General features: G+C 67.1%; 53 protein-coding genes and 2 tRNA genes (2 of these 55 running past the window's edge). 38 read left to right on the forward strand and 17 right to left on the reverse strand.

The features are described 5' to 3' along the window. Together METUNV1_RS16400 and METUNV1_RS16405 are read right to left on the reverse strand one after the other, a co-directional pair. Nucleotides 1-398, reverse strand: the 5' portion of a protein-coding gene (locus METUNV1_RS16400; RefSeq protein ID WP_008063727.1) for an alanine racemase. 781 nt of this gene lie to the left of the window's left edge; 398 of the gene's 1,179 nt are visible here — the first part of the coding sequence; it begins with the start codon at nt 396-398; its stop codon lies beyond the left edge, outside the window. Beyond that, the gene (locus tag METUNV1_RS16405; protein ID WP_008063729.1) at nt 395-706 is read right to left on the reverse strand and encodes an ArsR/SmtB family transcription factor; all 312 of its coding nucleotides are present in this window, start codon (nt 704-706) and stop codon (nt 395-397) included. Before METUNV1_RS16405 ends, METUNV1_RS16400 begins: the two co-directional genes overlap by 4 nt. 317 nt (nt 707-1,023) lie before the next feature. Between METUNV1_RS16405 and METUNV1_RS16410 the strand changes: the two genes are divergently transcribed. From METUNV1_RS16410 to METUNV1_RS16450, 9 genes are all read left to right on the forward strand, one after another. Continuing rightward, nucleotides 1,024-1,374 (forward strand): ATP synthase subunit I, encoded by a 351-nt coding sequence (locus METUNV1_RS16410; protein WP_008063731.1) that lies wholly within the window; start codon nt 1,024-1,026, stop codon nt 1,372-1,374. Between the two features lies 1 nt (nt 1,375). After that, a complete protein-coding gene (atpB, locus tag METUNV1_RS16415; RefSeq protein ID WP_043360166.1) occupies nt 1,376-2,269 on the forward strand; it encodes a F0F1 ATP synthase subunit A in 894 nt (297 codons plus the stop codon). 75 nt (nt 2,270-2,344) lie between these two features. After that, the gene (gene atpE / locus METUNV1_RS16420) at nt 2,345-2,587 is read left to right on the forward strand and encodes a F0F1 ATP synthase subunit C (RefSeq protein ID WP_008063733.1); all 243 of its coding nucleotides are present in this window, start codon (nt 2,345-2,347) and stop codon (nt 2,585-2,587) included. A gap of 46 nt (nt 2,588-2,633) precedes the next feature. Continuing rightward, nucleotides 2,634-3,107 carry a F0F1 ATP synthase subunit B gene (locus tag METUNV1_RS16425; protein WP_043360168.1) on the forward strand — a complete coding sequence of 158 codons (474 nt, stop codon included), beginning with the start codon at nt 2,634-2,636 and terminating at the stop codon, nt 3,105-3,107. 4 nt (nt 3,108-3,111) lie between these two features. Continuing rightward, nucleotides 3,112-3,648, forward strand: coding sequence for a F0F1 ATP synthase subunit delta (locus tag METUNV1_RS16430; RefSeq protein WP_008063735.1), 537 nt, complete (start codon nt 3,112-3,114; stop codon nt 3,646-3,648). A 10-nt stretch (nt 3,649-3,658) separates the two neighbouring features. Next, nucleotides 3,659-5,197, forward strand: a complete 1,539-nt coding sequence (atpA, locus tag METUNV1_RS16435; RefSeq protein ID WP_008063738.1) for a F0F1 ATP synthase subunit alpha — start codon at nt 3,659-3,661, stop codon at nt 5,195-5,197. A gap of 21 nt (nt 5,198-5,218) precedes the next feature. Further along, complete coding sequence (gene atpG / locus METUNV1_RS16440; RefSeq protein ID WP_008063739.1) at nt 5,219-6,088, forward strand: F0F1 ATP synthase subunit gamma; 870 nt, start codon at nt 5,219-5,221, stop codon at nt 6,086-6,088. Nucleotides 6,089-6,122: 34 nt separating this feature from the next. After that, complete coding sequence (gene atpD / locus METUNV1_RS16445; protein ID WP_008063742.1) at nt 6,123-7,526, forward strand: F0F1 ATP synthase subunit beta; 1,404 nt, start codon at nt 6,123-6,125, stop codon at nt 7,524-7,526. 65 nt (nt 7,527-7,591) lie between these two features. After that, nucleotides 7,592-8,008, forward strand: coding sequence for a F0F1 ATP synthase subunit epsilon (locus tag METUNV1_RS16450; protein WP_197315219.1), 417 nt, complete (start codon nt 7,592-7,594; stop codon nt 8,006-8,008). Between the two features lie 75 nt (nt 8,009-8,083). Here the strand turns inward: METUNV1_RS16450 and METUNV1_RS16455 are convergent, their stop codons facing one another. From METUNV1_RS16455 to METUNV1_RS16470, 4 genes are all read right to left on the reverse strand, one after another. Then, nucleotides 8,084-8,662, reverse strand: a complete 579-nt coding sequence (locus METUNV1_RS16455; RefSeq protein ID WP_008063748.1) for a ubiquinone biosynthesis accessory factor UbiJ — start codon at nt 8,660-8,662, stop codon at nt 8,084-8,086. Between the two features lie 7 nt (nt 8,663-8,669). Continuing rightward, nucleotides 8,670-9,563, reverse strand: coding sequence for a Tim44 domain-containing protein (locus METUNV1_RS16460; protein WP_008063749.1), 894 nt, complete (start codon nt 9,561-9,563; stop codon nt 8,670-8,672). A gap of 141 nt (nt 9,564-9,704) precedes the next feature. Further along, the gene (gene ubiE / locus METUNV1_RS16465; protein ID WP_008063755.1) at nt 9,705-10,442 is read right to left on the reverse strand and encodes a bifunctional demethylmenaquinone methyltransferase/2-methoxy-6-polyprenyl-1,4-benzoquinol methylase UbiE; all 738 of its coding nucleotides are present in this window, start codon (nt 10,440-10,442) and stop codon (nt 9,705-9,707) included. Nucleotides 10,443-10,449: 7 nt separating this feature from the next. Then, nucleotides 10,450-10,887: a gamma-butyrobetaine hydroxylase family protein gene (locus METUNV1_RS16470; protein WP_008063757.1), complete on the reverse strand. Its 438-nt coding sequence runs from the start codon at nt 10,885-10,887 to the stop codon at nt 10,450-10,452. A gap of 185 nt (nt 10,888-11,072) precedes the next feature. On the opposite strand from METUNV1_RS16470, the gene phoB reads away from it, so the two are divergent. Together phoB and phoR are read left to right on the forward strand one after the other, a co-directional pair. Continuing rightward, a complete protein-coding gene (gene phoB / locus METUNV1_RS16475) occupies nt 11,073-11,762 on the forward strand; it encodes a phosphate regulon transcriptional regulator PhoB (RefSeq protein WP_008063759.1) in 690 nt (229 codons plus the stop codon). Nucleotides 11,763-11,852: 90 nt separating this feature from the next. Beyond that, nucleotides 11,853-13,154: a phosphate regulon sensor histidine kinase PhoR gene (gene phoR / locus METUNV1_RS16480; protein WP_008063761.1), complete on the forward strand. Its 1,302-nt coding sequence runs from the start codon at nt 11,853-11,855 to the stop codon at nt 13,152-13,154. A gap of 65 nt (nt 13,155-13,219) precedes the next feature. Here phoR and METUNV1_RS16485 read toward each other — a convergent pair whose 3' ends face one another. Both METUNV1_RS16485 and METUNV1_RS16490 read right to left on the reverse strand, forming a co-directional pair. Further along, nucleotides 13,220-14,824 carry a hypothetical protein gene (locus METUNV1_RS16485; RefSeq protein WP_008063764.1) on the reverse strand — a complete coding sequence of 535 codons (1,605 nt, stop codon included), beginning with the start codon at nt 14,822-14,824 and terminating at the stop codon, nt 13,220-13,222. Next, nucleotides 14,821-16,359 (reverse strand): hypothetical protein, encoded by a 1,539-nt coding sequence (locus METUNV1_RS16490; protein WP_008063765.1) that lies wholly within the window; start codon nt 16,357-16,359, stop codon nt 14,821-14,823. Before METUNV1_RS16490 ends, METUNV1_RS16485 begins: the two co-directional genes overlap by 4 nt. Before the next feature lie 197 nt (nt 16,360-16,556). On the opposite strand from METUNV1_RS16490, the gene METUNV1_RS16495 reads away from it, so the two are divergent. From METUNV1_RS16495 to METUNV1_RS16505, 3 genes are read left to right on the forward strand one after another with little or no spacing between them, the layout of a single operon-like run. After that, nucleotides 16,557-16,967 carry a COG4315 family predicted lipoprotein gene (locus METUNV1_RS16495; RefSeq protein ID WP_008063767.1) on the forward strand — a complete coding sequence of 137 codons (411 nt, stop codon included), beginning with the start codon at nt 16,557-16,559 and terminating at the stop codon, nt 16,965-16,967. 36 nt (nt 16,968-17,003) lie between these two features. Further along, a complete protein-coding gene (locus METUNV1_RS16500; RefSeq protein WP_008063769.1) occupies nt 17,004-17,561 on the forward strand; it encodes a sigma-70 family RNA polymerase sigma factor in 558 nt (185 codons plus the stop codon). Beyond that, on the forward strand, nt 17,558-18,289 hold the full coding sequence (locus METUNV1_RS16505) for an anti-sigma factor (RefSeq protein ID WP_008063771.1): 732 nt from the start codon (nt 17,558-17,560) through the stop codon (nt 18,287-18,289). The genes METUNV1_RS16500 and METUNV1_RS16505 overlap by 4 nt, the downstream gene beginning before the upstream one ends. Before the next feature lie 18 nt (nt 18,290-18,307). Here METUNV1_RS16505 and METUNV1_RS16510 read toward each other — a convergent pair whose 3' ends face one another. Then, complete coding sequence (locus METUNV1_RS16510; protein ID WP_008063772.1) at nt 18,308-19,159, reverse strand: DUF3293 domain-containing protein; 852 nt, start codon at nt 19,157-19,159, stop codon at nt 18,308-18,310. 181 nt (nt 19,160-19,340) lie between these two features. Further along, on the reverse strand, nt 19,341-20,963 hold the full coding sequence (locus METUNV1_RS16515; protein WP_008063773.1) for an ABC-F family ATPase: 1,623 nt from the start codon (nt 20,961-20,963) through the stop codon (nt 19,341-19,343). A 132-nt stretch (nt 20,964-21,095) separates the two neighbouring features. On the opposite strand from METUNV1_RS16515, the gene gshA reads away from it, so the two are divergent. The 16 genes from gshA (at nt 21,096) to METUNV1_RS16595 (ending at nt 33,574) form a co-directional block, all read left to right on the forward strand. After that, the gene (gshA, locus tag METUNV1_RS16520) at nt 21,096-22,418 is read left to right on the forward strand and encodes a glutamate--cysteine ligase (protein WP_008063774.1); all 1,323 of its coding nucleotides are present in this window, start codon (nt 21,096-21,098) and stop codon (nt 22,416-22,418) included. A 32-nt stretch (nt 22,419-22,450) separates the two neighbouring features. Continuing rightward, on the forward strand, nt 22,451-23,401 hold the full coding sequence (gshB, locus tag METUNV1_RS16525; protein WP_008063775.1) for a glutathione synthase: 951 nt from the start codon (nt 22,451-22,453) through the stop codon (nt 23,399-23,401). Continuing rightward, nucleotides 23,373-24,437, forward strand: a complete 1,065-nt coding sequence (locus METUNV1_RS16530) for an FAD:protein FMN transferase (protein ID WP_008063776.1) — start codon at nt 23,373-23,375, stop codon at nt 24,435-24,437. Before gshB ends, METUNV1_RS16530 begins: the two co-directional genes overlap by 29 nt. Nucleotides 24,438-24,510: 73 nt before the next feature. Further along, the gene (locus tag METUNV1_RS16535; RefSeq protein WP_081471384.1) at nt 24,511-24,672 is read left to right on the forward strand and encodes a DUF2256 domain-containing protein; all 162 of its coding nucleotides are present in this window, start codon (nt 24,511-24,513) and stop codon (nt 24,670-24,672) included. Continuing rightward, nucleotides 24,665-26,218, forward strand: a complete 1,554-nt coding sequence (locus METUNV1_RS16540; RefSeq protein WP_008063777.1) for a cryptochrome/photolyase family protein — start codon at nt 24,665-24,667, stop codon at nt 26,216-26,218. The genes METUNV1_RS16535 and METUNV1_RS16540 overlap by 8 nt, the downstream gene beginning before the upstream one ends. A gap of 90 nt (nt 26,219-26,308) precedes the next feature. After that, nucleotides 26,309-26,755: a tol-pal system-associated acyl-CoA thioesterase gene (ybgC, locus tag METUNV1_RS16545; protein WP_008063778.1), complete on the forward strand. Its 447-nt coding sequence runs from the start codon at nt 26,309-26,311 to the stop codon at nt 26,753-26,755. Next, nucleotides 26,752-27,429, forward strand: a complete 678-nt coding sequence (tolQ, locus tag METUNV1_RS16550; RefSeq protein WP_008063780.1) for a protein TolQ — start codon at nt 26,752-26,754, stop codon at nt 27,427-27,429. Before ybgC ends, tolQ begins: the two co-directional genes overlap by 4 nt. Nucleotides 27,430-27,453: 24 nt before the next feature. Beyond that, nucleotides 27,454-27,870: an ExbD/TolR family protein gene (locus METUNV1_RS16555; protein WP_008063791.1), complete on the forward strand. Its 417-nt coding sequence runs from the start codon at nt 27,454-27,456 to the stop codon at nt 27,868-27,870. Then, nucleotides 27,870-28,781 (forward strand): energy transducer TonB, encoded by a 912-nt coding sequence (locus METUNV1_RS16560; RefSeq protein WP_008063793.1) that lies wholly within the window; start codon nt 27,870-27,872, stop codon nt 28,779-28,781. Before METUNV1_RS16555 ends, METUNV1_RS16560 begins: the two co-directional genes overlap by 1 nt. A gap of 35 nt (nt 28,782-28,816) precedes the next feature. Continuing rightward, entirely contained in the window at nt 28,817-30,091 is a 1,275-nt protein-coding gene (gene tolB / locus METUNV1_RS16565; protein WP_008063796.1) for a Tol-Pal system beta propeller repeat protein TolB, read from the forward strand. Nucleotides 30,092-30,144: 53 nt separating this feature from the next. Beyond that, a complete protein-coding gene (gene pal / locus METUNV1_RS16570) occupies nt 30,145-30,711 on the forward strand; it encodes a peptidoglycan-associated lipoprotein Pal (RefSeq protein WP_008063797.1) in 567 nt (188 codons plus the stop codon). Further along, nucleotides 30,711-31,472 carry a tol-pal system protein YbgF gene (gene ybgF / locus METUNV1_RS16575; protein ID WP_008063799.1) on the forward strand — a complete coding sequence of 254 codons (762 nt, stop codon included), beginning with the start codon at nt 30,711-30,713 and terminating at the stop codon, nt 31,470-31,472. Before pal ends, ybgF begins: the two co-directional genes overlap by 1 nt. Next, entirely contained in the window at nt 31,469-32,161 is a 693-nt protein-coding gene (gene queC / locus METUNV1_RS16580; RefSeq protein ID WP_008063801.1) for a 7-cyano-7-deazaguanine synthase QueC, read from the forward strand. Before ybgF ends, queC begins: the two co-directional genes overlap by 4 nt. Before the next feature lie 45 nt (nt 32,162-32,206). Then, nucleotides 32,207-33,322, forward strand: a complete 1,116-nt coding sequence (locus METUNV1_RS16585; RefSeq protein ID WP_008063802.1) for a YeeE/YedE family protein — start codon at nt 32,207-32,209, stop codon at nt 33,320-33,322. 64 nt (nt 33,323-33,386) lie between these two features. Next, a tRNA-Lys gene (locus tag METUNV1_RS16590) sits at nt 33,387-33,462 on the forward strand. A gap of 36 nt (nt 33,463-33,498) precedes the next feature. Continuing rightward, nucleotides 33,499-33,574 (forward strand) — tRNA-Lys (locus METUNV1_RS16595). Nucleotides 33,575-34,315: 741 nt separating this feature from the next. On the opposite strand, the gene METUNV1_RS16600 is transcribed toward METUNV1_RS16595, so the two are convergent. From METUNV1_RS16600 to METUNV1_RS16615, 4 genes are read right to left on the reverse strand one after another with little or no spacing between them, the layout of a single operon-like run. Next, nucleotides 34,316-34,453: a hypothetical protein gene (locus METUNV1_RS16600; protein WP_157257869.1), complete on the reverse strand. Its 138-nt coding sequence runs from the start codon at nt 34,451-34,453 to the stop codon at nt 34,316-34,318. Between the two features lie 44 nt (nt 34,454-34,497). Beyond that, nucleotides 34,498-34,773 carry a hypothetical protein gene (locus tag METUNV1_RS16605; protein WP_008063804.1) on the reverse strand — a complete coding sequence of 92 codons (276 nt, stop codon included), beginning with the start codon at nt 34,771-34,773 and terminating at the stop codon, nt 34,498-34,500. Beyond that, nucleotides 34,770-35,195, reverse strand: coding sequence for a hypothetical protein (locus METUNV1_RS16610; RefSeq protein WP_008063805.1), 426 nt, complete (start codon nt 35,193-35,195; stop codon nt 34,770-34,772). Before METUNV1_RS16610 ends, METUNV1_RS16605 begins: the two co-directional genes overlap by 4 nt. After that, nucleotides 35,196-36,539 carry a hypothetical protein gene (locus METUNV1_RS16615; protein ID WP_008063806.1) on the reverse strand — a complete coding sequence of 448 codons (1,344 nt, stop codon included), beginning with the start codon at nt 36,537-36,539 and terminating at the stop codon, nt 35,196-35,198. It lies immediately after the preceding gene. An 823-nt stretch (nt 36,540-37,362) separates the two neighbouring features. On the opposite strand from METUNV1_RS16615, the gene METUNV1_RS16620 reads away from it, so the two are divergent. The 3 genes from METUNV1_RS16620 (at nt 37,363) to METUNV1_RS16630 (ending at nt 41,131) form a co-directional block, all read left to right on the forward strand. Next, nucleotides 37,363-39,009, forward strand: coding sequence for a flavin-containing monooxygenase (locus tag METUNV1_RS16620; RefSeq protein ID WP_008063807.1), 1,647 nt, complete (start codon nt 37,363-37,365; stop codon nt 39,007-39,009). Nucleotides 39,010-39,090: 81 nt separating this feature from the next. After that, nucleotides 39,091-40,146: an alpha/beta fold hydrolase gene (locus METUNV1_RS16625; RefSeq protein WP_008063808.1), complete on the forward strand. Its 1,056-nt coding sequence runs from the start codon at nt 39,091-39,093 to the stop codon at nt 40,144-40,146. Nucleotides 40,147-40,237: 91 nt separating this feature from the next. Continuing rightward, nucleotides 40,238-41,131, forward strand: a complete 894-nt coding sequence (locus METUNV1_RS16630; protein WP_008063809.1) for a helix-turn-helix domain-containing protein — start codon at nt 40,238-40,240, stop codon at nt 41,129-41,131. 4 nt (nt 41,132-41,135) lie between these two features. Here the strand turns inward: METUNV1_RS16630 and METUNV1_RS16635 are convergent, their stop codons facing one another. Both METUNV1_RS16635 and METUNV1_RS16640 read right to left on the reverse strand, forming a co-directional pair. After that, nucleotides 41,136-41,984 carry an EamA family transporter gene (locus tag METUNV1_RS16635; protein WP_008063811.1) on the reverse strand — a complete coding sequence of 283 codons (849 nt, stop codon included), beginning with the start codon at nt 41,982-41,984 and terminating at the stop codon, nt 41,136-41,138. Nucleotides 41,985-42,007: 23 nt separating this feature from the next. Then, nucleotides 42,008-42,226 carry a hypothetical protein gene (locus METUNV1_RS16640; RefSeq protein WP_008063813.1) on the reverse strand — a complete coding sequence of 73 codons (219 nt, stop codon included), beginning with the start codon at nt 42,224-42,226 and terminating at the stop codon, nt 42,008-42,010. Between the two features lie 133 nt (nt 42,227-42,359). Here METUNV1_RS16640 and METUNV1_RS16645 point away from each other — a divergent pair, with 133 nt between their 5' ends. After that, nucleotides 42,360-43,292: an asparaginase gene (locus METUNV1_RS16645; protein WP_008063815.1), complete on the forward strand. Its 933-nt coding sequence runs from the start codon at nt 42,360-42,362 to the stop codon at nt 43,290-43,292. Nucleotides 43,293-43,417: 125 nt separating this feature from the next. Beyond that, nucleotides 43,418-44,968 carry an EAL domain-containing protein gene (locus METUNV1_RS16650; protein WP_008063817.1) on the forward strand — a complete coding sequence of 517 codons (1,551 nt, stop codon included), beginning with the start codon at nt 43,418-43,420 and terminating at the stop codon, nt 44,966-44,968. A gap of 13 nt (nt 44,969-44,981) precedes the next feature. Here METUNV1_RS16650 and METUNV1_RS16655 read toward each other — a convergent pair whose 3' ends face one another. Then, nucleotides 44,982-45,707, reverse strand: a complete 726-nt coding sequence (locus METUNV1_RS16655) for an SDR family oxidoreductase (protein WP_043360171.1) — start codon at nt 45,705-45,707, stop codon at nt 44,982-44,984. 232 nt (nt 45,708-45,939) lie between these two features. On the opposite strand from METUNV1_RS16655, the gene METUNV1_RS16660 reads away from it, so the two are divergent. The 3 genes in view from METUNV1_RS16660 to METUNV1_RS16670 are tightly spaced (at most 24 nt apart) and all read left to right on the forward strand, a layout consistent with a single transcriptional unit that may run on beyond the window. Continuing rightward, complete coding sequence (locus METUNV1_RS16660) at nt 45,940-47,079, forward strand: response regulator (protein ID WP_043360173.1); 1,140 nt, start codon at nt 45,940-45,942, stop codon at nt 47,077-47,079. A gap of 24 nt (nt 47,080-47,103) precedes the next feature. Next, on the forward strand, nt 47,104-51,504 hold the full coding sequence (locus tag METUNV1_RS16665) for a PAS domain S-box protein (protein WP_043360175.1): 4,401 nt from the start codon (nt 47,104-47,106) through the stop codon (nt 51,502-51,504). Between the two features lies 1 nt (nt 51,505). Continuing rightward, nucleotides 51,506-55,269, forward strand: partial view of a PAS domain S-box protein gene (locus METUNV1_RS16670; protein ID WP_008063822.1) — the 5' portion only. It continues 409 nt past the right edge of the window; the window shows 3,764 of its 4,173 coding nt (coding positions 1-3,764); its start codon is at nt 51,506-51,508; its stop codon lies off the right edge, out of view.

Below are 55,269 nucleotides of genomic sequence, written 5' to 3' on the forward strand. Positions count from 1 at the left end.
CGACCGAGCCGCGCGCAGTGCGCGGCGATGCGTTCGATCTCGCCGGTGGATTCGGCGCAGATGCGCACGCCGGCTTCGATCGCTGCGCTCAGTTCGCTGTCCCGCTTGCCCGGGCCGGTGAAGCCGATGTGGCCGGCGCTGAACCCGGCGGCCCGCGCACATGCGAGCTCGCCGGCCGAACTGATGTCGGCCCCGTCGAGGCGGGTGGCCAGATGCTGCAGCAGTGCCGGCAGCGGATTGGCCTTGACCGCGAAGCACAGCTGCAAGGTGTCTGGCAGCTGTACGCGCAGCGCGGCGATCCGCTCATCGACGGCCGCCCGGTCGATGGCGTAGAAAGGCGTGTCGCCGGCCCGCGCCAGCAGTGCGTGCAGCGTCTGGGTCGTCAGCGGGGCGCTCACCGGTGGGCCTCGAGATAGTCGATGACGGTGCGCAGGCGTTCGATCAACGCATCGGCGCGCAGCCGGAAGTGCATTTCGCGTCCGTGGCGGGTGCGCTCCAGCACGCCGGCCTCGCACAGCAGCTTCAGGTGGTGTGAAACGGTGGGCCGGCTCAGCGCGGAGGCGCGGGTCAGTTCGGTCACGTTCAGGCTTTCGCCCGGTTCGAAACTGAGCAGGATGCGCTGGCGTTCCGGATCACCGAGCGCCGCGAACAGACCCGAATATTCGAGCCACTCCGGCGGAATCGTTTGCGCATAATCTTTTCTCATGTCGAAAAATATCGACTAATTGCGGCGCTTCGTCAAGGCGGTGCGGTGTGCCTAGTCCATATGGACGAGAGAGGACGGAAACCGGGTGCCTCGATGTGCCGGACAGAGGCGCCCTGGAGGACCGGACCGGGAAAATCTGAACAAAGTCTGGAACTTATTGACCGTGGCTGTAAGCGTATGTATCATCGAGGACTTTGCGCGCGATGCCGTGCGGTTTTGGCTCGTCGCAGTGCGAACACTTGTGTCTTATAGATGACCTGCGTTCGCGAACGTTGGGTGGCAGGAATGCGCAGTCAGACAGTTGCGGAGATGGCCGGATGCTGAAGGCAATCATGCTGCAGCTGTCGCTGGTGCTGGTGGTGACCGGCATCGCGCTGATCGTCGGCGGTACGACCGCCGGGGTGTCCGCCCTGCTCGGTGGCCTCAGCTATGTGCTGCCGAGTCTGCTGTTCGCGATCCGGCTCGGGCGTCTGTCGCATGTGGCGGCGCACGGGAAAGTGTCGTACCCGGTCGAATTCTTTGTCGGCGAGGCGATCAAGGTCGTTTCGACGATTGGGCTGCTGTTGCTGGGTCACGCCCTCATGCCCGGCCTGATGTGGGGCTGGTTCCTGGGAGGTCTGGCTGCAGCGCTGCAGGCAGGTTTTTTTGCTTTTTTGTTCAAACATTGACATGGCATCTGGAACCGAACTGGCGACTGAAGTGGCCCACCACGGCCCGACCCCCGGTGAATACATCGCTCACCACCTCACCTTCCTGAACAACTCGGGTGAGCCGCAGAAGGATCTGATCAACTGGGGTCTGGTCAATATTGACACCCTGTTCTACTCGATCCTGCTCGGCGCGCTCGGTCTGTTCGTGCTGTGGCGTGCCGCCTCCAGGGCGACGTCCGGCGTGCCCGGCCGCTTCCAGGCCGCGGTGGAAATCCTGGTCGAGATGGTGGCTGACCAGGCCAAGGGCCTGATCCACAGCGAAGAATCCCGCCGTACCGTGGCGCCGCTTGCACTCATCGTATTCGTCTGGATCTTCCTGATGAACGCGATGGACTTCCTGCCGCTCGACCTGCTGCCGCGCATCTGGGAAGGCATCTACGCATCCGCCGGTCACGATCCGCACCACGCCTACATGCGCGTCGTGCCGACCGCCGACATCAACGCGACCATGGGCATGTCGATCGCGGTGCTGCTGGTGTGCCTGTTCTACAACGTGAAGATCAAGGGTTTGGGCGGCTGGGCGCACGAGCTGATTTCGGCCCCGTTCGGCGACAAGCTGATCCTGGCGCCGTTCAACTTCGCGATGAACATCATCGAATTCCTTGCCAAGACCGTGTCGCACGGCATGCGTCTGTTCGGCAACATGTTTGCCGGCGAACTCATCTTCATGCTGATCGCGCTGATGGGTGCCGCCTGGACGGGTGCCAACACGCCGAGCTTCCTGCTCGCCTTCGGTCACATCGTTGCAGGCTTCGCGTGGGCGGTGTTCCACATTCTCGTGGTCGCGCTGCAGGCATTCATCTTCATGATGCTGACGCTGGTGTACATCGGCCAGGCGCACGAAGGCCACTAAGAAGACGTTTCCCCGGTTTTTTTGCAGTCGGTTTTGTTGTTTTCGTTTCTTTTCTAAATCTAAGGAGTTGCTGTCATGGAACAAGTGTTCGGTCTCGTCGCCCTCGCCTGCGGTCTGATCATCGGTCTGGGTGCTATCGGTGCATGTATCGGTATCGCACTGATGGGCGGTAAGTACCTCGAAGCCTCGGCCCGCCAGCCGGAGCTGATGAACGCGCTGCAGGTCAAGATGTTCCTGCTGGCCGGCCTGATCGACGCCGCTTTCATTATCGGTACCGGTATCGCCCTCTGGTTCGCCACCTCGACCTTCCTGAAGTAAGAACGGCTTTCCTCCCCAACACCGATTTAATGAAGGGAAAGTTGCCGTGAATTTGAACGCAACGCTCATCATCCAGATCGTCGTGTTCCTGACGTTTGTGTGGTTCACGAAGAGTTTCGTGTGGCCGCCGATCGTCAAGGCTCTCGACGAGCGCGCGAAGAAGATCGCTGACGGGCTGGCGGCTGCGGACAAGGCAAAGGCGGATCTGGCGAATGCCGAGAAGAAGTCGGTCGAGGAGCTGCGCGCTGCGCGCGAATCCGCGGCTGAACTCCGTTCCGGTGCCGAGAAGCAGGCTGCGAAGCTGGTCGAGGATGCGCGCGCTGAAGCGAACCGCATCGTCGCAGCGGCCCGCGAGGCGGCGACCAACGAAGCAGCTGCGGCTGCGCAGAAGGCGAAGGATGCCCTGCGTGACCAGGTTGCCCAGCTGGCTGTCGCAGGCGCAGAGCGCATCCTGCGTCGCGAGATCAATGCCCAAGTCCACGCCGATCTGCTCGCAAACCTGAAGCAGGAACTGAGCTGACACCATGGCAGAGAACGTCACCATCGCGCGACCCTACGCCGAAGCCGCGTTCCAGCTGGCCAAGGAAGGCGGCGCGCTGGCAGCCTGGGCTGACGCCCTCGGCCTGATGGCCGCCGCTGCCAGCGAGCCGGAGGTCAAGCAGCTGCTGGCCGACCCGACCCGCACCTCGACCGACCGTGGTTTCCTCTTCCTCACCGCAGTGCCCGGCGAGATCGCCGACGAGCATCGCAGCTTTGCGCGCGTGCTGGCGCAGAACGGCCGTCTGGGCGTACTGCCCGAGATCGCCGAGCTGTTCGTCGAGCTGAAGAACGAGCATGAAAGCAGCGCCGTCGCCCACATCAGCTCGGCCTTCCCGATGGACGACGCCACGGTGTCGCGCCTGCTGGCCGACCTCGAGCCGCGCTTCGGCCGTCGTCTCGAAGCCCGTGTGTCGCTGGATCCCGAGCTGATCGGCGGTGTGAAAGTTGCGGTCGGTGACGAAGTGATCGACGCCTCGGTCCGCGGCAAGCTCGCCGCCATGGCCACTGCGCTAAAGAACTAGGAGTTTTTTGATGAACCTCAATCCGTCTGAAATCAGCGACCTGATCAAGAGCCGGATCCAGAACCTGCAGCTGTCGGCGCAGTCGCGTACCGAAGGCACCGTGGTTTCGGTGACTGACGGCATCGTGCGCGTGCACGGCCTGGACGACGTCCAGCAGGGTGAAATGCTGGAATTCGAAGGCAACACGTTCGGTCTGGCGCTGAACCTCGAGCGCGACTCCGTCGGCGCCGTGGTTCTGGGTGACTATGAACACATTTCCGAAGGCCAGACCGTCAAGTGCACCGGCCGCATTCTCGAAGTGCCGGTCGGCCCCGAGCTGATCGGTCGCGTCGTGAACGCGCTGGGTCAGCCGATCGACGGCAAGGGCCCGATCAACGCCAAGCTGACCGACAAGGTTGAAAAGGTGGCTCCGGGCGTGATCGCACGTCAGTCGGTTTCGCAGCCGGTGCAGACCGGCCTGAAGTCGATCGACTCGATGGTGCCGGTCGGCCGTGGCCAGCGCGAGCTGATCATCGGTGACCGTCAGACCGGCAAGACCGCGGTCGCCGTCGACGCCATCATCAACCAGAAGGGTCAGAACATGACCTGCATCTACGTTGCGGTGGGCCAGAAGGCCTCGACCATCGCCAACGTGGTGCGCAAGCTGGAAGAGTACGGCGCGATGGAATACACCATCGTCGTCGCCGCCACCGCCTCTGACTCGGCCGCCATGCAGTTCCTGGCACCGTACGCCGGTTGCACGATGGGCGAATACTTCCGCGATCGCGGTGAAGACGCGCTGATCGTCTATGACGATCTGTCAAAGCAGGCCGTGGCCTACCGTCAGATTTCGCTGCTGCTGCGCCGTCCGCCGGGCCGCGAAGCCTACCCGGGTGACGTGTTCTACCTGCACAGCCGCCTGCTCGAGCGCGCCGCCCGCGTGAACCCCGACTACGTCGAGAAGTTCACCAACGGTGAAGTCAAGGGCAAGACCGGTTCGCTGACCGCGCTCCCGATCATCGAAACCCAGGCTGGCGACGTGTCCGCCTTCGTTCCGACGAACGTGATCTCGATTACCGACGGCCAGATCTTCCTGGAAACCGACCTGTTCAACGCAGGCATCCGCCCGGCTATCAACGCCGGTGTGTCGGTGTCCCGCGTCGGTGGTGCGGCCCAGACCAAGATCATCAAGAAGCTGGGCGGCGGTGTCCGTCTGGCCCTGGCCCAGTACCGTGAGCTGGCTGCGTTCGCGCAGTTCGCCTCTGACCTGGACGAAGCGACCCGCAAGCAGCTCGAGCGTGGCCGCCGCGTGACCGAACTGATGAAGCAGCCGCAGTACTCGCCGCTGTCGGTCGCCCAGATGGGTATTTCGCTGTACGCCGCGAACAACGGCTACTTCGACGACGTCGAAGTGTCCCGCGTGCTCGCTTTTGAATCGGCCCTGCACCAGTTCCTGCAGCAGAAGTATTCCGATCTGATGAACAAGATCGAGTCCTCCAAGGACCTCGACGGTGAATCGGAAAAGACGCTCGCTGCCGCGGTGGCCGAGTTCAAGAAGAGCTGGGCGTAAGCGCGCGGACAGGAGATAACCATGGCCAGCGGAAAAGAGATCCGTTCCAAGATCAAGAGCGTGCAAAACACGAAGAAGATCACCAAGGCGATGGAGATGGTGGCTGCATCCAAGATGCGCAAGGCGCAGGACAGGATGCGGGCCGCCCGGCCCTACGCCGACACGATCCGCCGTCTTGCTGCCAACCTGTCTGCCGCCACGATCAGCGACTACAAGCACCCGTTCCTCGCGACCGTCGGTCAGATCAAGCGCGTCGGCATCATCGTCGTCACCACGGACAAGGGTCTGTGCGGCGGCATGAACACCAACGTGCTGCGTCTGGCGCTGAACACGATGAAGGAGTGGGAAGGCAAGGGCGCCACCGAAATCCGCGTTGCCGCCATCGGCAACAAGGGTCTGGGCTTCATGCAGCGCATGGGCGCCAAGGTGGTGTCGCAGGTGACGCAGCTGGGCGATACGCCGCATCTGGAGAAGTTGATCGGGCCGGTCAAGGTCATGATCGACGCCTTCCAGGCCGGCGAACTCGACGCGGTTTACCTCTCCTTCACCCGCTTCATCAACACGATGAAGCAGGAGCCGGTGCTCGAGCAACTGCTGCCGCTCACGGGTGATCGTCTGGGCACGCCGGAAGGCACCTGGGATTACCTGTACGAGCCGGACCCGCAGGTGGTGATCGACGAGCTGCTCGTTCGTTACGTTGAAGCGCTGGTGTATCAGTCGGTCGCCGAAAACATGGCGTCCGAACAGAGCGCACGTATGGTGGCGATGAAGGCCGCGTCCGACAACGCAGGCAATGTCATCGGCGAACTGCAGCTGGTCTATAACAAGACCCGCCAGGCGGCGATTACCAAGGAACTGTCCGAGATCGTCGGCGGCGCCGCGGCAGTCTGATCGCGCAAACGAATTTTTGTATTGGGGATAGACGATGAATACCGGAAACATCGTTCAGTGTATCGGCGCCGTGGTGGATATCCAGTTCCCGCGCGACTCGATGCCGAAAGTGTTTGAAGCGCTGCAGCTCGACGAAGCCGATGGTTCGCACACGGCCGAAGCGGGTCTGACGTTCGAAGTCCAGCAGCAGCTGGGCGACGGCGTGGTGCGTACGATTGCGCTGGGTTCCAGCGACGGTCTGCGCCGCGGCATGAAGGTGAAGGGTACCGGCGCCGCGATCAGCGTGCCGGTCGGCACCGCCACGCTGGGTCGCATCATGGACGTGCTCGGCCGTCCGATCGACGAAGCGGGCGACATCGCCACCGACGAACGTCGTGCCATTCACCAGAAGGCACCGAAGTTCGACGAACTGAGCCCGTCGGTTGACCTGCTGCCCACCGGCATCAAGGTGATCGACCTGATCTGCCCGTTCGCCAAGGGCGGCAAGATCGGTCTGTTCGGCGGTGCCGGTGTGGGCAAGACCGTGAACATGATGGAACTCATCAACAACATCGCGAAGAGCTACGGTGGTTACTCCGTGTTCGCCGGTGTGGGTGAGCGCACCCGTGAGGGCAACGACTTCTACCACGAGATGGAAGAGTCGAAGGTTCTCGACAAGGTGGCGATGGTGTTCGGCCAGATGAACGAGCCGCCGGGCAACCGTCTGCGCGTGGCGCTGACCGGCCTGACCATGGCCGAGAAGTTCCGTGACGAAGGCCGCGACATCCTGTTCTTCGTGGACAACATCTACCGCTACACGCTGGCCGGTACCGAAGTGTCCGCGCTGCTGGGCCGCATGCCGTCCGCCGTGGGTTACCAGCCGACGCTGGCCGACGAAATGGGCCGTCTGCAGGAACGCATCACCTCGACCAAGGTCGGTTCGATCACCTCGATCCAGGCCGTGTATGTGCCGGCGGATGACTTGACCGACCCGTCGCCGGCCACCACCTTCCAGCACTTGGACGCCACCGTCGTGCTGTCGCGTGACATCGCTTCGCTGGGCATCTACCCGGCGGTCGATCCGCTCGACTCGACCTCGCGTCAGCTCGATCCGCTGATCGTGGGCGAAGAGCACTACTCGGTTGCCCGCAAGGTGCAATCGACGCTGCAGCGCTACAAGGAACTGCGCGACATCATCGCGATTCTGGGCATGGACGAACTGTCGCCGGAAGACAAGCTGGCCGTGGCTCGCGCCCGCAAGATCCAGCGTTTCCTGTCGCAGCCGTTCAACGTGGCCGAAGTCTTCACCGGTTCGCCGGGCAAGATCGTGCCGCTGGCCGACACGATCAAGGGCTTCAACATGATCGTGAATGGCGAATGCGACCACCTGCCGGAACAGGCCTTCTACATGGTCGGCGGCATCGAGGAAGCGTTCGAAAAGGCGAAGTCCCTGCAGTGATGACGCGACGTGCCTGATCCCGCGCAAGCGGGGTCGGGCACAGCTTTCACGGAGTAACCATGGCTATGACCGTACATGTCGACGTCGTCAGCGCGGAAGAGAAGATTTTCTCCGGGCTGGCCGAATTCGTCGCACTGCCGGGCGAAAGCGGCGAGCTGGGCATCCTGCCCGGCCACACCCCGCTGATCACCCGCATCCGTCCGGGCGAAGTCCGCATCAAGGTGCCGAATCAGGCCACCGACGAGCTGATCTTCGTGGCCGGCGGCCTGCTGGAAGTCCAGCCGGGCCTCGTGACCGTGCTGGCGGATACCGCCATCCGCGGCCATGATCTGGATGAGGCGAAGGCGAACGAAGCCAAGCGTCTGGCCGAAGAAGCGCTGGCCAACCGCCAGGCGGGTGTGGATTACGCTGCAGCCCAGGCTGAGCTGGCTTCGGCCATCGCCCAGCTGGCGGCGATCCAGAAGCTGCGCAAGCGTCACTGAGCGCGGTTTCGGCACCCATGAAAAAGGCACGCCTCGGCGTGCCTTTTTCTTTTCCTGCGCAGACGCCGGCAGCCGTCAGGACAGCCGCTGCCGTTCGAGCGCTTCCAGACGTTTCTGCAGCCGCGCGCTGTCGTCGCGCAGCACATCCACCTCATTGCTGAAGTCGGTGATCGCCGCCCGGCGCATCACGATGTTCGCCTCGTCGGCGACGTATTCACCGGTGGAGGTCAGCAGGCGGTCTCCCAGATCGCGTCCGGCCGACAGCGCGCCGCGCGCACCGGCGACCAGCCTTTCGGCGGCGACATCGCCCACCAGCCGGCTGAGGTCTTCCGCCGCATCCCAGCGCAGACCGCGCAACACCTGACCCAGCGTTTCCGCCAGCGCCGCGTCGCCTTCGATGCGCGCGTCGCGCAGGACCGCGTCACCGTCGTGCATGGCTTTCAGCAGCGCGTCGGCCGGCAGCCGCAGCGTGACCGCAGGCGTTTCGCTGTCGTCCGCGAGCAGCCGGCCGTCTTCCGCGATCGAGAAGCTGAGGCCGACACCACCCAGCTGCAGCCGGGCCGTTGCACCGGCGTGGCGCTGCAGCCGGGCGTGCGCGCCCGGCGCCTGATCGAGCAGGTGATTCAGGACGGGCAGCGCGGCGCCGGCGACCATGACCTGATTACTGCAGCTGCTGGATGCCGGCGATGACCCAGCCGCGTTCGCCGGACACCGGCTTGGCCAGGTGCCACACCTCGTCGAAGCGCTCCGGCGCGGCATCTGCGTCCTCGCGCAGCAGGCCGCCGAAGCGTACGCTGGCGACGTACTGGCCGCCTTCGGTCACCAGGTCGACCAGCGCTGCGTCAAGCTGCACCACGTCGATGTGCTGCTGGACCGGGCCGCGTTCCTGGATCTGCATCCGGATTTCCGCGAACACTTCGGGGCTGGTGAACTGACGGATGTCCTCCACGTCGCCCTTGTCGTTGGCGGCCTGCAGCCGGACGAAATTCAGCTTGGCCTGACGCAGGAAACCGTCGACGTCAAAATCGGCCGGAATGCCGTTCGGCGAGGCCGGGCTGCTGCTGCCGGCCACCGGCGCGGCGGCTTCGAAGCGGGTCGCCTGCGGACCGGCTGCACCGGCTGCGGCGCCGGCGTACTGCATGCCCTGCTGTTGCTGCGCGGCGCCGCGACGTGCGGCGAACATGCGCCAGACGAACAGCGCGGCCATCACCAGCAGCGCGATCATCATGAAGGACGCCATTTCCTCGCCGAAGCCGAGGTGGGAGGCGAGGGCGGCCAGACCGATGCCGGCGGCCAGACCGGCCAGCGGGCCCATCCACGAGCGTTTGGCCGGCTGCGCGGCACCGGCCGGGGTGGCCGGCTGTGCCTGACGCTGCATGGCACCGGCGTTCTGCGGGCTGGACGGTGCCGGCGCGGCATCGCGCTGCATCGTGGTCGAGTCGCGCTGGCTGCCGAAGGACTTGCCGCCGCCCATGCGCTTGGCGGCCTCGGCGTCGTGCAGTGCGCCGCCGAGGCCGACCATGGCCACACACAGCGCGAGCAGGAATTTCTTCATCTGGACATCTCCGGATAGGGTAAGAGGAGGCAGGGCCTGAAAGTTAGCACACGAAGTGACCGTGAAACCGGACTTTGGTTCTGCTGTCCTGCCTCCTGCCCGTCGTGTCCGGCCGGCGACGACGGGTCGCCCGGCTGGATCTCAAATCTTGAAGCCGCGGTGCAGTGCCACCACGCCCGCGCTCAGGTTGAAATACTCGACCCGGCCCAGGCCCACCTCGCGCATCATGCCGGCCAGCGTGTCCTGGTCCGGGTGCATGCGGATCGATTCGGCCAGATAGCGGTAGCTCGCCTCGTCGTTGGCCACCTTCTTGCCGAGCCAGGGCAGCACCTTGAAGGAATACAGGTCGTAGGCCTTTTCCAGCGGCTTGGCCACGCGCGAGAACTCCAGCACCAATGCGCGGCCGCCCGGTTTCAGCACCCGGCGGAACTCGGCCAGTGCGCGGTCCTTGTGCGTCATGTTGCGCAGGCCGAAGGCGACGGTGACGCAGTCGAAGTAGTTGTCCGGAAAGGGCAGCTTTTCGGCGTCGCACAGCAGGCTGGGCAGCACCAGGCCGGCATCGCGCAGACGGTCCCGGCCTTCGCCCAGCATGTCCGGGTTGATGTCGGTGTGCCACACCTCACCGCTGGCGCCTGCGCGCTTCGCGTGGGCGATGGTCAGGTCGCCGGTGCCGGCGGCCACGTCGAGCACGCGATGCCCCGGCCGCACGCCGGCCATCTGTATCGCGAAGGCTTTCCACGCCCGGTGCAGGCCGGCCGACATCAGGTCGTTCATGATGTCGTAGCGGCGTGCGACCGACGAGAACACGCCGGCCACCCGGCGTGCCTTGGCGCCCTCGGGCACCCGTTCGAAACCGAAATCGGTGGAGTGGTCGCTCATGGCCGCCTCAGTGGTGATGGCCGCAGCCACCGCTGCCACAGCCGCCCTTGGGCGCGGCCGGCGGCACCAGGGCCGGGTCGCGGCTGGCGCCGGCGGCGGCCAGGCGGTGCAGGTAGTCCTCCCACAGCGCCTGCTGGTTCTCGCCCAGCAGATAGAGGTAGTCCCACGAATAGATGCCGCTGTCGTGGCCGTCGGAAAACACCGGTTTCACCGCGTAGGCGCCGACCGGTTCGACCCGCACGATGTCCACGTCGCGCTTGCCCACCTGGAGGGTTTCCTGGCCCGGCCCGTGGCCGCGCACTTCGGCGGACGGCGAGCACACGCGGAGGAATTCGAAGGTGAAGCTGAAGCTGCGGCCATTGTCGAAGCTGATGTCCATCACCTTCGACTTCTGCTGCACCTTGATTTCGGTGGGGATGGGGGTGTCCTTGTCCAGTCCTGCCATGATGTCCTGCGAGCGATTCGAAGAATGCGGATGATACCCCTCGCCGGTCGCCGCCGCCCGCTCCGGCCGGTCTTCCATCAACACGTGACAGCACGCTGACGACCGGGTTTCCGTTGTCACTAAACCGTCACCCTACTGAAATAGACTGCGTCGCGTACCCGTCACAGCCCGCACGCACATACGTCATGGCCCGCATTCTTGTCGTCGAGGACGAACCGTCCATCCAGGAACTGATCAGCGTCACGCTCACCCGCACCGGGCACGACCCGCTGCGCGCGCCGGACGCCGAAACCGCATTGCGCCTGCTGCAGGCCGAACTGCCCGATCTGGTGCTGCTCGACTGGATGCTGCCCGGCCAGAGCGGCATCGATCTGGCGCGTCGCCTGCGCGGCGACGAGCGCACTCGCGGCGTGCCCATCATCATGCTCACCGCGCGCGGTGACGAACAGTCCAAGGTAACCGGTCTGGAAACCGGCGCCGACGACTATGTGACCAAGCCGTTCTCGCCGCGCGAACTGGCGGCCCGCATCAAGGCGGTGCTGCGCCGGCAGAAGCCGCAGGCAACCGAGGATCCGGTCGAGATCGACGGCCTGCGCCTCGATCCGGCCACCCACCGCGTCACCGCACGCGGCGCCGCGGTGGTGCTCGGTCCGACCGAATTCCGCCTGCTGCATTTCTTCATGACCCACGCCGAGCGCGTGCACTCGCGCGCCCAGCTGCTGGACAGCGTGTGGGGCGACCACGTGTTCGTCGAGGAGCGCACGGTGGACGTGCATATCCGCCGCCTGCGCGGCGCGCTGGAAGCCAGCGGCCACGACGCGCTGATCCAGACCGTGCGCGGCAGCGGCTACCGCCTGTCCTGCCAGAAGGAGTGACCGGTCCGCACGGCGGGTGTGGTCGTGGCGGTCGCGCTTGGCTGCGCGACCGCGCATAATCCGCCGCCGTGACCGCCTGCTGCCTTACTCATGCGTGAATTCTGGTTCCGTGCGGTGCTCCGCATCGCCCTCGTCGCCCTGTGCGCACTGATCGGCTACGCCGCCGACGCACTGGTGCCAGCGCTGACCTTCGCCTGCGCACTGCTGCTGATCGGCAGCCTGCGCGACCAGTTCGAGATCGGCCGCTTCGACCGCTGGCTCAATTCGACCGGTGAAACCGAACTGCCGGAAGGCGGTGGCCAGTGGGAATTCCTGTTCGCCAAGCTGGCCCGGCGCGAGCGCAACGCGCGTCACCAGCGCGAGGACCTGCGCAGCCGGCTGGAGCGCATGCGCGAGGCCAGCCGTGCGATGCCGGACGGCACGCTCATCATGTCGCGCGACGAACTGATCGAGTGGCTGAATCCGATGGCCGAGGAGCATCTCGGTCTGGACGCCCGGCGCGACATCGCGATGCCCATCCTGAACCTGGTGCGCCAGCCCGAATTCGCCGAATACCTGCAGTCCGGCGAGTACGGCGAGCCGCTGTCCATGCCGTCGCCGCGCCAGCCCGGCCGCACGCTGCAGCTGCGCGTGGTGCCCTTCGGCGACGACCAGAAGCTGCTGCTCACCCGCGACATCACCCAGCTCGAAAAGCTGGAAACCATGCGTCGCGATTTCGTCGCCAACGTGTCGCACGAAATGAAGACGCCGCTCACCGTCATCCACGGTTTCCTGGAAACGCTGGAGGACGCGCTGCCGGACCTGCCGCAGGAACAGGCGCTATCCTTCATCCGCATGGCGCAGCAGCAGTCGGTGCGTATGCAGCGGCTGGTGGACGACCTGCTGACGCTGTCAGCGCTGGAAACCGACACGCCGACGCCGGAAGAAAAGGTCGACATGCGCAATCTGCTGGACATCGTGCTGGTCGAGACCAAGGCGCTGTCGTCCGGCCGGCACACGGTGTCGCTCACCGTCGAGGGCGCGCCGGGCGTGCTGCTCGGCTGCGCGCGCGACCTGCGCAGCGCGCTCGGCAATCTGGCCAGCAATGCGGTGCGCTACACGCCGGACGGCGGGACGCTGAAGCTGGACTGGCGGGTGGTCGATGGCTGCGGCGAGTTCTCGGTCACCGACAACGGCATCGGCATCGATGCCGCCCACATTCCGCGGCTGACCGAACGCTTCTACCGGGTCGACCGCGGCCGTTCGCGTGAAACCGGCGGCACCGGCCTCGGGCTGGCCATCGTGAAGCACGTGCTGGAACGTCACCAGGCCACGCTGCAGATCGACAGCGAACCGGGTCGTGGCAGCCGCTTCACCGTGCGCTTCCCGGCGCGGCGCACGCTGGCCGGCTGACACGGTCCGGTGTTCCGCCGGATGGTCGGCCAGGAGCAAGGCGCCCGCTCCCCGTGGCCGACCGGTCAGTCGGCCGCTCCCAGCTCGACGAAAGCCACCCGCTCGTAATTGACGCCGAAGCTGTTCAGCCGCACCAGCTGCACGCTGCGCAGCAGTTCGGCGACATAGACCTCGATTTTCCGGTCCTGCTGGAACCAGCCGCGCGGCAGCACCAGCGTCGCTTCTTCGCCCATCACCTGCACCGCCGGCAGCAGGAAGGCGCGGACGAAACGTTCGCCCGGCTGCCCCTCTTCCGGCTGCGGACGCACCGACAGCGCGCGCGGTGTGCCCGGCAGCACGTACAGGCCGTTCAGCAGGCTGCCGTCCGACTCGTACATGAGCCAGGACACCCGGGCCAGTCGCCAGTGTTCCGAATCCGGCCCGAACACCGCGATCAGCTGGGCGTACTCCACCGGCGTCGTGTCGCGCGGCGCGCGCAGCCGGTAGCCCATCACGCTGTGGTCCAGCATGGCCCAGCGCTGCGACGGATACTGCGCGCGCGCGCTGGCCTGGCGCACCGCCAGCTGACCGGTATCCGCCGCGCGTTCGCCGAAGGTGGCGATGTCGACGAAATCGCTGTGACTGTAGATGCGGGCCGGCGGCGGCTGCACGAAGTCATGGCCGGCGATGAAGAAGTGCATCGATTCCGGCGTCAGCGCGACCTCGATGTCGCCTTCGCCGGCGCGGCGCTGGAAGCGGCGCGGGTTGGCGGCGTGGCACCAGGGCTTGTACAGCTGCAGCAGCAGCCGGCCGGCCGACACCGGGTGACAGTCGGCGCCCAGCCCCAGCACTTCCGGCGACTGGCCCTGGCGCAGCCCGGCCACCACGCGCTCGATTTCGCTCGCCAGCCGCGCCGACCCGAGCCGGCGCAGATGCGGTGAGCGGGCGAACACCTCCAGCGGCCGCGCGCCGCTGTCCTGGTTCAGGTCGACCGCATAGGTTTTGGCGTCGGTGCCTCCGAACACCGGCATGATTTCGGTCAGCCCGGCATACTGCCCGGCCCAGCGGCATACCCAGTCGAATTCGCGCGGGCTGCGGCCATAGGGGTTGGACAGGTCGACCAGCAGCACGCCGCAGTAGGATTCCGCCGCGCTCTGCGGGTGGCCGCCTTCCTTCAGGCCGTCCGGCACCGGCTGGGTGGCGTAGCCCCATTCCTCGGCAGTGCTGTAATAGCCGTGCAGCTCCAGCCACAGGCCGCGCGGCACGGTGCGGCGGGCCCTGAAGTACTCCAGCACCGCAAGGCCGGCATACAGCACGCAGCGCTGGCACACCTGGGCCAGCCGCTCATCGCCCAGCGGATTCACGCCGGCGTTTTCGGCCGCCTGTGCGTAGGCCTGGGCCATGGCCAGCCACAGCGCCACCACCTGACGCAGCACCGCGTCGTCGGCACCGCCCGGCGCGACCGGGCGACTGCTGTAGCGCTTGCTCAGACTCTCCTGCAGGAAGTGCAGTGGCGGTCGCATCGCCTCCAGCACCGTCAGATAGTCGGCGCTGCGCGGCGGTGTCTGCCGCAGGCCGTACAGCATGCGGGTGAGCGTGTCGCGCACCCGCGGTACATTGGTCAGCGGCAGTTCGGCGATCAGCGTCAGGCACTGGGTCGCGTCCCGGTAGTTGAGCGTGGGCGCGGTCATGTCACCGGCTCGATGCGGGCCAGATCGAAGTCGGCGCCGCGTTCGATCGATTCGACCAGGCGCACGCGGCGGGGGCCGGCGTCGTCGCCCAGCGTGATGTCGCGCGCCTTGCGGTACCAGCCGGCGGGCAGGGCGACGCATTCCGGCTGGCCGATGCGCGACACCTCCGGCATCAGCACGCCGCGGGCGGCGTGTTCGCCGCTGCCATCCGGCGCACGGCTGAGTTCCACCAGACGCGGTGTGCCGGCCAGCATCCGTATGCCGATCTGCAGTTCGCCGTCGCTCATCATGACCCAGCACACATGAGCGAGCATGAACTGCGTGGCGTTCTCCGGCCGCACTGCCAGCAGCATGCCGTTGGCCACGCGTGCGCCGTCGCCGGTAGCGCGCCGGCCGAGTCGCAGGCCGGCCGGGCTGTCGTCGAGGATGCGCCAGTCTTCCACCAGATAGCCCGCTGCAACCGTGCGCGGGCCGAGGCTGTCGATCGCGTCGTCGTCGCCACCGAGGAACTGCTGTACCGCCTCCATGCCGATCACCACCGCGGCGTTCTGCTGCAGCGCCCTGCGCGCTTCGGCGCGGGTGAGGCCGCCCCGGCAGCAGTGGCCGTGCAGGTGGCGCAGCAGGCGTTCCGCCTGGGCCGGACTCAGTTCGTCACCCAGGCGCAGCGCCAGCGGCGTTTCGCCCTGGGCGAGCAGCGCCAGCCGCTTGCGTACGCTGTGCGAGAACTCGTCCAGCACCAGCCAGCGCAGCCGGCTGCCGGCCTGCGGCATGCGGGCCACCGGTGCGTCGGCGCTCAGGTCCAGCATCAGCGGCGGCAGCGCGCTGTGGGTGACCGGCGCGTCGAACACCGCCACCTTGCCGGACCACTTGCCCAGCCAGCGATGCAGCACGCGCAGCTGGCGGTGGGTCAGGCCGAACGGGCTGGCGCCGTGCAGCAGCACGCACAGCACATAGGCAGCACGCACCGTGGTCGGGCGCTCGTCGTGTATCGCGTCGTCGCGGATCTTGCGTTCCGCCGCACCGAGCCGCTCGGCCGCGTCGAAGCAGGCGTGCACCCGCCGCCAGTAACCGGGCGCGGGCGTGTGTGCGGTGCGCAGCGCGTCGAGCTGCATCAGGGCCAGCGCACTCAGCGCGCGATGGGCGATCAGGCCGGTCTGGCCGACAACGGCGCCGTCGCCGTCCAGCGCCGCCGACAGACAGTGCAGGTAGGCGGTGGCCAGCGTGTCCCACATGCCCTGATTGGCGTCGAAGGCGGCCCGTTCGCCGGCGGACAGCGGCAGCGGGCGGCCGACGAAGCGGTTGGAGGTCGAGGCCTGTATCGACAGCACGGTGTCGCGCAGTTCTTCGGCCACACGCAGCCGTTCGCCTGCCGCCAGCGTGCAGCGGTTCAGCAGGTTGAGCTGACCGAGCAGGCGGGCCTGGGTGGCCAGCGGCTGGCTGCCGTCGGCGCCGTCCAGCCACTCGCGCGCGGTGCGGGCATCGCGGAACTCCGGCAGGTGGGCGCTGCTGGTGGCAGGGAGGGCAAACAGGTGCATGAAAGACTGTCGTTGTAACCTGATGTAAGCAATTCTATGTGCTGGCGCGGTTTTCCGCGCGGCAGGGCGCCACGCAGGGCACTCTTTTTGACATCGCTTTTGCGCGATCGATGCTTCGGCTGCCTCCGATCCGGTGTGGCGGCCGTAGACCCGGACAGGTGCGCAGCTTCGCGTGCCCCGATCCGAGGAGTGCTCCCATGAAGAAAACCCTGTCCCTTCTGTCCCTGTTCGCGCTGACCTTGAGTGCCGGGCCCCTGCACGCCCAACCGGTGACCGGCAAGGCCGGCCTGCTTACCGATGCCGCAGGCCGGGTGCTCTACGTGTTCGACAAGGACAGCGAGGGCAAGAGTGCGTGCTACGACCCGTGCGCCGCACTGTGGCCGCCTTTCCTTGCAGCGGCCGATGCGAAACCCGCGGGCGACTACGGTCTGGTGATCCGCAGCGACGGCAGCCGCCAGTGGGCGGTGCGCGGCCGGCCGCTGTACTTCTACGCCGCCGACAGCGTGCCGGGCCAGGCCACCGGTGACGGCGTGAAGGGCGTGTGGCACGTGGTGCGCGACACGCCTGCGACCGGCGATGCCGGCAGCTACCGCCCGAAGGAGTACTGATGCCGTCTGCCGCGATGTGCGTGGCATTATGCGCCGATGCATGATCCTGCCGCTCTCGACGGCTTGCTCGCCCGGGTCGCGCTGCGCGACCGGGCGGCCTTCCGCCAGCTGTACGACGCCTGTGCGCCGCAGCTGCTGGGGGTGGCGCTGCGTCTGCTCCGACGGCGCGATCTGGCCGAGGACGTGCTGCAGGACGCCTTTGCCAGCGTGTGGCAGCGCGCTGCCGGCTACCGGGCTGATGCCGGCACGCCGATGGCCTGGCTGACCGCGCTGGTGCGCAACCGCGCGCTCGATCTGCTGCGCGCCGAGCGGGTGCGCGCGGCCGAATCGCTCGATCCGGCCGACGCCGAACGCCGTGCCGATGAGCGGCCGGATCCGCTGGGTCTGCTCGAACAGGCGGCGGACGCCCTTCACCTGCGTCGTTGCATCGACGACATCGAAGGCCCGCAGCGCCAGTGTCTGGCGCTGGCCTATTACCACGGGCTTTCGCACAGCGAACTGGCGGCCCATCTGGGCTCGCCGGTCGGCAGCGTGAAAGCCTGGCTCAGGCGCGGTGTCGAGCGCCTGCGCCGCTGCCTGGAGCACCTGGAATGAACGGGGCCGAACATCCGGCCGGTCGCTACGGCAACCCGGAACTGCTGGACCGCCTGGCCGCTGCCTATGTGTTGGGCACCCTGGGCCGCCTGTCGCGTCGCCGCTTCGAGCGGCTGGTGCGCAGCCGCGAGCCCGCGGCGCGCGCCCTGAAGAAATGGGAAAGCCATGGAGCCGCGCTGGCTGCGGTCGTGCCGCCGGTACAGCCGTCGTCCGCCGTGTGGCGCGGCATAGAACGCCGCACCGGGCTCGGTGCCCCCGCGTCGTGCCGGTGGGCGGGCTGGCTGCGGCCTGCGCTGGGCTTCGCCTGCGGCCTGCTTCTGACGGTGGGCGTGGCACGCCTGCAGCCGGACTGGATCGTGTCGGCCAATCTGCCGCCGCAGGCAGTGCTTCCGGCCAGCTATGTCGGCCTGCTGACCGATGCCGATGGCCGCCCCGCAGCCCTGGCGTCGTCGCGCCGGCGGGGCGCTGACCTCAGCGTGAAGCTGCTGCAGCCGCTGGCGTTGCCGGCCAGTCAGGTGGCGGTACTGTGGGCGCTGCCGAAAGACCGGGCGCCCTTCCGTCTCGGCGTGCTGCAGGCGGCGCCCAAACAGATGCTGAAGATGTCCGACACCTCGGAGGCGCTGCTGTCCGAGGTGGATGAGCTGGGCGTGTCCTTCGAACCTTCAGCCGACGCGGCAGGCCCGTCGGACGGCTTCGTGCTGCGCGGCCACTGCGTCAAGCTGTGGTGAGAACGGTGCGGACCGGCTTCAGTCGTCCTGCCGGCGCACGCACCAGCGCAGCCGTGCCGGCTGGCCGGCGTCGCCGGTGAGCACCGCGTTCTGGCCGAAGGCGGCGCCGATGCGCAGCGCCTCTTCGCCGCTGAGGCCGGCGCACAGCAGCGCAGGTTCGCTCCAGCCCGCGTCGGCGCTGCGGTTCTGCGCCTCGACCACGGCCAGACCGCGCTGCGTCAGCAGGGCGCGCAGCGCGGCATGGGCGGCGCGGTTGCTGTCGTCGTCGCTGCGCGACGACCATGGATTGACCGCCGCGATCAGCGCCCACTGAGCCTGTCCCTGGGCCGCCAGCCAGCGGTCCAGTGCCGCCGACGGTGCGCCGACGTTCAGCACCGCTTCGCCGTCGGGCAAAGCCACCGCGTAGTCACAGCCTTCGTAGGCGCCGGCCAGCGCATCGCTGACCGGAACGGTCGGCAGGCCGAGCCGGGCGAGCAGCGTGGCGCGCCACAGCGCCGACGGCAAGCGCGGACGCGCTGCGGATTCCCGCTGCTTCGCGCTCCACACCGAACCGGGAAAGTGGGCGTCGTCCGGCCAGCGGCCGATCACGTGCCAGTGCAGGTGCGGCACCATGTTGCCGAGGCTGCCGAGGTTGATCTTTTCCGGCTGGGCCACTTCGCGCACGCAGCGCTCGACCTGCCACACCACATTCATCAGGTGATCGCGGTCGGCATCGGCGAGGTCGGTCATTTCCCGCACGTGACCGTTCCAGATCACGCGCAGGAAGGCCGGGTGGTCCGGGTCGCGCGCGTCGATCACGCGCAGCCGGTCGTCGCGCCACAGCCAGTGATGGCCGGGCGTGTCGTCACAGATCGGGCAATTGTCGGACATCTCAGTCGTTCAGATAGGTGCTGCGCAACCGGTCGGCTGTGCAAAGCCGACCGTGGATGAGCGCAGCCCCCTTGGCGGGGGTGAGGCAGGGGTTTCGCAGCGCATGCGCTGCGCCTGCCAAACGGGCCGGCTGTGCAAAGCCGGCCCTCCTGAGCGAACGCAGTGAGCGTGGGGGCCTCATTCAGTCGTCAATGCCCTGGCTGGCGAGGTAGTCCTCGTAACCGCCGCGGTAATCGATGATCTGGCCGTCGCCGCGGACTTCGAGCACGCGGGTGGCCAGCGTGGACACGAATTCGCGGTCGTGCGACACGAAGAACAGCGTGCCGTCGAAGGCGTCGAGGCCGCCGTTCAGCGACTCGATCGATTCCATGTCCATGTGGTTGGTCGGTTCGTCGAGCAGCAGCACGTTGTTCCGCTGCAGCATGAGCCGGCCGAACATCATGCGGCCCTGTTCGCCGCCGGACAGCACGCGCACCGCCTTCTTCACGTCGTCACCGCCGAACAGCAGCCGGCCCAGCGTGCCGCGGATCAGCGTGATCGCGTCGTCGCCCTCGTAGCCGCCCTCGCGCACATAGCCGCTGATCCAGTCGGTCAGGTTCTCGTCGCTGTCGAAGTCGGCCGAGTGGTCCTGCGCGAAATAGCCGAGGCGGGCCTTTTCTGCCCACTTGATCGAGCCGTGCTGCGGCGTCAGTTCGCCGACCAGCAGCTTCAGGAAGGTGGTCTTGCCGACGCCGTTCTCGCCAATGATGGCCACGCGGTCGCCGCCGTCGAAGGTGGCGGTGAAGCCCTTCAGGATCTGCGGACCGCCGTCATAGCCGAACACCACGTTGTCCAGTTCGACCGCCTGCCGGTGCAGCTTCTCCTTCGGGTCGTAGTCAAAGCGTATCCACGGATACTGGCGCGAGCTGGGCTTGAATTCCTCGATCTTGATCTTGTCGATCATCTTCAGGCGCGAGGTGGCCTGCTTGGACTTGGACTTGTTGGCCGAGAAGCGGCGCACGAAGCTCTGCAGCTCGGCCACCCGCTCCTTCGCCTTGGCGTTGGCTGCGGCGGACCGTTCGCGCGCCTGGGTCGATGCTTCGATGTAGTCGTCCCAGGTGCCCGGATACAGCCGGATGGTGGCGTAGTCCAGATCGGCCATGTGGGTGCACACCTGGTTCAGGAAGTGGCGGTCGTGGCTGATGATCACCATGGTGCTGTTGCGCTCGTTCAGCGTGTGTTCGAGCCAGCGGATGGTGTTGATGTCCAGGTTGTTGGTCGGTTCGTCCAGCAGCAGGATGTCCGGATTGGCGAACAGCGCCTGGCACAGCAGCACCCGCAGCTTCCAGCCGGGGGCGACCTGGCTCATCGGGCCGTTGTGCTGTTCCGACGGAATGCCCACGCCCAGCAGCAGTTCGCCGGCGCGCGCCTCGGCGGTGTAGCCGTCGTACTCGGCGAACTGGCCTTCCAGTTCGGCGGCGCGCATGTAGTCCTCTTCGGTCGCGTCCGGGTTGGCGTAGATCGCGTCCTTCTCCTGCATGCAGGCCCACATTTCGGCGTGGCCCATCATGACCACGTCGAGCACGCGCACGTCTTCGTAGGCGAACTGGTCCTGGCGCAGGAAGGCCATGCGCTCGTGGGCGTCGATGGACACGTTGCCGGCGGTCGGTTCGAGCACGCCGGCGAGGATTTTCATGAAGGTCGACTTGCCGGCACCGTTGGCGCCGATCAGGCCATAGCGGTAGCCCTCGCCGAACTTGATGCTGACGTTGTCGAATAGCGGCTTGGCGCCGAACTGCATGGTGATGTTGGAAGCGGACAGCATGGGGAACTCACAAGGCGGGATCGTGCGGACGCGCACGAAAGGCGGGATTGTACCGGAGCGGAAGAGGGCGCCGACCGCGGGTGTAGAATCCGCGCGCCTGACTTTCAATGCGGATCGCGACCGCCCACGCCCATGGTGCCTCATCTGACCACCGCGCTCACCGGCCCGCTGCTCGCGCTGGAGAGCCGCTTCCTCGAACGCCAGACCGACATCGAACAGTGGTTCCGCGCGCAGTGGCTGGAACACAGTCCGCCCTTCTACGCCTCGGTCGATCTGCGCAACGCCGGCTTCAAGCTGGCGCCGGTCGATACCAATCTGTTTCCCGGCGGCTTCAACAACCTGAATGCCGAATTCCTGCCGCTGTGCGTGCAGGCGACCATGACCGCGGTCGAAAAGCTGTGTCCGGAAGCGCGCAATCTGCTGCTGGTGCCGGAAAACCACACGCGCAACCAGTTCTACCTGCGCAATGTCGCGCGGCTGGCGCAGATCCTGAAGCTGGCCGGCCTGAACGTGCGCATCGGCAGCCTGATTCCCGACCTGGCCGGCCCCACCGTGCTCGACCTCGGCGACGGCCACAGCCTGACGCTGGAACCGCTCATCCGCCTGCCCGGCGGCCGCCGCATCGGCGTCGAAGGTTTCGACCCCTGCGCCATCCTGCTCAACAACGATCTGTCGGCCGGCGTGCCCGAACTGCTGCAGAACGTGAATGAGCAGACCTTCATCCCGCCGCTGCACGCCGGCTGGACCACGCGCCGCAAGTCGCAGCACTTCGACGCCTACAGCGAAGTCGCGCGCAGCTTCTCGTCGGTCATGGACATCGACCCGTGGCTGCTCGACCCGCTGTACGACGTGTGCAACGACATCAACTTCCAGGAGCGCAGCGGCGAGGAATGCCTGGCCACGCGCGTCGGCGCGCTGCTGGCGCGCATCCGCGAGAAGTACGCGCAGCACGGCGTGGACCACGAACCTTTCGTCATCGTGAAGGCCGATGCCGGCACCTACGGCATGGGCATCATGACGGTGCGCGACCCGTCCGAAGTGGTCGGCCTGAACCGCAAGCAGCGCAACAAGATGGCGGTGGTGAAGGAAGGGCTGGAAGTCAGTTCGGTGCTGATCCAGGAAGGCGTGCCCACATTCGAAAGCGTCGATGGCGGTGCGGCTGAACCGGTGGTGTACATGATGGACCGCTATGTCGTCGGCGGTTTCTACCGGGTGCATGGCGAGCGTGGCATCGACGAGAACCTGAACGCGCCCGGCATGCACTTCAAGCCGCTGGCCTTCGAGTCCTGCTGCTCGATGCCGGACCCCGGCTGCGCGCCGGATGCCGCGCCCAACCGCTTCTACGCGTATGGCGTGGTGGCGCGGCTGGCGCTGCTGGCCGCCAGTCTGGAACTGGAGCGCGGCGCACCGCTCGACGCCACCGCGGAAGCGCTGGAAGCGGAACTGCGCGGCTGAGCTGCCGCCCCGCCCGAAAGGATGCAGAACACATGACCCTGCGCATCGCCTTCATCGTCGACCCGCTCGACAAGCTCAAGCCGGCCAAGGATTCCAGCATCGCCATGATGCGCGAGGCGGCGCGTCGCGGTCACGACATCTGGGCGGTGCAGCGTGAGGCGCTCAGCCTGCACGGCGACGAGGTGATGGCCGAGGCGGTGCGCATCGTGCCGCAACGCACCGATGCACCCTGGTATCTGGCGCAGGAAAGCGCCACCCGCGCGCTGCGTGAATTCGACGCGGTGCTGATGCGGCAGGACCCGCCCTTCGATTTCGAATACATCACCGCGACCTGGATGCTGGAGCGCGCCGCCGCCGCCGGCGTGCGGGTGTTCAACCACCCGCGCGCCATCCGTGACCACTCGGAGAAGGTGTCGATCTGCGAGTTTCCGGACCTGATCGCGCCCACGCTGGTGTCGCGCGACACGGTGGCGATCAATGCCTTCATCGACCGCCACGGCGACTGCATCCTGAAGCCGCTGGACGGCATGGGCGGTTCGCGCATCTTCCGCGTGCGCGCCGACGACGCCAACCGCAACGTCATCATCGAAACGCTGACCGAGGACGGCGCGCGCACGCTGATGGCGCAGCGCTACATTCCGGAAATCACCGAAGGCGACAAGCGGGTGCTGCTGATCGCCGGCGAGCCGGTGCCCTACTGTCTGGCACGCATCCCGAAAGCCGGCGAAACCCGCGGCAATCTGGCGGCCGGCGGCCGCGGTGTGGCCCAGCCGCTGTCCGAGTCCGACCTGGCGATCGCGCGCAAGCTCGGTCCCGTCCTCGCCGCACGAGGCCTGCTGCTGGTCGGCCTCGACGTGATCGGCGACCGCCTCACCGAAATCAATGTCACCAGCCCGACCTGCTTCGTCGAAATCACCGAACAGACCGGCTTCGACGTGGCCGCCATGTTCGTCGATGCGCTGGAACGGGCTGCGCACCGCTGAGTCTCCGCGCCCGGGTTTCCTCCCGCGGCTGCTGTTCGCGTGCGCCTGCGCGCTGCTGCTGGCCGGCTGCGGGGTGCGTGACACGCTGGAGCGGCAGGAAGCCTTCGTGTTCGGCACCCGGGTCGAGGTGGTCGTGTACGGCCTCGACCGCAGCCGGGCGCGCGAGGCGCTGGCCGAGGTGCTGCAGGAATTCGACCGCCTGCACCGCCGGCTGCATGCCTGGCAGCCGTCGGAACTGACCCGTCTGAACGCCGCCTTCGGGGCCGGCCGGACGGCGATGATCGACGCCGACATGGCCGCGCTGCTGGGCGCGGTGCAGAGTGCGGCGGTGCGCGGTGAGGATCTGTTCAATCCGGCCGCCGGCGCGCTGATCGCCGCCTGGGGCTTTCATGCCGACGAATTCCTGCCGCGCCGGCCCGACCCTGCGCTGCGCGACGCGCTGGTCGCCGCCCGGCCGCGCATGGCGGACATCGACATCGTGCCGCAGCCGGATGGCGCCGCCGCGGTGTACAGCCGCAATCCGGCGGTGCAGCTCGACCTCGGCGGCTATGCCAAGGGCTACGCGCTGGACCGCGCCGCCGCGCTGCTGCGTGCCCGCGGCGTGTGCTGCGCGCTGATCAACATCGGCGGCAACGTGATGGCGCTGGGCAGCAAGGGCGGTCAGCCCTGGCGTATCGGCATCCAGCATCCGCGCAAGCCGGAAACGCTGGCCGCGGTCGAGCTGCACGACGGCGAGGCGATCGGCACCTCCGGCGACTATCAGCGCTATTTCGAGCTGGACGGCGAGCGGCTGTGCCACCTGATCGATCCGCGCAGCGGCGAGCCGGTGCGTCATACCCAGTCGCTCACCGTGCTGATGCCGGCCGGGCCGGACGCCGGCGCCCGCTCGGACGCCGACAGCAAGCCGCTGTTCATCGCCGGTCGCGACCAGTGGCAGGCGCTGGCGCAGCGCATGGGCGTGAGCCAGGCGCTGCGGGTAGATGCCGACGGCAGCATGGACATGACGGCTGCCATGCGGGCCCGGCTGCGCGACTGACGCGACGGCGGAAACCTCCCGCCGCTTTTCCGGTCTGCCGCACGACTTCTCCCACCTTCCTGCAGGCACCGCCATGCCACCCGTCACCTACAAGGGCAACAAGTCCTTCCTGCCGACCAAGCCCTGCGTCGCCTGTGGCCGCCCGATGAGCTGGCGGCGCGCCTGGCGCAACACCTGGGACAGCGTGAAGTACTGTTCCGACGCCTGCCGTCGCAAGGGGGCGTCCCATGCCTGAGGCGACGTCGGCGGTGCGCCATCTGGTGCTGGTGCTCGGTGACCAGCTCGACCTCGACTCGGCGGCGTTCGAGGGCTTCGACCCGGCCCGCGACCGGGTGCTCATGATCGAGGCGGAGGGCGAATCGACTGCGGTGTGGAGCCACAGGGCGCGTACCGTGCTGTTCCTGTCGGCCATGCGGCACTTTGCCGAAGCGCTGCGCCAGCGCGGCTGGCCGGTCGATTACCGGCGGCTGGGCGAAGGCGCCGACCGGGATCTGTGCGCGCTGCTGGCTGCACGGCTGGAACGCGACCGGCCGGCGCGGCTGGTTCTGGTCGAGCCGGGTGAATGGCGGCTGGAGCAGGGTGTGCGCGCGGCGTGCGAGCGGCTGGGCGTGGCGCTCGACCTGCGCGACGATCTGCACTTCATGATTTCGCGCGCCGGCTTTGCCGAGTGGGCGAAGAAGTACCGCCAGCCGCGCATGGAATTCTTCTACCGCATGATGCGCGAGCGCCACGGCGTGCTGATGGAGGGCGGCGAGCCGGCCGGCGGGCGCTGGAATTTCGACGCCGAGAACCGCAGCGGCTTCGGCCGCAAGGGGCCGGGTCTGGTGCCGCCGCCGCTGCGCTTCGAGCCGGACGCGATCACGCGCGCGGTAATCGCCGAGGTCGACGCGCGCTTCGCCGATCACCCGGGCTCGACCGCCGCCTTCGACTGGCCGGTCAGCCGCGAGCAGGCGCTGGCCGCACTGGCCGATTTCGTCGAGCACCGGCTGGAACTGTTCGGCCACCACCAGGACGCGATGTGGACCGGCCAGCCCTGGCTGTGGCACGCCCGCATCAGCGCCGCGATGAATCTCAAGCTCATTTCGCCGCGCGAGGTGATCGCCGCGGCGGTGAACGCCTGGCGCGAACGCGGTCTGCCGCTGCAGTCGGTCGAGGGCTTCGTGCGGCAGGTGATCGGCTGGCGCGAATTCATCCGCGGCATGTACTGGCTGGACATGCCGGGCCTGCGCGAGGCCAACCACTACGGCCACCGGCGCGCGCTGCCGCGCTGGTACTGGAGCGGCGACACGCAGATGGCCTGCATGCGCGCGGTGGTCGGGCAGACGATGAAGCACGGCTACGCCCACCACATCCAGCGCCTGATGGTGACCGGCCAGTTCGCGCTGCTTGCGGAGATCGAGCCGCAGCAGGTCGAGGACTGGTATCTGGCGGTGTATGTGGACGCGGTGGAGTGGGTGGAGCTGCCCAATGTGGCGGGCATGACGCTGTACGCCAACGGCGGCCGCTTCACCAGCAAGCCCTATGTGGCGAGCGGCGCCTACATCCAGCGCATGAGCAACTACTGCGACGGCTGCCGCTACAGCCCGTCAGTGCGCAGCGGCGACGCCGCCTGTCCGGTTACCGTGCTGTACTGGCACTTCCTCGACCGGCACGAGGCCGACTTCGCGGCCAATCCGCGCACCGCGCTGATGGCGAAGAACCTGGCGAAGCTGTCGCCGGACGAGCGGGCGGCCATCCGGACGCGGGCGGCGCAGATGCTGGCCGGACTGGACGCGCTGTAGCCGCTGTTCGGCGGCTGTTACATCCGTTTTCCAAGCGATTTTGCTGCCCTGCGCAAAGGCGGGCGCCGGCGTCGGGTAAAATCCGGCGCCATGACTTCACCAGCGCAGCACGTTGCCGGCTTTTCGTGGCCGGTACGCGTCTACTACGAAGATACCGACAGCTTCGGCGTGGTGTACTACGCGAACTACTTCCGCTTTCTCGAACGTGCGCGCACCGAATGGCTGCGTGCGCTCGGTTTCGACCAGGTCGAGATGGCGGCCGGCGGGGTCGGTTTCGTCGTGCGTTCGGTGCAGGGTGAATACCTGAAGCCGGCGCGCTTCAACGACGCGCTGGAAGTGCGCAGCCACATCGCGGCCGTGAGTCGTGCCGCGGTCGATTTCGCGCAGCGCCTCTACCGCGGCGATGAACTGCTGTTCGACGGCACGGTCAGGGTGGTGGCGATCGACATGGCGAAAAACCGCCCGGTGTCGCTGCCGCCCGCCCTGCGCGCGCGCCTCTCTCCCTCCATTCCGTCCTCCTCAGTCCCGACTCCATGACCGCTACCGAAGACCTCTCGATCATTTCGCTCGTGATGCACGCCAGCCTGCTGGTCAAGCTGGTGATGGCGCTGCTGGTCGGCGTTTCCTTCATGAGCTGGTACTGGATCTTCCGCAAGTCCTTCGCCATCCGCGCGGCGCGTCTCAGTTCCGACAAGTTCGAGCTGGAGTTCTGGTCCGGTGGCGATCTGAATGCGCTGTTCCAGAGCGCGGCCAACGACCGCCACAACGCCGGCGGCATGGAGCGCATCTTCGAAGCCGGTTACCGCGAATTCACCAAGCTGCGCGCGCGGCCCAACATGGACACCGCCACCGTGGTCGATGGCGCCCGGCGCGCGATGCGCGCCACCTACCAGCGCGAACTGGACGAGCTGGAATCGCACACCGCCTTCCTTGCCTCGACCGGCTCGGTCAGCCCGTACATCGGCCTGTTCGGTACCGTGTGGGGGATCATGAATGCCTTCCGCGGCCTGTCCAACGTCGGCCAGGCCACGCTGGCCCAGGTCGCGCCCGGCATCGCCGAAGCGCTGGTGGCGACCGCGATCGGCCTGTTCGCGGCGATTCCGGCGGTGGTGGCCTACAACCGCTTCGCCCACGACATCGACCGTATTTCCATCCGCTGGGAGAGCTTCATGGAAGAGTTCTCCAACATCCTGCAGCGCCAGACCCGGTAAGCGGCGATGAGAAGACAGCGCCGCATGATGAACCAGATCAACGTCGTGCCTTACATCGACGTGATGCTGGTATTGCTGGTCATTTTCATGGTGGCCCCTCAGGCCACGCCCACCGGCAGCATCGAACTGCCCAGCGTCGGCCAGGCCTCGCAGACGCCGGCCAAACCGATCGAAGTGATCGTGAAGGCCGACGGCAAGCTCGCGCTGCGCGACATGGAGTCGGCAAGCCCGAAGGAAACCGCGGTCACCCGTGACACGCTGATCAGCAGCGTGCGAGAACTGCAGGCGGGCGATGCCAGCCGGCCGCTGGTGGTGGCCGGTGACAAGGCGGTGCGTTACGAAGAGATCACCAGGGTGGTCGGCGCGCTGCAGAACAACGGCTTCACCCGCATCGGTCTGCTGGTCGAGCAGGCCGGCCAGAGCGGCCGCGCGGAGCGCTGATGCACGCACCGGCGCACGATTTCGCGTTCAGGCGGCCACAGCCGGGCAAGTGGCCGTCGGTGGCGCTGGCCGCCGGCATGCACCTGCTGCTCGGGCTGTTCCTGTTCTACAGCGTGAGCTGGCAGACCAGCAAGCCGGCCGCGGTGCAGGTCGAACTGGTGGGCAGCCTGCCGCCTGTCCAGGCGCCGGTGCAGCCGGTGCCGCCCCCGCCGCCGCCCGAGCCGGTGGTCGAGAAACAGCCGCAGCCGGTGGTCGAGAAACAGCCGCAGCCGGTGGTCGAGAAACAGCCGCAGCCGGTGGTTGAGCCGCCGCCCCCGCCACCTCCGCCCAGGCCGGACATCGCGATCAAGGAACCGCCGAAGCCGAAGACACCGCCCAAGCCGGAGCCCAGGCCCGAGCCGCCCAAACCCAAGCCGGTAGAGAAGAAACCGGAACCGAAGCCGGAACCCAAGGTCGAGAAGAAGCCGGAACCCAAGGTGCCGCCGAAGCCGGACAACCGGCTGGAGCAGGAACTGCAGGACAAGCTTATGCGCGAATCGCTGCAGCGGGAAAGCGCCGAGCAGATGCGCCGGCAGGCCGCGCAGGAAGCCGACCTGATGGCCAAGGTGGCCGCCGACGGCGCGCGCATCAAGGCGCGCGAGTCCTGGGCCGGGCGCATCAGTGCCAAGGTGAAACCGAACGTGGTGGTGCCCCCGGGCGTGACCGGCAATCCGGAGGCGGTGGTGACGATTTCGCTGCTGCCGGACGGCTCGGTGGCCGGGGAACCGAGAATGAGACAGTCGACCGGCAACCGGGCGCTCGATGAGGCCATACTGCGCGCCATCGTGAAGTCGTCGCCGCTGCCCAAGCCGGATGATCCGGCTGCCTTCGAGCGCAACCTGGAACTGAAATTCCGCCCGCTGGCCGAGTGAGGCCGCGGCTGCAGACACTTTACGGAAAGGATCCGATGATCAAGTTCTTCAGACTGATGACCGCGGTGCTGGGTCTTGTCGCGACCGCTGCGCACGCCCAGCTCACGGTGGAAATCACCGGTGCCGGTGCCAACCGCATTCCGGTGGCGATCGCCAATTTCGCCGGCGAGGGCCTGCTGCCGCAAGCGCTGACCGGTGTCGTGCGCGCCGATCTGGAACGCAGCGGCCTGTTCAAGATGATCGACCCGGGCCCGGCCCAGGTGCCGGAGAACGCGGCGATCGACCTGAACCAGTGGAAGGATCGCGGGGCCGACGCGCTGGCGCTGGCCAGCATCCTGCCGGTGCCCGGTGGCCGCTACGAAGTGCGCATGCGGCTGTACGACATCGCCCGCCAGAACAAGCCGGACGGCATGATTTTCGTGTTCGCGCCGGCCACCATGCGCGAAACCGGCCATCGCATCGCCGACTTCATCTACGAAAAGATGACCGGCGAGAAGGGCGTGTTCTCGACCCGCATCGCCTACGTGAGCAAGAGCGCCGGTCGCTTCGAACTTAAGGTGGATGACGCCGACGGCCAGAACCCGCGCACCGCGCTGCGTTCGACCGAGCCCATCATTTCGCCGGCCTGGTCGCCGGACGGCTCGCGCCTGGCCTACGTGTCCTTCCAGGCCAAGAAGCCCATCATCTACGTGCACTCGCTGGCGACCGGTGCGCAGACCGTGGTGGCCAACTTCAAGGGCTCGAATTCGGCGCCGGCCTGGGCACCGGACGGCAAGCGTCTGGCCATCGTGCTGACCAAGGACGGTTCGTCGCAGATCTACACCATCAATGTCGATGGCAGTGGCCTGAACCGGGTGGTGAGTTCGAGCGCGATCGACACCGAACCGCAGTTCTCGCCAGACGGCCAGTTCATCTACTTCACCTCGGACCGCGGCGGCAGCCCGCAGATCTACCGCGTGCCGGCCGGCGGCGGCAATCCGGAGCGGGTCACCTTCGAAGGCAGCTACAACGTGACGCCCCGCCTGTCGCCGGACGGCAAGTCGCTGGCCTATGTCACCCGCAACGGCGGCCGCTTCCAGATCGCATCGATGGATCTGGCCAGCCGTCAGGTGCAGATCCTCACCGACTCGTCGCGCGACGAATCGCCGTCGTTCGCGCCGAACGGCCGCATGATCATCTACGCCTCCGAGATCGGCGGCCGCGGCGTGCTGTCGGCGGTGTCCGCCGACGGCCGCGTGCGGCAGAAGCTGTCCGGTCAGGCCGGTGGCGACGTCCGCGAGCCGGCCTGGGGCCCGTTCAACCAGCCGTAATCCGTCTTTCAGTCAGCACCCACACAACACCCGCACACAGAGAGGCCTCCACCATGCGCACCCCCACCAAGATCACCCTCGCAGCCCTGACGCTGGCCGTGCTGGCCGGCTGCTCGTCGACCGGCCCGGAACAGCCGGCCGCACCGACCGAGGACAAGAAGCCGGCCACGCCGTCCACCGGCGGCGCCACCGGCGCACCGGTCACCCAGCCGCAGGTCGGCGCCAAGCAGATGACGCCGGAAGAGGCGCTGCTCGCCCAGCTGAAGGACCCGAACAGCCCGCTGTCCAAGCGCATCGTGTACTTCGACTACGACAGCTACGCGATCAAGGACAGCTACGCGCCGATCATTTCCGCGCACGCCAAGTTCCTGATCGCCAACCCCAAGTTCAGGATGCTCATCCAGGGCAACACCGACGAACGCGGTTCGCGCGAATACAACCTGGCGCTCGGCCAGAAGCGTGCCGAAGCGGTCAAGCGCGCGCTGATGCTGCTGGGCGTGAACGAAGCGCAGATCGAATCGGTCAGCCTGGGCGAAGAGAAGCCGCGCATGATGGGCACCGACGAAGCGTCGTACGCCGAGAACCGCCGTTCGGAAATCCTCTACTCGGGTGAGTACTGATGCAGGCCCGCAACGGGGTCGCGGCGGCGCTCGCCGCGCTGTTCCTGATCGCGGCCCCGGCGCGGGCTGCGCTGTTCGATGACGACATCGCCCGCCAGCGCATCGAGGATCTGCGCGCCGACACCAAGGCGCGTATCGATGCGCTGACCCAGAAGCTGGAACAGTCGCAGCGCATGCAGGGCGATCTGGGCAACCAGATCGAAAGCCTGCGCGGCGAGATCGCCAAGCTGCGCGGCCAGGTCGAAGTGCTGACCTATGAGCTGGAAGCGGCCACCAAGCGCCAGAAGGACTTCTATCTCGACCTCGACAACCGGCTGCGCGTACTGGAAACCCAGCCTGCCAAGCCGGCCGCGGCGGCCGAGCCCGCGGTCGACCCGGCGGCCGAGCCGCGCGACTACGAGGCCGCGCTGAACCTGCTGAAGGGCGGCAAGTACCCGGAAGCCCAGGTGGCGTTCGAGAACTTCATCAAGGCCTGGCCGAAGAGCAACTTCCAGCCGGCGGCCCACTACTGGGCGGCCAGCGCGGCTTTCCAGACCAAGGCCTACTCGCGCGCCGCCGAGCTGTACCAGCAGCTGTACGCGCAGTGGCCGGCCGACGTGCGCGCACCGGAGGCGCTGATCGGGCTGGCCAATACCCAGCAGGTGCAGGGGGACGCCAAGGGCGCGAAGAAGACGCTGGAAACCGTGGTGGCCCAGTATCCGGGCACCTCGTCCGCCGACACCGCGCGTCAGCGGCTGAAGCAGATGGCGTCGAAGAAGTGAGCGCGTCGCCGGCAAGCCGCAGGCCGGCGGTGGTGCTGCTGTCCGGTGGGCTGGATTCGGCCACCGTGCTCGCCATGGCGCGCGCGCAGGGCTTCGACGCCTACTGCCTGTCGCTCGACTACGGCCAGCGCCACCGCGCCGAACTGGTGGCGGCCGGACGCGTGGCGCAGGCGCTGGGCGCGGCCGGCCACCGCACCATATCGCTGGACCTGCGCGCATTCGGCGGCTCGGCGCTGACCGACAGCGCGATCGACGTGCCCACCGGCGGCGTGGCCGAAGGCATACCGGTTACCTATGTGCCGGCGCGCAACACCATCATGCTGTCGCTGTCGCTCGCCTGGGCCGAGGTGCTGGGCGCGAACGACATCTTCTGCGGCGTGAATGCGGTCGATTATTCGGGCTACCCGGATTGCCGGCCCGAGTACATCCGTGCCTTCGAGGCGATGGCCAATCTCGCCACCAAGGCCGCAGTCGAGGGCGCGAAGCTCACGGTGCACGCGCCGCTGATCGACCTGAGCAAGGCGGGTATCATCCGGGCCGGCACGCAACTGGGCGTGGATTACGCGCTCACCGTGTCCTGCTATCAGGCCGATGACGACGGCCGGGCCTGCGGCGTGTGCGACTCCTGCCGGCTGCGTCGCGAAGGCTTTGCCACGGCCGGCGTGCCCGACCCCACCCGCTACCGCTGATCCACCGTCCGGAGGCCCGGGCGGTGCCACCGCTCCGGAACGACGATGGAACTGAACATCCACACCGAAACCCTGCTCGCCGTGTTCGCGCTGTCGGTCGCGCTCGGCGCGCTCGCCGCGCGCACCGGCTTCTGCACCATGGGCGCAGTGTCCGACTGGATCAATATCGGCGACCTTGGCCGCATGCGGTCGTGGATGCTGGCGATCGCGGTGGCCCTGGCCGGCGTGGCGGCCATGGAGTCGGCCGGCGTGGTAGACCTGAACGCCACCTTTCCGCCCTACCGCACGCCGCAGTTCGCCTGGCTGCGCCATCTGCTGGGCGGCCTCATGTTCGGCGTCGGCATGACGCTGGCCAGCGGCTGCGGCAACAAGACCCTGGTGCGCATCGGCGGCGGCAACCTGAAATCGCTGTTCGTGCTGGCGGTGGCCGCGGTCACCGCCTACCGGATGATCTACACCGACAGCTATCAGGCGCTGTTCGGCTGGACCCAGTCCTTCACGATCGCGCTCGACGCGCACGGCATCCCGTCGCAGTCGATCGGTGCGCTGGCGGCCGCGGCCAGCGGCGGTGACGCGGCAGTACTGAATGCTTGGCTGTCTTGGGCGCTGGCGGGAGGTCTGGCGATCTGGGCATTCGCGTCCGCCGACTTCCGCCGCAATCCGGACCAACTGCTGGGCGGCATCGGTTTCGGTCTGGCGGTGCTCGCCGGCTGGTGGCTCACCGCCGGCCCGCGCGCGGCGGCGTGGAAGGAATGGGCCGAGTTTGCCGACGTCGTGCCCAGCCGGGTCGAAGCGCAGTCCTATACCTTCGTCAGCCCGATGGCCGACGGCCTGCGCTGGCTGATGGATCCGGCCAATGGCGCGCTGCTCAATTTCGGCACCATGGCGCTGGCCGGCGTGACGTTCGGCGCCTTCATCCATGCGCTGCTCTCGCGGCGCTTCCGCATCGAGTGGTTCCGCAGCAAGGCCGACCTGGTGCGGCACGCGTTCGGCGCGGTGCTCATGTCCTGCGGCGGCGTGCTGGCCTCCGGCTGCAGCGTGGGGCAGGGTATCACCGGCCTGTCCACGCTGGCCCTGGGCGCCCTGTTCACGCTGCTGGCGGTGATCGCCGGTTCCGCGCTGACCATGAAAGCCACCTCCTGGTGGCTGATGCGCGATTGATGTTGCAGAAAAAGGTTGACGACCCGGGTTCGCTCGCCTATAGTCCGCGGTCTTCGCAAGGCGAGGGTCGGTAGCTCAGTCGGTAGAGCAGCGGACTTTTAATCCGTTGGTCGCGAGTTCGAGTCTCGCCCGACCCACCACCAGGTGGGCCGAAGCAGCAGGCGAAGCCGTTTTCCGGGTTGTTAGCTCAGTTGGTAGAGCAGCGGACTCTTAATCCGTAGGTCGAGTGTTCGAGCCACTCACAACCCACCAGCATCTAAGCGGCCCCCAGCGATGGGGGCCGTTTTCATTTCTGAGCTGGGGTTACGCCGGGGTTACGTCTCCGGCACGCACGGCGCAAAAGACAGGTGTGTTGACGCTCCCGCACAACCCAAAGGTTTAAAGTGGTCGAGTACCCGCACTCCGCACCGGAGCCTCGTTTGCGGAGGCACGAGGAGGGCGCTGTGAAACACGTACTTTCGATTGTGGCGATCTTCTGCTGCTTGTCCGCATCGGCTTCCACTCTGGACCCGCGCGAGACAAACGAGATACTGCATCGATCCGGCTCTCTGCCCGCTTGGGGAGACGTTGATAGTGCGTGCCGAGGCCTGCTCAGAGCCTCAGATGGCTCCATTGATCGCTTCAGCTTCATAGACCCCAGAGAGGCCGAGTGCTTCGCCTTTTTTGCTCGAACGCTGGATGCCGCGCTCGCCCGGCATGTGGGTTCGGACAGGTGCTCCAGCCCCGAGGCGTATCCGGAACCAATGGGATCGATCCAACGCGGCCGCTGGAGGCTGAAGATCATCGCGGAGTTCTTGCGGGCTCACTTTCGTTCAGGAAATGAGCAGATCTCTGCAAGCCCGGAGCTCGCCTTCAGAATGTACATATCGAGCCGCTTCAACTGCCCCATCTAGGTTGCGCGGGCAGGTTACGGGGCACACTCTTGCCGGAGCGGCAGCAGTTCGCTGCCCGTACATGTAAACGCGCGCGCACGAGGCGTTCCGCGGCATTGAATCACTTCATCCACTTCACCTCCTTCAGCTTCCTGCGCACCATTCGCCGCAGTTCCTTGCTGCGCTGCTGCTCGGGACTCAGCGGGGGAAGCACCTGGTCTGGATCTTCGCCGGCCGCCATGCGCCGGATCACCTCCACGATCAGCTCCGCCCTCAGCAGTGAGTAGCGGCGCCGACAGTTCATTAATGGCGACGAATTCGCTCGGTGCGATGCGCGGTTGTGATCACTTGATCAGCCTTATTGACCACGACATAGACGTCGAGGTATTCCTCGAGAATTCGGGCAAGCGGCCCAGCGTATGCCTTGAATTGCTTCCGTGAAGTCTTGTTGAAGAATACTTTCGTTGCGCCATCTCCAGCTGGCTCACTCTCTCCGAATTGGAGCAGAATGTCGATGAGCATCGGCGGAATACTGCGCTGCTGAGTTCGGACTTGCGCATGTCGGGTCATCTGAGTCATCGCATTGTCTCCAGTTCGATTCGCGCTTCGTCATTTCGAACGGAATCCAGGAAGTCCTTCAAGTGCCTCTTGGATTCCTCGCTCAGCGCTTCGATGAATGGGGTGCCGGCGCGGGCGCGCAGCGCAGAGATGATCTGGCGCTCGGCTTCGGAAAGAGCGGGTTGCAGGTATGGTTTGACTTCACGCCACGTCTCCGGCTGATATTCCTCGAGGCACATGTGGAGCAGCGCAACAGGGTCAGCCTCCAAGGCGCGCGCGATGGGGCCTATCCGTTCCAGCGGAAGCTTTGTCTTGCCTTGCTTGATCATGGTCATCATGTTCGGCTTTTCGAAGCCTGCCTTCTCTGCAATATCCTTCTGCAATTTCCCGGAGGCACTGATGAGCTCAGCAATGAAGTGTGCGACACGTGATTTGTTTTCCATTCAGGCCTCTTGCCGAGAGATGAAGCTCAGGGTGTACGCACGTTCTGCTGTGCGGCGAATGCGGATCACGTCGCCGGCCTTGGCCGCGTGAGCGGTGAAGTACGCGCTGAATCTCTTGCGGGGACTTACGAGACTCTCGCTCTTCACACGCATATCGGTGACGTAAGGCGATTTCTTCTTGATGTCGTGATGCAGTTCGACTGCAACCCCGTGCCTGTCGCCGCCACGACTGCCAAAGCTATCGGCAGGAAAAAGTCGTTCGGCGTAGCGCGCCTCGATGTCGAAATACCCGTTGCGGATGCCAGCGTCGGTCAATTTGACGTCTAGGGTCGCCTCACGCTCGTTGAAGGGTGATATGGCGACCGGCGAGGCCGCGGGGCGTACGGGCGTGATTTCCCGCATGGCCTGCGGAAATTGGGCGCGAAGCACCTGTTCGGATAGCCACGCCTGGTCCAGCGCCAGAATCTGCGAAAGCAGAGGGCAGTCCTCGTCAGGAGACAGATCCTGCACTTGCCCCTCAAAAAGCGCCTTCACGCGCTCGGCGGTCAGACCACGGGGGTGTGCGATGTTCGCGTACCAAATGTCCTCGATCCGTGCATCGGAATGGCCGAACCGCTCGCGCAGGTCTTCTGGCGACGCGAAAAAGTCTGCGAGCCGCGCCTTGAGGAAGGGCATGATTTCATCCGGTTGCAGAGCGTTCGGCGTGGGCCGTCCCAAGGTGCCGATTCGTTCGGTTTGCTTGAACCCTCGGCGGGTCTGCAGCCACCTGAGTGCTTCCGATTTTTCGACGACGAGCTCGCCTTTCTCATCGCGGGTCGCGACGAGCAAGGATTCGCCCTCTGCATGCAAAGCGTTACGTACGCTTCGTTCCTGCATGCCGCCAAGCAGTGCGATGTCTTCAAGGGAGACAAACCGCGTATGGTCCAGATTGAAGCGAGCGGCCGCGAGCGCGACGACCATCGCCAACGCGCGGCCACTGTCATGAGGACCATGCATGTCGGCGATCTCGTCCCAATTGCGATCAACGACGTTGTTCGAGACCAGAGAGAGCAGCGCCTGTAGTCGGCCGAGATTGCCCTCCTCACAGTCGTCATTGATGCCGGCGCCCTCGAGTTCCCCATGGACGCCGTATCGGAATACGGTCTCCAGTCCCTTGGTTGCGTCCAGGCTGCCGAGGTCGAAGTCGCTGTATGAAGGCCAGTCCGGCATTTCGCAGTCGGAGGGCAGGGCGAGCATGGCTGCGCCCGCGCCTTGACGAAGCTGAAGGTCGCAGGTGTATGCAAGGCAGTAAACTGTCGCTGTCGCGCTGTCCTTGACGGTATCGAACGAGATCTTGGTGTCCATAGGGTGCTCTGTTTGATGTGTGTGAAACACATTATCGGAAACGTTTTGGGTCTTTGCAAGGTTTTTTTCGTTTTTTTGAAATGCCCCTCTGAGCGATGCCTCCCTTTACGAACGAAGAGCGATGGCAGAGGCGCCGCGGACAGAAAGTAACAGCGCGACTGTGGATGCCAGGGTGAGGAGCGCGGGCTCTGAATGGCTGAGGCGGGTCGCGACGGAAGCCGATTGCTGCCCTCTCATCGCGTCATCTGCGACACCCTGCATTTCCTGTGCCGCGCTCCCTGTTTGCGGAGCGAGGTGGTTGGCGAACCGACGGTGATCAGAGGTCCGGCCTCGGAACGATTTGTGACGTGCCGGCACAGCCGAGGCGCTTTCTCATCGTTTGCCAACACGCTTTATGACAAGTGGTGTTAGCGCAAGTGGTAGCATTGGAGCGTTCAGAGGCCCGCGTCTGACTGCGGAGCACTTCGGGCGAGTTCGGATAAACTTCCGATGAAACAAGCGGTTGAAAGCCCCTGGCAAGTGCCCGGAAGGCCCGGGTGGATCAACTCTTAATCCGTAGGTCGAGTGTTCGAGCCACTCACAACCCACCATCAGAAAGGCCAGTCCTCCGGGACTGGCCTTTTTCATTTCCGCTCCCTCCGTATCCGGACGCCGTCCGCCCCACCGTTGGCGCGGTAGCGGTGCGCGCCTGTTTTGTTCAAAAGATCGCCGGCCTCGTTCAAGCCGGCCGCTATCGCCCGTCCCTAAAGTCAGCGCCACAGGGTCCCGCACTGCGCGGGGCCGTTCCGGGTTCTGCATACAGCCAAAAAAAACGGAGGGGATGATGGGCGAAGCAAAGGCGGCCGCGGCAGCGGCGGGGACGGACGAGGGCACGAAGACCTTCGACGCGATCGTGATCGGGGCGGGTGTGGCCGGGCTGTATCAGGTCTACCGGCTGCGCGAACTGGGCTTTTCGGTGCGGGGCATCGAGGCGGCCTCCGGGGTGGGCGGCACCTGGTACTGGAACCGCTACCCGGGGGCGCGCTTCGATTCCGAAGCCGAGATCTACCAGTACTGGTTCGACGAGGCCATGTTCAAGAACTGGCAGCCGAGCGAGCGCTACCCGGCGCAGCCGGAAACCGAGCGCTGGCTGAACTACGTGGCCGATCGGGCGGACCTGCGCAAGCACTTCCTGTTCGATACCCGGGTGACCGCGGCGCGCTATGACGAGGCGGCCCGGCTGTGGACGGTGGATACCGACCGCGGCGAACGTCTGCAGGCACGCTTCCTGATCAGCTGCACCGGCATGCTGTCGGCGCCGCTGAACGAGGTGTTTCCGGGCCAGGCCTCGTTCCGCGGGCAGATCCATCACACCGCGCGCTGGCCCAAGGAACGGGTGGAATTCGTCGGCAAGCGGGTGGGCGTGGTGGGCACCGGCGCCACCGGCATCCAGGTCATCCAGACCATCGCGCCGCAGGTGGGCCATCTGAAGGTGTTCCTGCGCACGCCTCAGTACGTCATCCCGATGCGGAACCCGAAATACAGCCCGGCGGACTGGGCGAAGCAGGGCGCGCGTTTCGCGGAAATCCGCGACCGAATCAAGAACACCTTCTCCGGCTTCGAATACGACTTCAGCAACGGGGCCTGGGCCGACCTGACGCCGGCGCAGCGCACCGAAGTGCTGGAGCGGCTGTGGGCCGACGGTTCGCTGGCGCTGTGGCTGGCGTCGTTCTCGGAAATGTTCTTCGACGAACAGGTGAACAAGGCGGTGTCCGAATTCGTGCGGCAGAAGATGCGCGAGCGGCTGAAGGACCCGGTGCTGTGCGAAAAGCTCATCCCGACCACCTACGGCTTCGGCACCCACCGTGTGCCGCTGGAAAGCCAGTACCTCGAGGTGTATCACCAGCCCAATGTCGAGATCGTCGATGTGAAGGCGTCGCCGATCGAGCGCATCGTGCCGGAGGGCGTGATGACCGCGGACGGCACGGTGCATGAGCTGGACATCCTCATTCTCGCCACCGGTTTCGACGCCGGGTCCGGTGCGCTCACCCGCATCGACATCCGGGGCCGCGGCGGCCGTTCGCTGAAGGAGGACTGGAGCCGCGAAATCCGTACCAGCATGGGTCTGCAGGTGCATGGCTACCCCAATCTGTTCACCACCGGCGCGCCGCTCGCGCCGTCGGCCGCGCTGTGCAACATGACCACCTGCCTGCAGCAGCAGGTGGACTGGATCACCGACTGCATCCGCTCGATGCGCGAGCAGGGCCGGCGCGAGATCGAGCCGTCCAAGGCCTTCGAGGACGCCTGGGTGGCGCACCACGACGAAACCGCCAACCGCACCCTCGTGGTGAAGACCCACTCCTGGTACATGGGCTCCAACGTCGAGGGCAAGCCGCGTCGCCTGCTGTCCTACATCGGCGGGGTCGGCACCTACCGCCAGAAGTGCGACGAGGTCGCGGCCAGCGGCTATCGCGGCTTCACGTTCGCCTGAAGGCGATGCACCCGGCCGGCACGCGCCGGCCGGGCCCGGACACTGCGCCGCACGGTGACGGCGCCGACGGAGGAGAAAGCAATGATCCAGAACGACTATTACAGCCAGGACGTGCATGGCCCCTTCCAGCTCATCAGCATCGGTGCGCTGGCGCTGGAAGAGGGCGGCACGATTCCCGATTGCCGACTGGCGGTGGCTACCCACGGCACGCTCAATGCGCGCAGGGACAACGCCATCCTGGTGCCCACCTGGTACTCGGGCACCAGCAAGATCATCGAGCAGGTGTACATCGGGCCTGACCACGCGCTCGACCCGAGCCGATATTTCATCGTGCAGATCAACCAGATCGGCAACGGTCTGTCGACCTCGCCGCACAACAGCGACGGCGACATCGCGATGGCGCGTTTCCCGCGCGTGCGCATCGGGGATGACGTACGGGCACAGCAGCGCCTGCTGGCGCAGCACTTCGGCATCGAGCGGCTGGAGCTGGTGGTCGGTGGCTCGATGGGGGCGCAGCAGACCTGGGAATGGGCGGTGCGCTTTCCCGACCGCGTGAAGCGCGCGGCGCCGATTGCCGGCACCGCGAAGAACACCGAGCATGACCTGTTGTTCGCAGAAACCCTGGTCGAGGCCATCACCTCCGACCCCGCCTTCCGCGACGGTGCTTACGCGAACTCCGCCGACGTGATCGCCGGCCTGCGCCGGCACGCCAAGCTGTGGACCGTCATGGGCTGGAGCGTGGATTTCTTCCGCGAGGACCGTCACCGCGCGCTCGGCTTCGAGTCGGTGGCCGATTTCGTCGAGCGTTTCATGATCGGCTACTTCGGCCCGATGGACCCGAACGACCTGCTCTGCATGGCCTGGAAGTGGCAGCGCGGTGACGTGAGCCGGCACGCCGGCGGCGACCTCGCGGCCGCGCTCGGGCGCATCCGCGCGAAGATGACCGTGATGCCGATCAGCCACGACATGTTCTTCCCGCCGGAAGACTGCCGCCGCGAACAGCAGCTGGTGGCCGGCAGCGAACTGCGCGTGCTGGACAGCATCGATGGCCACTTCGCGCTGCTCGGCACCGACCCGGCGATGGTGGCCCAGGTTGATGAACACCTGAAGGCGCTGCTCGCCGCGCCGGTGGACTGAGCCGGCGGCCGGCCTGTGCACGCTGCGCCGCAAAAACCGGCGCGCGTGCGCTCTGCTACGCTGCGGAGGGCCGTTCCGCCGGGAGCACGACATGCCGAACATCATCACGCCGAAAGAGTTGCCGCAGTGGGTGCCGGGCAGGGTGCTGTCATCCAGTGACGGGCTGGGCTGGAAGGGCGTGGCCCACCGCTCCTACCGCTACGCCGGTCTCGACGTGCCGATCCCGCCGCTCGACCATTTCATGGTGGTGCGCTACAGCGCCGGCAGCACGCCGATGGACCGCTGTTTCGACGCGCGCTGGTCGCGCGCCGACTGCCGGCCGGGCGACGCCTCGCTGCTGTCGATGTCGGAGCCGTCGCACTGGCACTGGACCCGGCAGATCGACGTGTCGCACGTCTATCTGTCGAACGGGCTCATGTCGAGGGTGGCGGGCGAAGTGATGGAGAGGCCGGTGTCCGAGGTCAGGCTGCACGACGTGCTGTGCACCCGTGATCCGACGCTGCTGGCGATCACCGACGCCATCACCGGCGAGGCGGTGAATCCGGAAATGGGCGGGTCGCTGTATGCCGAGGCGCTGGGCACCCAGCTCGCGGTTCACCTGCTGCGCAAGTACGCCGAAGTGTCCTTCCGCGCCCCGATCGCCGGCGGCCGCCTGTCACCGGCGCAGATGCGCCGGGTGCTCGACCTGATCGAGGCCCGCATGCACGAATCGCTGAGTCTGGAGGACATGGCCGAAGCGGCTGGCCTGGGCGTGTGCACTTTCCACCGCCGCTTCCGCGCCACCCAGGGTCGCGCGCCGCACGCCTTCGTGATTGACCAGCGGGTGAAGCGCGCCCAGCAGCTGCTGGTGGCCGGTGATCAGGCGGTGAAGGAAGTGGCGGCCAGCTGCGGCTTTTCCGATCAGGCCCACATGACCCGGGTGCTGCGCGCCCGGCTCGGCGTCACCCCGGCCCAGCTGCGCGGCAGCCGGCGCCGGCAGCCCTGACCGTTCAAGCCGGCGCCAGCCGCAGCGCGACCGCTCCGGCCGCCACGGTCAGGATGGCGGCCACGCGTACCCGGGTGACCGGCTCCTTCAGCACGCAGGTGGCGATCAGCAGGCCGAACACCACCGACGTTTCGCGCAGTGCAGCGACCAGCGCCACCGGTGCGCGCGTCATGGCCCACAGCGCCAGCGCATAGGACCCGAGCGTGCCGGCACCGCCCAGCAGCAGACGGCGGCCGCCCGAGCGCAGCAGCGCCGGCAGCGCGGGCCTGCGCAGCCGCCACAGCACGATGCCGAGCAGTACTGCGGTGCCGACGAACATCCAGCCGGTGTAGGCGAAGGCACTGCCGGACAGCCGCACGCCTTGGCCATCGACCAGCGTGTACAGCGCGACCACGCCACCGTTGCACAGCGCGGTGCGCAGCACGCCGGGCGCGGCGTGCCCGCGCCGGCGCGCGTCCAGTCCGAGCAGCAGGATGCCGGCGGCAATCAGCAGCGTCGCGATCCAGCCGCCGGGCGGCAGCGTTTCGCCGAGCAGTGCGCTGGCCGCCATTGCGGTCATCAGTGGCGCCGAGCCGCGCATCAGCGGATAGGCCAGCGCCAGTTCGCCGTGCCGGTAGGCGCGCGCCACCAGCAGGAAGTAGGCGACGTGGATCGCGACCGACGCGGCCAGCCAGGGCAGGCTGGCGGCGGCGGGAGCGGGCAGCGCCGGCAGCAGGCAGAGCGCCCACAGACCCGCACCGGCGACGATGAGCACGGTGTCGCGCAGCGTGTCCTGCGAACTGCGCACCAGCGCATTCCAGCCGGCGTGCAGCAGCGCCGCGCACAGCACCACCGCCATCACGTCGGGGGCCATTGCCGGCGCGCCTGGAGGGGGGCTCAGTCCTGCTGAGCGGTACCGGCCGCGCGCACGCCGCGGATGACCCGGATCAGGCAGAACAGGAAGCCGCCGGCGCCGACCGCGGCCATCGGCAGCGACTGCCACAGCGGCCAGCCGCCGGTCTGGCTGTCGTCGATCAGGTTGAGCAGGCTCAGCGTCACGCCGGACATGCCGAGGATGGCGAAGCCGAGGGCGGCGAAGAAGAACAGCAGGCGCATGGTGGGTATCCGGTGAACATCGGCGGTCGGCCCGCATTGTGTCCGAACGCGCGGTCCGCTGGGAAGCGCCGCCGCGCTTGCGCCGCGATCGCGCGCTCCGCGAGAATGCGGCGAGCCCACAGCAAGGTATGCCATGAAGCGCATCGTCATTCTCGGCACCGGCGGCACCATCGCCGGTCAGGCCCGTCGCAGCGACAGCCATGTCGGCTACACCGCGGCGCAGATATCGGTCGAGGACCTGGTGGCCGGCGTGCCGGCGCTGGCCGGTCTGCCGCTGGAGGCGGAGCAGGTGGCCCAGGTCGACAGCAAGGACATGTCCTTCGCCATCTGGCGGGCGCTGGCGGCGCGCGTCGCCCATCACCTGGCGCGCGACGAGGTGGCGGGCGTGGTGATCACCCACGGCACCGACACGCTGGAAGAGACCGCCTACTTCCTGCAGCGGGTGCTGGCGCCGGCAAAGCCGGTGGTGCTGACCGCCGCGATGCGGCCGGCCACCGCACCGTCGGCCGACGGGCCGCAGAACCTGCTCGACGCGGTGCGCGTGGCTGCGCTGCCCGGCGCGCGCGGCGTGCTGGCCTGCATCGCCGGCACCGTGCATGCCGGTGACCAGGTGCGCAAGATCCATCCGTATCGTGTCGACGCCTTCGATTCCGGCGACGCCGGCCCGCTCGGCTACATCGAGGAAGGCCGGCTGCGCCGGCTGCGCGACTGGCCGGCCGGCCAAGCTCTCGGTCTGGCGCCGGTGCTGCGCGAGGACTGGCCGCGGGTCGACATCGTCACCAGCGCCGCCGGTGCCGATGGCGCGCTGGTGGAGGCGCTGTGTGCGCTCGGCGCTGGCGGCCTGGTCGCCGCCTGCACCGGCAACGGTACGCTGGCCGCTCCGCTGGAAGCCGCGCTGCTGAAGGCGCAGGCCGGTGGCGTGGCGGTGCTGCGCGCCAACCGCATCGGGCGCGGGGCGCTGGTCGAGCCCGACGGCGCGGCGCCCGCCCTGCCGTCCGCCGGTGCGCTCACCCCGGTACAGGCGCGGGTGGAACTGACGCTGCAGCTGCTTCAGCGGGGATCGTGACAAAAAGTCCCGAAGATTGGGCGGGGTGAGTGCTGCGCTGTCACCGGCAGCGCTTACACTCCGGTTCTCGTGCACTCCGATAAGAAGACCGTTCCAACGGTCACGACCAACGAAGAACAGCTCCGATGCGACGTCGCGCATTGACCTCGCTGCTCACCCTGGCAGCGCTGCTGGCCGGCCTTTTGCCGGTCGCGGCCGGCCTGTACTTTTCATGGGTGTATACGCTGCGGGTCGAAACCCAGCACCTTGATGCGCTCGCGCAGCAGGCGCTCGCGCGCGCCGAGCAGGTGTTCGACGAGGCGCAGTCCGAACTGTCCGGTCTGGACAGCATTCCGCAGCCCGCCTGCTCGCCCGCCCACATCCAGCGTCTGCGGCAGATCGCCTACTGCACCCCCTTCGTGCGCGAGATCGCCTATGTCGAGAACGGCGCCATCGCCTGCAGCAGCATGGGCGAAGCCGATCACGGCCGGCAGCTTCCGGCGGCCGACTGGTCCGACGGCAACGGCCGCCAGATCTGGTTCCGGGTCACCCACACGCTGGACGACGTGCGACCGTCGGTCGCCATCAGCCGAGGCAATCACCTTGCCCTCATCCACGCCAGCCACTTCCAGGCGCGTCCGGTCGGCGATACCCGGCTGGCGGTGCTGAGCACCACCGACTGGCTGCCGCTGGCCCATGTCGACGAGCCGCTGCTGCCCAGCATGATCGACACCGCGGTCACCGGCCGCGAGCGCATACAGGGCGACCGTCTGTACGCGGTGGCGCAGTCGACCCGCCTGCCCATCGTCGCGGTCGGTGCGCAGACCCGCGCCCAGCTGATGGCGGCGTGGACCCAGCCGCTGGTCATGATGACCCTGCTCGGCGTGCTGCTGAGCACGCTGCTCATGTGGGCGGTGCGCCGCTTCGCTCGCGAGTATTTCTCGCCGGCCACCGCGCTGCTGGCCGCCATCCGCCGGGGTGAGCTGCGGGTGGCCTATCACCCGCAGATACGGCTGAGCGACGGCCGCTGCGTCGGCGCCGAACTGCTGGTGCGCTGGCCCGACCAGAACGAGCCGGTCATGAGCACCGACGATCTGGTGCATCTGGCCGAACACTCCGGCTTCGAGCACGAAATCACCGCCCGCGTGCTGCGCACCGCCATCGCCGAGATCGGTGATCTGCTGCAGCGGCGGCCGGAGCTCACGGTGTCGCTGAACCTGGCGTCACACGATCTGGAGCGCGGCGACATCGTCGGCCTGCTGACCGAAGTGATCGAGGGCAGCGGCATCCGGCGCAGCCAGATCGAACTGGAACTGACCGAGCGCAACCTGATACAGGCAGGTCCTGCGGCCGACGCGCTGGCGCAGCTGCGCGAGGCCGGACACACAGTGCTGCTGGACGATTTCGGCACCGGCTATTCCAGCCTGTCCTATCTGCATGACCTGCCGGTCGATGCGCTGAAGATAGACCGCGCCTTCGTTGGCACCATAGGCGCCGAAACCCCGCACGCGCCGCTGGTGCCGCACATCGTCGAGATCGCCCGCAGCCGCAAGCTGCACATGGTGGCCGAGGGGGTGGAAACCGAACAGCAGGCCAGCTATCTGCGTCAGCAGGGGGTCGAGGTGGCGCAGGGCTATCTGTATGCGCGACCGATGGACGCGGCCGAGTTCCGCCAGTTCCTGGCTACCCGCAGCTGACCGGCGGCGCGCGCTAGCGCCGGACGTCCAGGTTGCGCAGGTCCACCACCGCTTCGTCGCCGAACTGCGGCGACAGCAGATGGTCGATGAAGCGCGCCGCGGCCTCGGCCGGCGGCCACAGCGCACCGTCGAGCTGCAGCGCCTCGAAGCGGGCGCGGTTCGGGAAATCGCTGTCCGGCGTGGCGCGTATCTGCGCCTGCATCGCGGTATCGATCACGCCCGGGGCGACGCTGACGATGCGGCATCCCGCCGGCGCGTCCAGTGCGGCGGCCCGCGCATGCTGGTCGAGCGCGGCCTTGGTCGCGCAGTAGACCGACCAGCCGGCATAGGGCGTGCGCGCCGCGCCGCTCGATACATGCGCGATCCGCCGGTCATGTGCGTCCGGGCTGGCGGCGATCAGCGCATCGGTCAGCATCAGCGGCGCTGCCACGTTCAGTGCCACCGCCTGCGCCAGCGCAGGTGCGGACTGCCGGCCGGGGGGCTTCACCGGCCCCAGCGTGCCGGCATTGTTGATCAGCATCACCTGACCGGCGCCCGCCAGGAAATCGCGCAGCGCGTCGCCGTTCAGCCAGGTCGCCAGTGCGGCGCTGTCGGACAGATCGAGCGCCACCTGAGTGAGCCCTGCGTGCTCCGGCGCCCGTCCGCGCGACAGCGCCAGCACCTGCACGCCCCGCTGCAGCAGGCCGGCGGCCAGCGCGGCACCCAGCCCGTGGGTATGTCCGGTCAACAGTGCTCGCATGGTCGCCTTTCGGATCGTTCAGAGTGGTGGGCGCACCGGCCGGCGAAGGGCCGGCCGCTTGCGCCTGCAGCGCTGCGGACACGCCTCAAACGGCTTCGCCGCGCGGTCCGGTCATATTGTTTATACATTTGCGGCAGGCCGCCGGAGTAAGATGGCATCCCACGATCGATGTCCTGTCGGCCCGCGGCCTCCGGCGTCCTTCGTGCCCCAGCATGAACTGGAGACAACCTGAGTGAACGCTCCGCAAGGCGATGCCGAGAACCCGCAGAAAACCTTGCTTCTGGTCGATGACACGCCTGAAAACCTGACGGTGCTCGGCGAAATACTGATGCCGCATTACCGCGTACGGGTGGCCAGTTCCGGCCAGCGCGCGCTGACTGCGGTGGTGTCGGATCCTCGGCCGGATCTGGTCCTGCTCGATGTCATGATGCCGGAAATGGATGGCTACGAGGTGATCCGCCGCCTCCGCCAGAATCCGGCCACCCGCGAACTGCCGGTCATCTTCGTGACCGCGCTGGACAGTACCGAGGACGAGGCGCATGGCCTCGAACTGGGGGCGGTGGACTACATCACCAAACCGGTGCGCCCGGCCATCGTGCTGGCGCGGGTGCGCGGCCAGCTCGAGCTGAAGGAGGCGCGCGACCGCATGCGCGACCAGAACCTCTGGCTCGAAAGCGAGATCGCGCGCCGCATGCGTCAGAACCAGGTGGTGCAGGACGTGAGCATGCGTGCGCTGGCCAGCCTGGCCGAGGCGCGCGACGACGAGACCGGCAATCACATCCTGCGCACCCAGTCTTACGTGAATGTGCTCGCCCGCGCGCTGGCGGCGCTGCCGCGCTACGCGGACACGCTGACGCCGGCACGCATCGAAACCTATACCAAGGCCGCACCGCTGCACGACATCGGCAAGGTGGCGATTCCCGACCATATCCTGCACAAGCCGGGCAAGCACACGCCGGACGAGTGGGAAATCATGAAGACCCACGCGCAGCAGGGTGCGGACGCGATCTGGCGCGCGATCAGCGACCAGGACGAGCGCGAGGCGCTCGACTTCCTCTACATCGCGATGGACATCGCCCGCTGCCACCACGAGAAGTGGGACGGCAGCGGCTATCCGGAAGGGCTGGCCGGCGAGGCCATTCCGCTGCCGGCACGGCTGATGGCGCTGGCCGACGTGTTCGATGCGCTGATCAGCAAGCGTGTCTACAAGCCGGCATTCCCGATCGAGAAGGCCGCCGACATCATCGTGCAGGGCCGCGGGCAGCACTTCGACCCGGACGTGGTGGACGCCTTCATCGCGAACATCGATGAATTCGCCGCGATCGCAGCGCGATACGCCGATCTGGCGGAACATCAGGCCGCCTCCGCATAGCAGGTGCCGCCCCGAGCCCCGAAGATGTCCCCGTTTTTCCGGTCACGTCCCTGCTTGCTGCTGCGTGCGGCCACGCTTGCGCTGACGGCGCTCGCCGCCGATGCGCGGGCGCAGGGGCTGCGCCCGGGCGAGATCGGAGAGCTGTGGGCCGATCACGCGGACGTGATGATGGGTCTGGGCGGCAGCCTGCTGCTGGTGTGCGTGCTGCTGTTCGCGCAGTTCGTCCATGTGCGTCGCCTGCGCCGTGCCCGCGCGCTGGCCGACGCCCAGGCGGCCTCGCTCGACGAGGAGCGCAACCGCCTGCGCATGCTGCTCAACGCCATGCCTGACCTGGTGTGGCTGAAGGACGCCGATGGCATTTTCCGCTTCTGCAATCCGCGCTTCGAGCGTCTGTATGGCCATACCGAAGCCGAACTGATCGGCCATTCCGACTACGAATTCGTTGATCGTGAACTTGCGGACTTCTTCCGCGCCCACGACAGGGCCGCGGCGGCAGCCGGAAAGCCGCTGACCAACGAAGAGTGGCTCACCTTCAGCGATGACGGCTACCGCGGGCTGTTCCAGACCACCAAGACGCCGGTGACCGACGGCAACGGGCGTCTGGTGGGCGTGCTCGGCATGGCGCGCGATGTCACGTCGATGCGGCAGGCGGAACTTGCACTGGCCGAGCGGGTGAAGGAACTGCGCTGCCTGTACTCGATATTCCGCATCACCGAAGACTGGCTCCGCCCGCTCGACGCCATGCTGCTCGAGGTGGCTGCACTGCTGCCCGACGGCCTGATGCATCCGCAGCAGGCGGCGGCCTGCATCGAACTCGACGGGCGCGTGCACGCCACCCCCGGCTTTGACCGCGTGGTCCAGCGCGCGAGCGAGCCGCTGCGGGTGAAGGGCAATGTGCGGGGTCAGTTGGTGATCGGCTATCTGAAAGACATGCCGGATCAGGCTGATGGCCCTTTCCTGATCGAGGAGCGGCAACTGCTGGAAACACTGGCCGACCGTCTGGCCAGCGTCGTGCAGCGGCGCGAGGACGAAGCGCGCGCGGACCAGCGGGAAGAGGTGAGCCGGGCCATCGTGTCGCAGGCGTCGGACTCGATCACGCTGGTCGACGCCGAAACGCTGGCCTTCGTCGAATTCAACGACGCCGCCTGCAATGGCCTTGGCTATACCCGCGAGGAGTTCGCCCGGCTCACGCTGCCGGACATCAACGCGCAGTACGAGCGGGCAGATGTGGCGGCGCGCCTGCGCGAGGTCATCCGCAGCGGTGGCATGCAGTTCGACACACTGCGCCGGCGCAAGGACGGCAGCGTCACGGAAGTGCGCGTGAGCGCCAAGCCGATCACGCTGCAGGGCCGGCAGTACGTGTCCAACATCTGGTGGGACATCACCGACCGTTCCAAGATGCAGGCCCAGCTCGACCGCGAGCGCCAGCGGCTGCAGGACATCATCGACGGCACGCGGGCCGGTACCTGGGAGTGGAATCTGCAGACCGGTGAGGCGGTGTTCAACGAGCGCTGGGCCGACATGTTCGGCTATCAGCTGGCTGAACTGCAGCCTTTCACCACCGACACCTGGGCGCGCTTCGTCCATCCGGACGACCTGCGCCGGGCCAACGCCGCCCTGCAGCGGCATCTCGACGGCGAGACCGAGTATTACGAGTGCGATGTGCGCATGCGTCACAAGGACGGCCACTGGGTGTGGATCGCCGACCGCGGCCGGGTGACGCGGCGCACGCCTGACGGTCGCCCCCTCATCGTCAGCGGTACCCATATCGATATGACCGAGCGCCGGCAGGCGGAAGAGCGCCTGCGCGAGAGCGAGGAACAGCACCGGCTGCTGTCCGAGAACGCCAGCGACGTGATCTGGCTGTACGACCTGAAGGCCGAGCGTTTCGTGTTCGTCAGCCAGGCAGTGGAACGCATGCTGGGCTACTCGAGCGATGAAGTGATCGGCCGCAGCCTGCAGGAACTGATGACGCCGGAGAGCTATGCGCGCCTGTACGGTCCTTTCGTCGAGCGCATTGCCGCGTTCAAGGCGGGCGACCAGCGCATGCGTACGCGGACGGTCGAGATCGAGCAGCCCTGCCGGGACGGTCGGGTGGTGGACACCGAAGTGACCACCACGCTGCGCACCGACGCCGACGGCCGCATCACTCACCTGCAGGGCGTGACCCGCGACATCACCGCGCGCAAGCGCACTGAAGCCGACCTGCGCAAGCTGTGGCTGGCGGTCGAGCAGAGCCCGAACAGCATCGTCATCACGAATACCGATGCCGACATCGAATACGTGAATCAGCGCTTTACCGAAATCACCGGCTACAGCCGTGAGGAGGCGCTGGGCCAGAACCTGCGCGGGCTGCGCTCTGAACTGACCGATATCGGCATCTACGACTCGATGTGGGAAGCGCTGTGGCGCGGCGAGGCCTGGGCGGGCGAACTGGTGAACCGCCGCAAGGACGGATCGCTGTACACCGAAGCCACCCAGATCGCGCCGGTGCGCCAGCAGGACGGACGCATCACCCACTACATCGTGATCGAGGAAGACATCTCCGACAAGAAGGCGGCGGCCGAGGAACTGGATGCCCACCGCTACCACCTCGAAGAGCTGGTGCGCAGCCGCACCGTCGAACTCGAACGCGCGCGCATCGACGCCGAGGCGGCGAGCCGCTCGAAGAGCACCTTCCTGGCCAATATGAGCCACGAAATCCGCACCCCGATGAATGCCATCATCGGCTTCACCCATCTGCTGAGGCGCGAACTCAGCGTGCCGGCCCAGCTGGACAAGCTGGAAAAGATCACTGGCTCCGCCAAGCATCTGCTGGCCATCATCAACGACGTGCTGGACCTGTCCAAGATCGAGGCCGACCGGCTGCAGCTGGAGGAAGTGCCGTTCAGCGTGCTGACCACGCTGGACCATGTGCGCAGCATGATGGCGGACCGCATCGCGTCGCGTCACCTGGAACTGCGCGAGGAGATCGACCCGCGCCTGCAGGGACTCACGCTGGTCGGCGACCCGCTGCGGGTGGGACAGATCCTGATTAACTACCTCAGCAATGCGGTCAAGTTCACCGAGCATGGTCACATCACCCTGCGGGCGCAGATCCTGCTCGAGCAGGAGGCGGCGGTGATGCTGAGGTTCGAGGTGAGCGACACCGGCATCGGCATCGCGCCGGAGCAGCAGACGCGCCTGTTCGAGGCCTTCGAGCAGGCGGAAGCCGCCACCACCCGCAAGTACGGCGGTACCGGCCTGGGCCTGGTCATCAGCCGCCGGCTGGCCCGTCTGATGGGCGGCGAGGTCGGTGTGCAGAGCGAACAGGGCAAGGGCAGCACCTTCTGGTTCTCCGCCCGCTTCGAGCGGGGCAGTGCGGACCAGGTGCCGCGCCCGGTGCCGGTGGTGAGCCGGGTGCGTGCCGGCGCCCGCGTGCTGCTGGTCGAGGACAATCCGATCAACCAGGAAGTCGCACGCGAACTGCTGGAGCGCGCGGGCCTCACGGTCGAGGTGGCGGCCAATGGCGTCGAAGCGCTGCAGAAGGTGAATGCCGCCCGGTTTGACGTGGTGCTGATGGACATCCAGATGCCGGTCATGGACGGCATCGAAGCGACCCGCCGCCTGCGCGCGCAATACGATGCGCAGGCGCTGCCGATACTGGCCATGACTGCCAATGCCTTCGAGGACGACCGCCGCCGCTGCGAAGAGGCGGGCATGAACGGTCACCTGGTCAAGCCGGTCGATCCGGAGCGCCTGTTCTCGGCGCTGGCGCAGTGGATACCGGACGACAGTCGCGAGCCGCCGGCGGCCGCGCCGCTGCCGCCGCGCCCGGCCTCGACCGCGCTGCCGCTGCAGGGCGGCGCGATCGACCAGCAGACCGGACTGCTCGCCCTGGATGGCGACGTCGACAGCTATCGCGAGGTACTGCAGATGTTCGTCGATCACCACGCCGGCGATGTCACGCGGCTGCGGCAGGCGGTGATGGAGGGCGATCTGCTGATCGGCGAACGCATCGCGCACACGCTCAAGGGCGTGGCCGGTACGGTGGGCGCGCTGGCGCTGCGCGACTGCGCGGCCTTGATCGAACACGCGCTGCATGAAGGCGTGACCGAAGCGGTGGTCGAACAGCTGGCGGCCTGCGAAGCCTGCATGGAAGCGGTGTGCGCGGAAATCCGCGCCCTGCCGGGAGCGGTCGCGGCACCGGCCGCGGTGCCGCTGGACACGGTGCGCGCACTGATTGCCCGGCTGGCCCTGCTGCTCGATCACGACGACATGAAGTCGGGTACGGTATGGCGCGAACTCAAACCGGCGCTGGAAGCACATCTGGGTACCCAGGCCGTGCATCCGCTCGCGCGCCTGATCGAAGCCTTCGAATTTCCCGAGGCACTTGTCGTGCTGCGCGCGCTGATCGACGCGCACGCCGAGCTCAAGGACGGCTGACATGCGCCTGCTTCCCGGTGTAGAGGTGAGTTTCATCCGCGCGGACGACGTGCTCGACCGCGCTTTCCACAGCAGCTATGACCTCGGGCTGGTCATGCTGTCCCTGCTGATCGCGGTGCTGTCGTCGTTCGCCGCGCTGGAAATACTGCGCCGCATGAGCGCTTCGGAGCATCGCCGGCTGTGGGTCGCGCTGGCGGCGCTGATGTTCGGACTGGGCGTGTGGTCGATGCACTTCATCGGCATGCTCGCCTTCCGGCTCGACTGCGCGGTGGCCTACGACCCGTGGGTGACCGCGCTCTCGGTGCTGCCGGCCATCGTGGCCGCCGTGGTGGCGCTGCACCTGATCGCGCGCGAGGCGCCCTCCACCGGTCAGCTGCTGACCGGCGGCGCGGTGATCGGCTGCGGCATCGGCCTCATGCACTACAGCGGCATGTCGGCGATGCGTCTCGAAGGCGTGCTGCACTACGACCCGACGCTGTTCGCCCTGTCGCTGCTGGCGGCCATCGCGCTGGCGATCGCGGCCCTGCAGCTGCGCGCCTTCATCGCCCGCGGCGTGCATGCGCACAAGGGCTGGCTGTCCTCGCTGCTCGGCGGCGCGGTGCTCGGCCTCGCCATCGCCAGCATGCATTACATCGCGATCGAGGCGGCGGTCTTCCTGCCGGCCGATCTGCCGGGCGATGTGGTTGCGGTCAGTTCCACCACGCTGGCGCTCGGTGTTGGCATCGTGATGAGCTTCATCATCGGCGGCATGCTGCTGTTCATGCGCTCCGGCGAGCGCATTGCGCGCGAGCGCCAGCGGGCCGACGCCATTCTGGCGACCACGCGTCAGGGCTTCGTGCTGATCGATCAAGAGGGCCGGATCACGCGCAGCAATGCGGCGATGAGCCGGCTGACCGGCCTGCAGCCGGCCGCCCTGGCCGGCCGCCCGGTGCGCGAGCTGATCGCCGGCGGTGCGTTGCCGCAGCAGGACGGCGCCAGCACCGAAGTATCGCTGCGCCGTGCGGACGGCAGCACGGTGCCTTGCCTGGTCGATGGCAGCGTGCTGACCGAAGACGGTGTCCCGTTCACCTTCGCGCTGTTTTCCGACATCAGCCGCCGTGCCGAAGCCGAGGCCGGCCTGAGGGCGCGCGAGCAGCAGTTCCATGCGCTGCTCGATTCCACGCCGGACCCGATGGTGATCGCCGACCGCAGCGGCACCATCGTCATGGTCAACCAGCAGGCCGAGCGCTTCTTCGGCTACGCCCGCAGCGACATGCTCGGCCAGCCGGTGGAGATGCTCATTCCGTCCCGGTTCCGTGCGGCCCACCCGGGGATGCGCGAAGGCTTCGTGCATGAGCCGCGCACCCGCTTCATGGGCGCAGGTACCGGCGTGCTGCACGCGCTCACTGCCGACGGGCGCGAGGTGCCGGTGGAAATCAGCCTGAGCCCGATACAGACCGAGGACGGCATGCTGGTGGCGAGTGCATTGCGCGACATCACCGACCGGCTCGAAGTGGAGAAGACACTGGCGCGCCAGCTCGAACTTCAGAAGCTGGCGCAGGACACGCTGCGCGTGGCCCATGAGGAACAGCGGGCGATTCTCGATTCCGCGACCTCCGGCATCGTGCTCGTGCGCGACCGCATGCAGCAGCGCTGCAACCGCCGGCTGCACGAGATTTTCGGTTATCCGGACGGCGAACTGATCGGCCAGCCGACCCGCGTGTGGTATCCGGACGAGGAAAGCTGGGCCGCCACCGGGCGCGCCGCTTACGGCCCGATCTGGCGCGGCGAGACGATGCGTCACGAACTGCAGCTGGTGCGGCGCGACGGCCGCCTGTTCTGGGCGCGCATCACCGGTCACGCCATCGATCCGCGCGATCCGGACAAGGGCTCGGTTTGGATGGTGGACGACATCACCGCCGAGCGCGAGGCAGAGGCCGCGCTGAAGCACGCGAAGGAACTGGCGGAAGAGGCCACCCGGATGAAGTCGGACTTCCTGGCCAATATGAGCCACGAAATCCGCACGCCGATGAACGCCATCATCGGCATGTCGCACCTGGTGATGAAAACCGAACTGACGCCGCGTCAGCGCGACTTCATGAAGAAGATACAGCTGTCGAGCCAGCACCTGCTCGGCGTGATCAACGACATCCTCGACTTCTCAAAGATCGAGGCCGGCAAGATGACGGTAGAGCGCATCGAGTTCGAGCTGGAAAAGGTGCTCGACAACGTGGCGGCGCTGGTGATCGAGAAGAGCGCGGCCAAGGGCCTGGAATTGATGTTCGACATCGATCCCGCGGTGCCTGATTTCCTGATCGGAGACCCGGTGCGTCTGGGTCAGATCCTGATCAACTACACCAACAACGCGGTCAAGTTCACCGAGCGCGGCGAGATCGTGCTCCGGCTGCGCATGATCGAGGACAGTCCGGACGTCGTGCTGCTGCGCTTCGAAGTGCGCGATACCGGCATCGGGCTGACCGAGGAACAGCGCGCACGGCTGTTCGAGAGCTTCCAGCAGGCCGACAGTTCGACCACGCGCAAGTATGGCGGTACCGGTCTGGGTCTGGCGATCTGCCGCAAGCTGGCCGAACTGATGGACGGTGAAGTCGGGGTCGAGAGCGTGCCGGGCCAGGGCTCCACTTTCTGGTTCACCGCCCGCCTGGGCCGCAGCAGCCGGCAGAAGCGCGAGCTGCTGCCGCACCCTGACCTGCGCGGCCGCCGCGTGCTCATCGTCGATGACAACGACTACGCACGCGAGGTGATCGGCAACCTGCTGCGCAGCATGTCCTTCTTCACCGAAGACCGCATCAACGCCTGGAGTGCGGTCGAGGAGGTGCGGCGTGCAGCCACCGAGGGCCGTCCGTACGACGTCGTCTATCTGGACTGGCAGATGCCCATCATGGACGGCATCGAGGCGGCCCGGCAGATCCGCGCGCTGGGCCTCGCCCATCCGCCGCGCCTGGTCATGGTCACCGCCTTCGGCCGCGAAGACCTGCTGCTGCAGGCGCGCGAGGTCGGCATCGACGACGTGCTGATCAAGCCGGTGAATGCGTCGGTGCTGTTCGACACCACGATGCGTGTGCTGGCCGGCGACGAAAGCCGGGTGGCGGGCACCGCGGCGTCCGACCTGCCGGCGGAAATGGCGGCGCTGGCCGGCGCGCGCGTGCTGCTGGTCGAGGACAACGAACTGAACCGCGAAGTCGCGCGCGAACTGCTGAGCGAATCCGGACTGGTGATCGACATCGCCGAGGACGGCGCGGTGGCGCTGTCCCGCGTGGCCGGGCAGCACTATGACCTGGTGCTGATGGACATGCAGATGCCGGTGATGGACGGCCTCACCGCGACCCGGCGCATGCGTGACATGCCGGAGCTGGCCGGCCTGCCCATCGTCGCGATGACCGCCAATGCCATGCGCGAGGACGTCGAGGCCTGTCTCGACGCCGGCATGAACGACCACATCGCCAAGCCGATCGACCCGCAGGATCTGTGGGCCAAGCTGCTGCGATGGATACGCCTGCGCAATCCGGTACTGGAGCGCGACCGCCGGGAAGAACCGGTGCTGCCGTCACGGGTGTCGCCGCAGATCGAGCTGCCGCGCATCGAAGGACTGAATACCGAGGTCGGACTGAAACGGGTGCTCGGCAAGCCGGCGGTCTATCTGGGCCTGCTGCGCCGCTTCGTCGCCGGAGAACAGCACCTCGAACTGATGGTGGCGGCGCTGCAGGCGAACGATCTGGCCAGTGTCGAGCGCCAGGTGCACTCGCTGAAGAGCGTGGCCGGCAATAT

The organism is Methyloversatilis universalis FAM5, assembly GCF_000214035.2.
Classification (GTDB): Bacteria; Pseudomonadota; Gammaproteobacteria; order Burkholderiales; family Rhodocyclaceae; genus Methyloversatilis; species Methyloversatilis universalis.

What these genes read in the sequence shown, in the direction of transcription:
- METUNV1_RS16405 (WP_008063729.1), bottom strand. Translation starts at nt 706, where the DNA reads ATGAGAAAAGATTATGCGCAAACGATTCCGCCGGAGTGGCTCGAATAT.
- METUNV1_RS16410 (WP_008063731.1), top strand. Translation starts at nt 1,024, where the DNA reads ATGCTGAAGGCAATCATGCTGCAGCTGTCGCTGGTGCTGGTGGTGACC.
- atpB (WP_043360166.1), top strand. Translation starts at nt 1,376, where the DNA reads ATGGCATCTGGAACCGAACTGGCGACTGAAGTGGCCCACCACGGCCCG.
- atpE (WP_008063733.1), top strand. Translation starts at nt 2,345, where the DNA reads ATGGAACAAGTGTTCGGTCTCGTCGCCCTCGCCTGCGGTCTGATCATC.
- METUNV1_RS16430 (WP_008063735.1), top strand. Translation starts at nt 3,112, where the DNA reads ATGGCAGAGAACGTCACCATCGCGCGACCCTACGCCGAAGCCGCGTTC.
- atpA (WP_008063738.1), top strand. Translation starts at nt 3,659, where the DNA reads ATGAACCTCAATCCGTCTGAAATCAGCGACCTGATCAAGAGCCGGATC.
- atpG (WP_008063739.1), top strand. Translation starts at nt 5,219, where the DNA reads ATGGCCAGCGGAAAAGAGATCCGTTCCAAGATCAAGAGCGTGCAAAAC.
- atpD (WP_008063742.1), top strand. Translation starts at nt 6,123, where the DNA reads ATGAATACCGGAAACATCGTTCAGTGTATCGGCGCCGTGGTGGATATC.
- METUNV1_RS16450 (WP_197315219.1), top strand. Translation starts at nt 7,592, where the DNA reads ATGACCGTACATGTCGACGTCGTCAGCGCGGAAGAGAAGATTTTCTCC.
- METUNV1_RS16455 (WP_008063748.1), bottom strand. Translation starts at nt 8,662, where the DNA reads ATGGTCGCCGGCGCCGCGCTGCCCGTCCTGAATCACCTGCTCGATCAG.
- METUNV1_RS16460 (WP_008063749.1), bottom strand. Translation starts at nt 9,563, where the DNA reads ATGAAGAAATTCCTGCTCGCGCTGTGTGTGGCCATGGTCGGCCTCGGC.
- ubiE (WP_008063755.1), bottom strand. Translation starts at nt 10,442, where the DNA reads ATGAGCGACCACTCCACCGATTTCGGTTTCGAACGGGTGCCCGAGGGC.
- METUNV1_RS16470 (WP_008063757.1), bottom strand. Translation starts at nt 10,887, where the DNA reads ATGGCAGGACTGGACAAGGACACCCCCATCCCCACCGAAATCAAGGTG.
- phoB (WP_008063759.1), top strand. Translation starts at nt 11,073, where the DNA reads ATGGCCCGCATTCTTGTCGTCGAGGACGAACCGTCCATCCAGGAACTG.
- phoR (WP_008063761.1), top strand. Translation starts at nt 11,853, where the DNA reads ATGCGTGAATTCTGGTTCCGTGCGGTGCTCCGCATCGCCCTCGTCGCC.
- METUNV1_RS16485 (WP_008063764.1), bottom strand. Translation starts at nt 14,824, where the DNA reads ATGACCGCGCCCACGCTCAACTACCGGGACGCGACCCAGTGCCTGACG.
- METUNV1_RS16490 (WP_008063765.1), bottom strand. Translation starts at nt 16,359, where the DNA reads ATGCACCTGTTTGCCCTCCCTGCCACCAGCAGCGCCCACCTGCCGGAG.
- METUNV1_RS16495 (WP_008063767.1), top strand. Translation starts at nt 16,557, where the DNA reads ATGAAGAAAACCCTGTCCCTTCTGTCCCTGTTCGCGCTGACCTTGAGT.
- METUNV1_RS16500 (WP_008063769.1), top strand. Translation starts at nt 17,004, where the DNA reads ATGCATGATCCTGCCGCTCTCGACGGCTTGCTCGCCCGGGTCGCGCTG.
- METUNV1_RS16505 (WP_008063771.1), top strand. Translation starts at nt 17,558, where the DNA reads ATGAACGGGGCCGAACATCCGGCCGGTCGCTACGGCAACCCGGAACTG.
- METUNV1_RS16510 (WP_008063772.1), bottom strand. Translation starts at nt 19,159, where the DNA reads ATGTCCGACAATTGCCCGATCTGTGACGACACGCCCGGCCATCACTGG.
- METUNV1_RS16515 (WP_008063773.1), bottom strand. Translation starts at nt 20,963, where the DNA reads ATGCTGTCCGCTTCCAACATCACCATGCAGTTCGGCGCCAAGCCGCTA.
- gshA (WP_008063774.1), top strand. Translation starts at nt 21,096, where the DNA reads ATGGTGCCTCATCTGACCACCGCGCTCACCGGCCCGCTGCTCGCGCTG.
- gshB (WP_008063775.1), top strand. Translation starts at nt 22,451, where the DNA reads ATGACCCTGCGCATCGCCTTCATCGTCGACCCGCTCGACAAGCTCAAG.
- METUNV1_RS16530 (WP_008063776.1), top strand. Translation starts at nt 23,373, where the DNA reads ATGCGCTGGAACGGGCTGCGCACCGCTGAGTCTCCGCGCCCGGGTTTC.
- METUNV1_RS16535 (WP_081471384.1), top strand. Translation starts at nt 24,511, where the DNA reads ATGCCACCCGTCACCTACAAGGGCAACAAGTCCTTCCTGCCGACCAAG.
- METUNV1_RS16540 (WP_008063777.1), top strand. Translation starts at nt 24,665, where the DNA reads ATGCCTGAGGCGACGTCGGCGGTGCGCCATCTGGTGCTGGTGCTCGGT.
- ybgC (WP_008063778.1), top strand. Translation starts at nt 26,309, where the DNA reads ATGACTTCACCAGCGCAGCACGTTGCCGGCTTTTCGTGGCCGGTACGC.
- tolQ (WP_008063780.1), top strand. Translation starts at nt 26,752, where the DNA reads ATGACCGCTACCGAAGACCTCTCGATCATTTCGCTCGTGATGCACGCC.
- METUNV1_RS16555 (WP_008063791.1), top strand. Translation starts at nt 27,454, where the DNA reads ATGATGAACCAGATCAACGTCGTGCCTTACATCGACGTGATGCTGGTA.
- METUNV1_RS16560 (WP_008063793.1), top strand. Translation starts at nt 27,870, where the DNA reads ATGCACGCACCGGCGCACGATTTCGCGTTCAGGCGGCCACAGCCGGGC.
- tolB (WP_008063796.1), top strand. Translation starts at nt 28,817, where the DNA reads ATGATCAAGTTCTTCAGACTGATGACCGCGGTGCTGGGTCTTGTCGCG.
- pal (WP_008063797.1), top strand. Translation starts at nt 30,145, where the DNA reads ATGCGCACCCCCACCAAGATCACCCTCGCAGCCCTGACGCTGGCCGTG.
- ybgF (WP_008063799.1), top strand. Translation starts at nt 30,711, where the DNA reads ATGCAGGCCCGCAACGGGGTCGCGGCGGCGCTCGCCGCGCTGTTCCTG.
- METUNV1_RS16585 (WP_008063802.1), top strand. Translation starts at nt 32,207, where the DNA reads ATGGAACTGAACATCCACACCGAAACCCTGCTCGCCGTGTTCGCGCTG.
- METUNV1_RS16605 (WP_008063804.1), bottom strand. Translation starts at nt 34,773, where the DNA reads ATGACTCAGATGACCCGACATGCGCAAGTCCGAACTCAGCAGCGCAGT.
- METUNV1_RS16610 (WP_008063805.1), bottom strand. Translation starts at nt 35,195, where the DNA reads ATGGAAAACAAATCACGTGTCGCACACTTCATTGCTGAGCTCATCAGT.
- METUNV1_RS16615 (WP_008063806.1), bottom strand. Translation starts at nt 36,539, where the DNA reads ATGGACACCAAGATCTCGTTCGATACCGTCAAGGACAGCGCGACAGCG.
- METUNV1_RS16620 (WP_008063807.1), top strand. Translation starts at nt 37,363, where the DNA reads ATGGGCGAAGCAAAGGCGGCCGCGGCAGCGGCGGGGACGGACGAGGGC.
- METUNV1_RS16625 (WP_008063808.1), top strand. Translation starts at nt 39,091, where the DNA reads ATGATCCAGAACGACTATTACAGCCAGGACGTGCATGGCCCCTTCCAG.
- METUNV1_RS16630 (WP_008063809.1), top strand. Translation starts at nt 40,238, where the DNA reads ATGCCGAACATCATCACGCCGAAAGAGTTGCCGCAGTGGGTGCCGGGC.
- METUNV1_RS16635 (WP_008063811.1), bottom strand. Translation starts at nt 41,984, where the DNA reads ATGGCCCCCGACGTGATGGCGGTGGTGCTGTGCGCGGCGCTGCTGCAC.
- METUNV1_RS16640 (WP_008063813.1), bottom strand. Translation starts at nt 42,226, where the DNA reads ATGCGCCTGCTGTTCTTCTTCGCCGCCCTCGGCTTCGCCATCCTCGGC.
- METUNV1_RS16645 (WP_008063815.1), top strand. Translation starts at nt 42,360, where the DNA reads ATGAAGCGCATCGTCATTCTCGGCACCGGCGGCACCATCGCCGGTCAG.
- METUNV1_RS16650 (WP_008063817.1), top strand. Translation starts at nt 43,418, where the DNA reads ATGCGACGTCGCGCATTGACCTCGCTGCTCACCCTGGCAGCGCTGCTG.
- METUNV1_RS16655 (WP_043360171.1), bottom strand. Translation starts at nt 45,707, where the DNA reads ATGCGAGCACTGTTGACCGGACATACCCACGGGCTGGGTGCCGCGCTG.
- METUNV1_RS16665 (WP_043360175.1), top strand. Translation starts at nt 47,104, where the DNA reads ATGTCCCCGTTTTTCCGGTCACGTCCCTGCTTGCTGCTGCGTGCGGCC.